Raw genomic sequence first — 57671 nt, 5'->3', positions numbered from 1 at the left:
AGCTCTGGCCCGAGGAGCGCCGCTACCGGTTGATCGAAGTGAAGGGTCCCGGCGACCGCCTGCAGGACAACCAGTTGCGCTGGCTGGAGTTCTGCGCCCGGCACGAGATTCCCGTGGAAGTCTGCTACGTGCAGTGGGCGGACACCTGAGATGACCTACAACGTCGCCGTGCGCGCCCTGTGCGAGTTCACCGCCAAGTGTGGCGACCTCGACCTGCGCTTCACCCCTGCCCCCACCGCCCAGGAAGGCATCGCCGGACACGCCCTGGTAGCCAGCCGCCGCGGCGAGGGCTACCAGGCCGAACTGGCCCTGAGCGGCGAGTTCGGCCCCCTGCGCGTGCGCGGCCGCGCCGATGGCTACGATCCGGCGCGCAACCGCCTGGAAGAAGTGAAGACCTATCGCGGCGACCTGCAGCGAATGCCGGACAACCACCGGCAACTGCACTGGGCCCAGGTGAAGGTTTATGGCTGGCTGCTCTGCCAGCAACAGGAGCTCACCGAGATCGAACTGGCGCTGGTGTACTTCGATGTCGGCAGCCAGAAGGAAACCCTGCTTACCGAACGCCATCGCGCCGAAGACCTGCGACGGTTCTTCGAGGAACAGTGCCGGCGTTTCCTTGCCTGGGCCGAGCAGGAGCTGGCGCATACCCGGGCCCGGGACATGGGCCTGGAAGCCCTGGCATTTCCCCATGGCGCCTTCCGCCATGGCCAGCGCCAGCTCGCCGAGGCGGTGTACAAGGCGGCCAGCACCGGCTGTTGCCTCATGGCCCAGGCACCCACCGGCATCGGCAAGACCCTGGGCACACTCTTCCCCTTGCTCAAGGCCGTGCCACGCCAGTCGCTGGACAAGATCTTCTTCCTCGCCGCCAAGACCCCGGGCCGCCAGTTGGCCCTGGATGCCCTGGAGCAGCTTCTCTCCCGGCCCTTGCGCGTGCTGGAACTGGTGGCCCGCGACAAGGCCTGCGAATACCCGGGCAACGCCTGCCACGGCGAGTCCTGTCCCTTGGCCGCAGGCTTCTATGACCGCCTGCCGGAAGCCCGCCAGGCGGCGGCGGAGCGACACTGGCTGGACCGCGACAGCGTGCGAGAAATAGCCCTCGGCCACCAGGTCTGCCCCTATTACCTGGCCCAGGAAATGGCACGTTGGAGTGACGTGGTGGTCGGCGACTACAACTACTACTTCGACTCCAGCGCCCTGCTCCACGGCCTGACCAGCGCCAACCAGTGGCGCATCGCTGTGCTGGTGGACGAAGCCCACAACCTGGTGGAGCGGGCGCGCAAGATGTACTCGGCCGAACTCGATCAGCTGGACCTCAAGATCTTGCGCAAGACGGCCCCTGCCGTGCTGAAAAAGTCCCTCGAGCGGGTCGGCCGTCTCTGGAGCGAGCTGAACCGGGAGCAGGCCGAGGAGTACCGCGCCTACGACGCACCGCCAGACAAGCTGCTCAATGCCCTGCAGGGTGCGGTCACCGCCATCACCGACTACCTGAGCGACAACCCCACGGCCCTCGACAGCGCCCTTCAGGACTTCTACTTCGAAGCCATGCAGTTCGGCCGCATGGCCGAGCAGTTCGACAGCCATTCGCTGTTCGACCTGAGCAAGCGCCCCGGCAAGGGCGGCCGCAGCCTGTCACGCCTGTGTCTGCGCAACCTGGTACCGGCCCCCTTCCTGGGCCCGCGCTTCGCGGCCAGCCGCTCCACCGTGCTGTTCTCCGCCACCCTCGATCCGCGCCACTACTACAGCGACCTGCTGGGGCTGGCACGCAACACGCCCTGGCTGGAGGTGGACTCGCCCTTTCGTGCGGAGCAGCTGCAGGTCCGCGTGGCCGCCAACCTGTCCACCCGCTACCAGCACCGCGCCGCGTCGGTGGCGCCCATAGCCCGGCTGATATCCCGGCAATTCGCGGAGCGCCCGGGCAACTACCTGGCGTTCTTCAGCAGCTACGACTACCTGCAGCAAGTCGCCGGCCTGTTCGCCCGCGAGCACCCGCAGGTGCCCATCTGGCTGCAGGCGCGACAGATGGATGAAGCCGAGCGCCAGGCCTTCATCCAGCGCTTCGAAGCCGGCGGCAGGGGAATAGGCTTCGTCGTGCTCGGCGGGGCCTTCGGCGAAGGCATCGACTTGCCGGGCGAACGCCTGATCGGCGCCTTCATCGCCACCCTCGGCCTGCCACAACTGAATCCGGTGAACGAACAGCTCAAGCAGCGCATGGCCGAACTCTTCGGAGCCGGCTACGACTACGCCTATCTCTATCCCGGCCTGCAGAAGGTGGTGCAAGCGGCCGGTCGGGTCATCCGCACGACCGAGGACCGGGGCGTGGTGCACCTGATCGACGACCGCTTCGCCCGGCCGGACGTGCAGCGGCTGCTACCCAGCTGGTGGGCAATCGATAACGTGTAGAGGCGAATTCATTCGCCAAGCAGGCCGCAGGTCTGCCCACCCTCTCCCAGAGGGAGAGGGGAGAAAGCGGTCCGCCGGGTTGCCCGCAGCGTGTCCTAGCGCCGGCAAGCACCCATATCCACCTTGCCCACGAACGGATTGCCATAGCCCATCACGCAGGCCACCCGCTGGTTGCGGTTGCGCTCCCAGGCTTCCACCGGATACTGGCGGTTCCAGGCGTTGTAGAGCTTGCGGTCCTGGCTGGACAGGCGCAGGTCGTAGCGGTCGCTCATGTAGAAGTAGGTACGGGCGATCATCCCGCGGATCTGCTGGCGCGGCATCGCCTTGCGTGCCTTGAAGTCCACCACCATGGGGCAGGCGCCATATTGGCCGGGTTTCTGCGGCAGCCAGGCGAAACTGTAGTTGCTGCGGTCGCCATTCACCTCGCCGATGCTCGGCACCAGGTTGTGCAGGTCGGCCTCGGCGCGCCGGTAGGTGGGATCGTTCTCGGCGCAGTTCTTGCGGCCGCCGTTCTGCCAGCACTGGCGCTGATGGCCGATCACCCAGGCCGGCACTATGTGCTCCCACTCGATGCGCCTGGCCCTCTGCGGGGCCTTCCGCGGCACGTAGCCGCAGCTCTTCAGGTCCACCCGATTGCCTTCGTAGCGGCAGCCGCAATAGAACTCCACCGGGTGGGTGGCATAGAGCTTCCAGGCGACCTTCTTGGCCTCGTTGAAAGTACGGGGAGCGGCGGCTTCTGTTGCGGCGGAAAACAGTAGGCAAAACAGCAGGATAGAGCGAATCATCAGGCTTCTTTCTTTCCGGTACTGCGTCAGTGGGAAATGACTGACAACAGATTTTTCCTTTGGTTTGGTTGCCATCAGACCGCGGCAACTGCTATCTGTATAAATATACAGTAATTCAGGAAAAGTCCTATGCCTGTATCAGCCCCGATCCGATTGCCAATCCCAGATCAACCTGCTCCATCGAACATCCCATTGCCTTACCAGCTACCGCTGCCCTTCCCGCCCCGCGGCCAGGTACAACCCCTGCACGCCAGCCGGCGGCTGCACTGATTCCACGCGAGGCCCCAGAGATGCTGGATGTACGCCAGTTGAAATACACCGTGAGCCGCATGGCGCCGGAAGAGATACGCGAAGCCGTGGAAGAACTGCGCCTGGAAGGCCTGGTCACCGACGGCAAGACGCCCTTCGGCCGCCTGCACTTCAACACCTGCCTGGCGGAAATCGAGGCACTGTTCCAGCGCGCCGGCTATCACCGGCAGCTCGATGTGGTGGGCTATCAGGGCCAGGCCTACGCCCTGTTCGACCCGGCCCGCTGGGAGCCGGTACAGGTGTTGAGGTGGCTGAAGGACTATGTGGATTCGCGAGAGATCGAAAGCGCCTAGTCGTGGGCTGAGGTCCGTCCTTCGCACTGATCGTAGGGGGATAGAGCTTTTTCTATCCACCACCGGAGCGGCCCCTGACCTCGCCGGTGGACATGAAAAACGATGTCCACCCTACAACCGTGCCCAGCACACGCCTCAGCGCTTCTGCGCATAGGCCATGAACAGCCCGCTGCCGACGATGATGGCGATGCCCAGCAGCCCGACCTGGTCCGGCGCATGCTTGAACAGCAGCAGGCCCAGCAGGCCGGCGAAGACGATCTGCCCATAGCCGAAGGGCGCCAGCAAGGGTGGGGATGCATGGCGGAAGGCCTGGGTCAGCAGCATGTGCCCGCCCATGCCGCAGGTGCCGAGCGCCAGCATCAGCAGGCTGTGGCCGAGGCTGTCCGGCAGGTGCCAGAAGAACGGCACCAGGGCGCTCATCACCAGGGTGTTGGTCAGCCCGGTGATGAAATTGCTGGTGGCCGAGCTGTCGGTTCGGGAAACGATGCGCGTCAGCAGCTGGTAGAAGGCGAAACACACGGCCGCCGAGAGGGGGAAGAGGATCGCCGGGGTGAACAGCGCACTGCCCGGCCGCACGATCAGCAGCACCCCGCCGAACCCCACCAGCACCGCCGCCCACTGGGCGCGGGACACCCGTTCCTTCAGCAGCGGCACTGACAGCGCTGTGACCAGCAAGGGCGCCAGGAAGATCACCGAAGTCGCCTCCGCCAACGGGATATGCCGCAGACCTGTGGTGAACAGCAGGCTCACCCCGACCAGGCAGAGTGCTCGCGCCACCTGCAACAGCGGGCGCCTGGTGCGCAGCACACGCGTGCCCTCCCTCGGCAACAGGAAGCCTGCCATCAGCAGGGTGTGCACCAGGTAACGCACCCAGACCACCATGACGATGGGATAGAAGGCCGACAGGTACTTGGAAATCGCGTCGTGGCTGGAAAACAGGAAGGTGGCCAGGCAGACCAGGACAATGCCTTTCAGCGGCTGGTCGATGCGTGGCGACAGGGGGCTTTGCGAGCTCATCAAGGGTCCGGGATGTCTGCGGCGATGGACTTGGTAGCAGACTAACGATTAGGCGCCTCAAGATATCGGCTAAGCCCCGGAGACTCAAGGGCCGGACAGCGGGGCGAACCCTGCAGGAGCGAATTCATTTGAACTTGGGAAACCACGTCCTTGGGGCGTGGTCATGAGTCAGCGGCTCTGCCTGTGACGATTCGAATACCCAGGCTAGCAGGATGAAGCCTATGCGGTAGGGTGCGCCGTGCGCACCGGCGGTTTCAATCCCGGAATCGGTGCGCGCAGCGCACCCTAGGGTCCAGGCCAGGCGAAAGGGGGCGGTCTTGTGCAGGGGGAGGATTCGCCCTCTTCCAGGGGGCTAGCGCAAGTCCACGTTCTACGAACGTGGATGTTTACTCGCGATCCTGGCCGCAGGCCCGGCCTGGAATCACAAGGGGCAGCGGCGCTGCCCTTCGCGAATGAATTCGCTCCTACAAGATGCCGCCTTACGAACTGGCCGACATGAAAAAAGCCCCAGCAGGTGCCGGGGCGAACCGGGCGCCCGGGACCGCCGACACAACCTGGCCCAGGGCTGCCCATGGGGCTGGAGAGCCCGTCACTCGATGATGTTGAAGTCCTTCAGGTGCTCGTCGGAGATCTCCAGGCCCAGGCCCGGCAGGTTGTCATCCAGCTGGATATAGCCGTCGACCGGCTGCGGCTCGCCCTTGAACACGTAGTAGAAGAGCTCGTTGCCGACCTCGACGTCGAACACCGGGAAGAACTCGGCCATGGGCGAAGCGGTGCTGGCCATGGTCAGGTGGTAGTTGTGCATCTGCCCGGCGTGGGGGATCACCGGCACCGACCAGGCTTCGGCCATGGCGTTGATCTTGCGCGCCGCGGTGATGCCGCCGACGCGGTTGGTGTCGTACTGGATCACGTCCACCGCGCGGCGCTCCAGGAGGTCCTTGAAGCCGTAGGAGGTGAACTCGTGCTCGCCGCCGGAGATCGGCATGATGCCCATCTTCTTCAGCTCCACGTAGCCTTCGATGTCGTCGGCGATCACCGGCTCTTCCAGCCAGCGCGGCTCGAACTCGGCCAGTTTCGGCAACATGCGGCGGGCGTACTCCAGGGTCCAGCCCATGTAGCACTCGAGCATGATGTCCACGTCCGGGCCGGCCAGCTCACGCAGCGCGCGAACCTGCTCGATGTTCCTGCGCATGCCCGCCGGGCCATCCTTGGGCCCGTAGCCGAAGCGCATCTTCAGCGCGGTGAAGCCCTGGTTCAGGTAGCCCTGGGCCTCTTCCAGGAACAGGTCGAGGTTGTCGTTGGCGTAGAGCTTGGAGGCGTAGGTCCAGATCTTCTCCTTGGTGCGGCCGCCCAGCAGCTTGAACACCGGCTTGTTCACCGCCTTGCCCATGATGTCCCAGATGGCCAGGTCCACCGCCGAGATGGCGGCCATGCCGATGCCCTTGCGGCCCCAGGCGTGGCTGCGGCGATACATCTTCTGCCAGATGTACTCGTAGTCGAAGGGGTCTTCGCCGATGGCGATGGGCGCCAGGTACAGGTCGATGATCTCCTTGGCCACACGCGGGGCCAGGGCGCAGTTGCCGATGCCGACGATACCGGTGTCGGTCTCCACCTCGACTACCAGCCAGCCGTGGAAGCGGAACGAGCCCATGGCGTCGCCACGCTCGAAGAGGATGTCGGTGGCGTTGGTGCAGAAGTGCGCCTGGGGCGGCACCACCTTGCCCTTCCACTCGAATACGCGGGTACGGATGGATTTGATCTTCATGGTCACAGCTCCTTTCACTGCATGTCAGTTCGCGCGGGCCGGCTTGAGCGCCGTCTCGTCTGCGGTTTTTCGGGTGTTCAGGCGGAGGATCAGCAAGGCGCCGATCACAGCGACCACGGCCAGGGCGAACATGCCGGCACGGGGGTCACCGAACTGGGTCTCCATCAGGGTCTTCAGGTTGGGCGCGACGAAGCCGCCGAGGTTGCCCAGGGAGTTGATCAGGGCGATGCCACTGGCTGCGGCGGCACCGCTCAGGTAGCCGGTGGGGATGGTCCAGAACAGCGGCTGCACCGAGACGAAGCCGGAGGCGGCGAAGCAGAAGGCGATCACCGCGAAGGCCAGGTTGGGGCTCAGGGCCGAGGCGGCGATGCCGGCGGCGGCCATGGCCAGCATGCAAACGGCCAGGATGCGGTGCTTGCCGGTGCGGTCGGCATGGCGGGTGACCAGGCGGGTCACCACCAGGGCGCAGGCCCAGGGGATGGCGGTGAGCAGCCCGACATTCAGGCCGACGTTGCCATCGAGGAAGCTGGCGATGCGGGTGGGCAGGTAGAAGACCACGCCGTACACGCTCATCTGCACGGTGAAGTAGACCAGGCAGAACTTCAGCACCTGGCCGCTGCGCAGGGCACTGAGGAAGCCGTGGGGGCTGTGCCCGCGCTTCTGTGCGTCCTCTTCGGCCAGTTTCTCTTCCAGCGCGGTCTTCTCTTCCTCGCTGAGCCAGCGGGCATGGCGTGGGCGGTCCACCAGGTAGAAATAGGCGGCGATACCCACCACCGAGGCCATCAGCCCCTCCACCACGAACAGCCACTGCCAGTTGGTCAGGCCGAACACGCCATGGAACTCCAGCAGCCAGCCGGACAGCGGCCCGCCCAGCACCAGCGCCAGGGGCAGGCCGAAGTAGAACAGGCCCAGCGCCTGGCCGCGGCTCTGCGCGGGGAACCAGTAGGTGAGGTAGAGGATGATGCCCGGGAAGAAACCGGCCTCGGCCACGCCCAGCAGGAAACGCAGCACGTAGAAGGCCATGGCACTGTCGGCGAACATCATGGCCGCCGACACCAGGCCCCAGGTCACCATGATCCGGCACAGCCAGACGCGGGCGCCGAGGCGGTGCAGCATCAGGTTGCTCGGCACCTCGAAGCAGGCGTAGCCGATGAAGAAGATGCTCGCACCGAAGGCGAAGGCGGCATCGCCAAGGCCGGTGTCGGCCTGCAGGAAGGTGCGCGCGTAGCCCACGTTGGCCCGATCGATGAAGGCCAGCACGTACATCAGGATAAGGAAAGGCAGCAGCCGCAAGCGGCTCTTGGCGATGGCCGATGAAAGCACATCGGGCAGGGAAGTCGTCGTTGTCATTGTTGTGTCCTTCTGGAGCCGGTGATCGCCTTGCGAGGCAGCAAGGCGGGCTTCTTGTAGCTGTTCCAACGAGGCGCCAGGCGCTTTCGTCAAGGCCGACTCTAGCCAGCGCGGCGCCCGGCGAATAATCACTTGTGCTCAGTCAGTGATAACCCCAGGAAATACATATCCGATAGACATCTTTCCGAGAGTTATCGATCACAGATCACCGGAGCAGCACGAAAACCGCGCTCACCCGGAAGGGTGGCGCGGCATCGAAAAGCGGGAGGAGATAGTGGTGGCGCGGGCCTCAGGCCCGATTGCGCCCCATGCGGCAAGCGATCTCGAAGGCCTGGCGGGTGGCGCCGACATTGGCCCTGCCCTGCCCCGCGATATCGAATGCGGTGCCGTGGGCGGGAGTGGTGATGGGGATGGGCAGGCCACCCTGCACGGTGACCCCACGGGAGAAGCCCATCAGCTTGATCGCGATCTGGCCCTGGTCGTGGTACATGGTCACCACCGCGTCGAAGGCCCTGGCGTCGCCCTGCACCTTGAGGAAGATGGTGTCCGCCGGATAGGGCCCGTCGGCGTCGATGCCCTGCTCCTGCGCCGCGCGCACGGCGGGACCGATGATGTCCAGCTCCTCGCGGCCGAAGCTGCCGTTGTCGCCGTTGTGCGGATTGAGGCCGCAGACTCCGATGCGCGGTTTCTCCAGCCCGCTGCGCTTGAGCGCGGTGTCGATCAGGCGAATCGCTTCCACCACCCGCTGCTGACTCATCAGGCCCGGCACCTCGGCCAGGGCCACGTGGGAGGTCACCCGCGAAGTCCAGAGGTTGTCCAGCACATTGAACTCGCAGAAGGGGCCGTGGAAGTCCAGGTACTCGGCGAACCAGTGCAGCTCATCGCTGTGAGCCATTCCGGCCATGTGCAGCGAGGTCTTGTTCAGCGGGCCGAACAGGATGGCGTCGGTGACCCCGTCGGCGGTAAGGCGCAGCGCCACCTCCAGGGTGTCCAGGCTGTAGCGGCCACCCACCACGCTGGCCTCGCTGCGCGGGAACGGGCCTTCGGCGGCGCCGCGGAAGTTGTAGAACAGCGGGACCTCGTCGGTGAATTCCAGCTCGTCCGGGGCGGTCACCGGCCGGTAGGGAAACTCGCAGCCGGCGATTTGCATGCCCCTGCGCATCTCCGCCTCGTCGGCGATCAGCAGCACCCGGGCCTGGCGGCGCACCTCGGGTTCGGCCAGCAGCCGGGCGATCAGCTCCGGACCTATGCCGGCGGGGTCGCCCAGGACCATGGCGATACGGGGAAGGCGGGTGTTGCTCATGCGGTCGTCCTCATGTCGGTAGCGCCCTGCGGCAGGCGGAAGGCCGTGGGCTGGGTACGGTAGATGCGTTGCGCGTTGCTGCAGAAGAATCGTTCCTGCGCCGCGTATGGCAGGTCGGCGACGATGCGCTTGAAGCCGCCGTAGATGTCGTCGAAGGAGCCGCAGAGGCTATCCACCGGGAAGTTGCTGGCGAACATGGCCCGCTCGCCACCGAACATGGCGATGGTCTCGCGCACTATCCAGGCGTTGTCCTCGGCACGCCAGGGCTTGCCGGCCTGGCCGATGCCGGAGATCTTCACCGCCACGTTGGGCAGTTCGGCGAAGCGCGCCATGGCGGCGTGCCAGCCGGCCAGGCCCGCTTCGCTGCGGTCCGACGGCAGCCCGGCGTGGTTGAGGATCAGCAGGGTTTCCGGGAAATCCCGCGCCAGGGTCTCGGCCTCCGGCAGGTTCCACCAGGGGGTCTGCAGATCGAAGTGCAGAGCGTGGCGGGCGAGCTCCGCATAACCCCGGCGCCAGCCCTCGTCGCTCATCAGGCTGCGGCATTGGCCGACCTCGTCCGGCCGCGCCGGGCCACCGGGCTTGTGGCGCACGCTGCGCACCCGCTCGAAGTCTGCCTGGGCGGCCAGCACCTCGGCGGCGTCCGGCGCATCCAGCCAGGCCTGGGCCACCACCGCGTTGGGCGCACCATAGCGGGCCGCCACCTGGTGGATGAAACGGGTCTCGCCGATGGGATCACGCGGGTCCCACTCGGTTTCCACATAGACCGTGGCCACCACCCGGTGCTCGCCGGCGTCTGCCAGGTAATCCTCCGGGAAATAGCGGCGCTTGATAGCGCTGTAGTCGCCATAGCGGAAGGGGATGTTCGCCTCCGCCGACAGCCAGGGGTGGTAGTTGCGCTGCGGGTCCCAGAAGTGATGGTGGGCGTCGGTAATGGGGCCGTCGTAGAGCCGTTGCTCAGGCATCTTTCACCTCGTTGTTGTCCAGGCCGATGAGCAGGGTGCCGACGACGAACAGCGCCGAGCAGCCGGCGAAGAAGCCGAGGACGCCGGCATAGCCGCCGAAGTACTGGAGGATCACGCCGACTAGGATCGGCACCAGGATGCCGCCCAGGCTGCCGGCCAGGTTCATCACCCCGCCGATCAGGCCGACCCGCGCCGGCGCCGCCAGCAATGCCGGGAAGCTCCAGTAGAGGCTGCCCCACATGAGGAAGAAGGCGGTCAGGCAGAGCAGCGCCACGGCAGCGTAGGCGTCGTGCAGGGTGGGCAGCAGCATGAAGGCGCCCAGCGCCACCAGGCCGGAGAGCGTCAGCAGGCCCTTGGCCGCCAGGCCACGACGGACGCCCTTGCGGATCAGGGCGTCGCAGAGGAAGCCGCCGCAGAGCGAACCCGCCGCACCGCAAAGGAAGATGATGAAGGTGGCGGCGCCTATGCCCTTGATGTCGAAGCCGCGGGCCTGGGCCAGGTAACTGGGGCCCCAGGTGAGCAGGCCGAAGAACACCATGGCCCAGCTGGCGCGGCCCAGCAGCATGCCGGAGAGGGAACGGGCGGCGATGCCGAGGCCCTTCACCTGCTGGCGGGCGGCCTGGGCGACCGAGCTGCTGCGGCCGGCGTTGATGCGCTCCAGCTCGGCGGCATTGACGTCCGGGTGCAGCGCCGGGTCATCCCGCAGGTAGCGCCAGGCCAGCCAGGCCATGGCCAGGGTGGCGATGCCGGCGACGAAGAAGGCGATGCGCCAGGAGCCGAGCACGGCGATCAGGTAGGCGATGATCAGGCCGCCCAGGGCGACGCCCAGCGGTCCGCCGCAATCCATCAGCACGGCGCCGCGGCTGCGCTCGCCGGGCGCCAGCCAGAGGGAGTTGAGCTTGCCGCCGGAGGGGAACAGCGGCGCTTCGGCGGCCCCCAGGGCGACCCGCGCGAAGAGCAGCGAGAGCCCACCGGTGGCGAAGGCGGCCAGGGTCTGGAACAGGCCCCAGAGGCCGGTGGACCAGCCGATCACCCGGCGCGGGCCGTAGCGGTCGATCAGCCAGCCGCCGGGGATCTGCAGCAGGGCATAGGCCCAGAAGAAGCTGCTGAGAATCAGCCCCTGCATGCTCGGCGAGAGGTCGAACTCCTTGCCGATGGTAGGCATGGCGATGGACAGCGAGACGCGGTCGATCAGGTTGATCACCGTGAGGGCGAAGATGATGGCGAAGATCCGCCAGCGGACGCGGGAGGGACGCGCCGTCCCGGCGTGGTCGGTGGAAGCAGGTGTAGGGGGCAGGCTGTGCGCTGCACTCGGATGAGCCATGGCTCTGACCTCTTTATCGTTCTTGTAGTCGGTGTTGCCGGCAGGCCTGGGCGCTGTCCGGCATGGGGGCACTATTTCAAGGCCGAGCGATAACCGTCTAATCAAAACTCCTCATAGGCGTATTCCCTGGGGATATACATCAACCTCTGCAGCCCATCCAACGGCTCTACCGGGGCAACCGATAACCCCAAGCTATCGCTGTATGCGATTTATTGAGTAGACGGAATATTTCGCCCTTCCCACACTCGGCCCCACTTATAACAAGCACAAGAAGAGGCCCATCATGCGAACTCCCCCTGTTCGTCATTTCGCTCACCTGCTCACTGGCTGCGCCCTACTCTGCTCCACCGCCATCCCCGCCTTCGCCAGCACCTGGCAACCGGAAAAGAACGTCGAGATCGTCGTCGCCGGCGGTCCCGGCGGCGGCACCGACCAGCTCGGCCGCCTGATCCAGTCGATCATCAGCCAGCACAAGCTGCTGGACGTGAACACCGTGGTGATGAACAAGGGCGGCGGAAACGGCGCCGAAGCCTTCCTCGACATGAAGCTGGCCAAGGGCGATCCCGAGCGCCTGGTGATCGGCACCAACAACGTCTACCTGCTGCCCCTGGTGGCCAAGCTCGGCTACCAGTGGACCGACCTGACCCCGGTGGCCGCCGTCGCCGAGGACGACTTCATCCTCTGGACCTACCAGGGTGCGCCCTGGGTGGACGCCAAGGGTTACTACGAACAGGTCAAGGCCGACCCGGCGAAGATGCGCATGGGCGGCAGCCAATCCAAGGACGTCGACCAGACCCTGACCCTGCTGCTGAACCAGACCACCGGCAGCAAGCTCACCTACATCCCCTTCAAGAGCGGTAGCGAAGCGGCCACCCAGTTGGCCGGCAAGCACATCACCTCCAACGTCAACAACCCGGCCGAAAGCCTCAGCCAGTGGCGCGGCAACCAGGTGCAGCCGCTCTGCGTGTTCAGCCAGGCGCGCATGACCTACACGGAGAAGGTCGCCGGCGACAAATCCTGGGCCGATGTCCCCACCTGCAAGGAGCAAGGGCTGGAGGTGGACCAGTACCGTTTCCCCCGCACAGTGTTCATGGCCGGCGACATCACTCCCGAGCAGCGCGACTTCTATGTCGAGCTGCTGCGCAAGGTCAGCCAGACGCCCGAGTTCAAGGCCTACGTCCAGCGCAACGCCCTGGTACCCACCTTCCTCGCTGGCGACGAGTTGACCGCCTACATCGAGAAGGACACCGCCCGGGTGACCCCGGTCTTCCAGCAGGCCGGCTGGCTGCGCAAGTGATCCAGCACGGGCGCCGCCCCGCGCGGCGCCCGCCAGTGGAGTGAGACCATGTCCAGAAACCACGATTCGTCCGCGCTGGTCGGCACCCGCTGGGTGGAAGCCGGCCTCGCGCTGTTCACCGCCGCCCTGGGCGGCGTGGTGATGGCCGGCAGCCATGCCAGCGGTATCGGCTGGGGCGACGCCGGCCCGGAGCCGGGCTACTTCCCCTTCTATATCGGCCTGCTGCTGACCACCGCCAGCCTGGCCAACCTGCTGTTGACGCTGCTGCGCTGGCGCGCCCTGGGCGAAGCCTTCGTCAGCCGTGGCGCGTTCCGCCAGGTGCTGGCGGTGTTCCTGCCCATCGCCCTGTACATCGCCTGCATGCCCTTCACCGGCATCTACCTGGCCTCGGCGGGCTTCATCGCCTGGTTCATGTGGCGCGACCGCCAGCGCGAGCAACGCTACGGCCTGCCGGCCATCCTCGCCGTTTCCTGCGGCGCGGCCCTGGCCAGCTACCTGATCTTTGCGCTCTGGTTCAAGGTGCCGCTGCAGGCCGGTCCGCTGGCCATGCTGGGAGGACTGCTGAAATGAGCGAACTCGAAGCCCTGATGCACGGCATGAACCTGATCCTCACCCCGGGCCACATCGGCCTGATGGTGGTGGGGGTGCTGCTGGGCATACTGGTGGGCGTGCTGCCCGGCCTGGGCGCGCCCAACGGCGTGGCCCTGCTGCTGCCGCTGACCTTCACCATGGAGCCGGTGTCGGCCATCATCCTGCTCTCCTGCATGTACTGGGGGGCGCTGTTCGGCGGCTCGATCACCTCGATCCTGTTCAATATCCCCGGCGAGCCATCGTCGGTTGCGACCACCTTCGACGGCTACCCCATGGCCCGCCAGGGCAAGGCCGGCGAAGCGCTGACCGCCGCCTTCACCTCTGCCCTGCTGGGCGCCCTGGTGGGCGTGCTGCTGTTGACCTTCCTCTCCACCCGCATCGCCGAATTCGCCATGGCGTTCAGCTCGCCGGAATTCTTCGCCGTCTACCTGCTGGCCTTCTGCACCTTCATCGGCATGAGCAAGAACCCACCGCTGAAGACGGTGGTGGCGATGATGATCGGCTTCGCCATGGCCGCGGTGGGCATGGATACCGTGTCCGGCGACCTGCGCCTGACCTTCGACCAGAGCTGGTTGCTGTCGGGCATCAGTTTCGAAGTGGCGGTGATCGGCCTCTTCGGCATCGGCGAGATCCTCTGCACCGTGGAAGAAGGCCTGGTGTTCCGCGGCGAGCGGGCGCGCATCACGCCCATGGTGATCTTCCGCACCTGGGCCAGGCTGCCGCGCTTCTGGCTGAGCTGGCTGCGCAGCGCCCTGGTGGGCTGCTGGATGGGCATCACCCCCGGCGGGCCGACGGCTGCGTCCTTCATGAGCTACAGCCTGGCGCGACGCTTCTCGAAGAACCGCGAGAATTTCGGCAAGGGCGAGATCGAAGGGGTGATCGCGCCGGAAACCGCCGACCACTCCGCGGGTACCAGCGCCCTGCTGCCGATGCTGACCCTCGGCATCCCCGGCTCGGCCACCGCCGCGGTGATGCTCGGCGGCCTGATGATCTGGGGCCTGCATCCGGGACCGACGCTGTTCGTCGAGCAGCACGACTTCGTCTGGGGCCTGATCGCCAGCATGTACCTGGGCAACGTGGTCAGCCTGATCGTGGTGCTGGCCACCGTGCCGCTGTTCGCCTCGATCCTGCGCATCCCCTTCTCGATCATCGCCCCGATCATCGTGATGGTCTGCGCCATCGGCGCCTACTCGGTGCACAACTCGATGTTCGACGTCGCGCTGATGCTGGGCTTCGGCGCCCTGGGCTACCTGTTCAAGAAGCTCGGCTACCCCATCGCCCCGCTGGTGCTGGCGGCCGTGCTGGGAGACAAGGCCGAGGACGCCTTCCGCCAATCCATGCTGTTCTCCAATGGCGAGCTGGGCATCTTCTGGTCCAACCCGCTGGTGGGCAGCCTGACCACGGCCGCCCTGCTGATGCTGTTCTGGCCGCTGCTGGCGCGCGGAGCCAAGGCGCTGGCCGGCGTGAATCGCGTCAAGGTGCAGCGCTCGGCGCCGTAGCCCTTCGCAGGATGGGTCGGGCGGCGTTCAGCAAGCCTGCGAGACCCATCACGGGAATCGATGGGTATCGCTCCGCTCCGCCCATCCTACGGCCCTGTGGGAGCGAATTCATTCGCGAATGAATTCGCTCCCACAATCCGATTCCACGCTCCCCGCCCCTTGGCAACGCCTGGCGATTCTTGTCAGGCTTGCCGCTCCCTGACTGCCGAGCCCCGTCCATGTCGCGCATCCCTGAAGCCGCCCTCATCCATAGCCGTCTGCGCCTGCGCCAGCTTCGCCTGATGCTCGCCCTGGAAGAGTTGGGTTCGCTGCGCCGCGCCGCCGACGAAATCGGCATGACCCAGCCGGCGGCGACCAAGATGCTCCACGAGGCCGAGGGCCTGCTCGGCGTCGAGTTGTTCGAGCGCCTGCCCCGCGGCATGCGCGCAACCCCCTTCGGCGAGACGGTGATCTACTACGCGCGCATGGTCTTCGCCGAACTCTCGGGCATGCGCGAAGAGCTGGCGGCACTGGAATCGGGCAACCTCGGCCGGGTCACGGTGGGCGCCATCCCGGCGCTGGCCTCCGGCCTGCTCACCCGCACCATCGCCACCCTGAAGAAAAGCCACCCGCGCCTGTCCATGAGCATCCAGGTGGATACCAGCGACGTGCTGGTCCAGGCCCTGCAACAGGACCAGCTGGACCTGGTGCTGGGGCGCATCCCCACCGGCGCGCGGGCCGATGACCTGCTGTTCGACAGCCTGGGGGAAGAAGAGCTCTGCGTGATCGCCGGCGCCCAGAACCCCATCGCCAACGCCGAGAACCTGACCTGGACCGAGTTGCAGAACATGACCTGGGTCCTGCAGCAACACCCCAGCCCGATGCGCGCCATCGTCAACCAGGCGTTCCACAATGCACGGGTCGACATCCCCAACAGCATCGTCGAGACCACGTCCATCATGACCCTGCTCTCGCTGCTGCAGCAGACCGACATGATCGGCGTCACCCCGCGCTCGGTGGTGGAGGACTACCCCGGCCGCCACCTGCTGGCAGTGCTGCCCATCGCCTTCGAACCACGCCTGCCGCCCTTCGGCCTGATCACTCGCCGCCATCGCATCAAGTCCTCGGCGATGCAGGCCTTCATCAGCGCGGTGAAAGCGGAGCAGGCCCTGGCGGAGGACTGACCGGGCATCGAACCGACTCGCACAATCGCGGGAGGTGGAATTACAATCACCATATCAATGCTCCGACAAGGTGATCGCCATGCGCTACCCCGAAGACCACAAGGCCGAGACCCACAAACGCATCGTCGCCGAGGCGTCCCGCCGCTTCCGCGCCGACGGCATCGACGCTACCGGTCTGCAGCCGCTGATGAAGGCCCTGGGGCTGACCCACGGCGGTTTCTACGCACACTTCAAGTCCAAGGACGCCCTGGTGGAGGAGGCGCTGCAGGCGGCGGCGAACGATGCCAACGCCCAGTGGACCAAGGCCTTCGCCAAGGAGCAGCCTCTGAAGAACTTCGTCGAACGCTACCTCTCGCCCCAGCATCGCGCGCACCCGGAGCAGGGCTGCCCGCTGCCAACCATGGCGGCTGAGCTGGGTCAGCGCGGTAATGCCAGCCCCATCACCGATGGCGTGCTGGCCGGTCTGCTGGAACGTATGGAGAAGGAAACCGGCAGCAACGAGCAGAGCCTGGCCATGCTCGCCACCTTGGTGGGCGCCCTGACCCTGTCCCGCAGCGTAGCCAGTGAGGAACTGTCCGACCGCATCCTGGACAGCGCCCGCCAGAGCCTCCTCGCCCAGGTCGAGGCCGCGCAAGCCGCCAAGGCCTGACGCCGCCGGCACCACCCGTCGCCTGCCGCTCCACGCCCTCGGCATCCGCCGAGGGCCGCCTATGCTTTCCAGATCGGGACCGAAGCCGGCTGCACCCGGGTTGCACCCCACATCTTCCAGCCCGCTTGCCGCTGTATAGCCCTCGGAATCCCTGGCACTCACCAGGACAGGGTGCAACCATTTCCGGACACAACTTCGACCTTTTGTCCGGACAGCGTCGTCTGACACGCAACCTTTGGTTGCACCCGGTTGCACCCCTTGTAGGACATCGCTACTCTTTGCGCCGCTAACGCCGTGCGACCACGGCTGAAAAGAGGACAAGAAATGGCTACGAGCACCACCCTTGGCGTGAAACTGGACGAGGCAACCCGCGATCGTCTCAAGGAAGCTGCGCGCAGGATCGAGCGCACCCCGCACTGGCTGATCAAGCAAGCGATCTTCAGCTACCTCGAGGCTCTGGAAAGCGGCATGACCCTGCCGGAACTCCAGGGTATCGCCCAGCGCCTGGCCGAGGGTGACCACGACGCGCTCGAAGCCCTGCCCGAGTCCGCCCACCAGCCGTTCCTCGATTTCGCCGAAAGCATCCTGCCGCAATCCGTGCTGCGCGCCGCGATCACCGCCGCCTACCGCCGCCCCGAGCAGGAAGCCGTGCCCATGCTGCTGGAGCAGGCGCGCCTGCCCGCCGAGATGGCCGAAGCCGCCTACAAGCTGGCCTATGGCATCGCCGAGAAGCTGCGCAACCAGAAGAGCGCCGGCGGCCGCGCCGGCATCGTCCAGGGCCTGCTGCAGGAGTTCTCCCTGTCCTCCCAGGAAGGCGTGGCGCTGATGTGCCTGGCCGAAGCCCTGCTGCGCATCCCGGACAAGGCCACCCGCGACGCCCTGATCCGCGACAAGATCAGCACCGGCAACTGGCAGCAGCACCTGGGCCAGAGCCCGTCGATGTTCGTCAACGCCGCCTCCTGGGGCCTGCTGATCACCGGCAAGCTGGTATCGACCCACAACGAGACCGGCCTCTCCAGCTCGCTGAACCGCATCATCGCCAAGAGCGGCGAGCCGGTGATCCGCAAGGGCGTGGACATGGCCATGCGCCTGATGGGCGAGCAGTTCGTCACCGGCGAGACCATCGCCGAGGCCCTGGCCAACGCCACCAACTTCGAAGCCAAGGGCTTCCGCTATTCCTACGACATGCTCGGCGAAGCCGCGCTGACCGAGGAAGACGCCCAGCGCTACTACGCCTCCTACGAGCAGGCCATCCACGCCATCGGCAAGGCCTCCCACGGCCGCGGCATCTACGAAGGCCCGGGCATCTCCATCAAGCTCTCCGCCCTGCACCCGCGCTACAGCCGCGCCCAGTACGAGCGCATGATGGGCGAGCTGTACCCGCGCCTCTTGTCCCTGACCCTGCTGGCCAAGCAATACGACATCGGCATCAACATCGACGCCGAGGAAGCCGACCGCCTGGAAATCTCCCTCGACCTGCTCGAGCGCCTCTGCTTCGAGCCGTCGCTCAAGGGCTGGAACGGCATCGGCTTCGTCATCCAGGCCTACCAGAAGCGCTGCCCGTACGTGATCGACTACGTGATCGACCTCGCCCGCCGCAGCCAGCACCGCCTGATGATCCGCCTGGTGAAGGGCGCCTACTGGGACAGCGAGATCAAGCGCGCCCAGGTCGACGGCCTGGAAGGCTTCCCGGTCTACAGCCGCAAGGTCTACACCGACATCTCCTACATCGCCTGCGCGCGCAAGCTGCTGGGCGTGCCCGAGGTCATCTACCCGCAGTTCGCCACCCACAACGCCCACACCCTGTCGGCCATCTACCAGATCGCCGGGCAGAACTACTACCCGGGCCAGTACGAGTTCCAGTGCCTGCATGGCATGGGCGAACCCCTGTACGAGCAGGTGGTGGGCAAGGTGTCCGAAGGCAAGCTGAACCGTCCGTGCCGCATCTACGCGCCGGTCGGCACCCACGAGACGCTGCTGGCCTACCTGGTCCGCCGCCTGCTGGAAAACGGCGCCAACACCTCCTTCGTCAACCGCATCGCCGACCACAGCATCTCCATCAAGGAACTGGTGGAAGACCCGGTGGCCAGCGCCGAAGCCATGGCCAGCGTCGAAGGCGCCCTCGGCCTGCCGCACCCGCGCATCCCGCAGCCCAAGGCCCTGTATGGCGAGGCCCGGGTGAACTCCAGCGGCATCGACATGGCCAACGAACACCGCCTGGCCTCCCTGTCCAGCGCCCTGCTCTGCGCCGGCCACGCCGATTGGCGCGCCCAGCCGATGCTCGGCTGCCCGGCCAGCGAAGGCCCGAGCGAGCCCGTGCTGAACCCGGCCGACCACCGCGACGTGGTCGGCCACGTGCAGAACGCCACCACCGCCGACGTCGGCAACGCCGTACTGGCCTCCATCACCGCCGCGCCGATCTGGCAATCCACCCCGCCGGTGGAGCGCGCCGCCGCCCTGGATCGCGCCGCCGACCTGATGGAAGCCGAGATGCAGCCGCTGATGGGCATCCTCGTCCGCGAAGCCGGCAAGACCTTCGCCAACGCCATCGCCGAAGTGCGCGAGGCCGTGGACTTCCTGCGCTACTACGCCGCCCAGGCGCGCCACGACTTCGCCAATGACAGCCACCGCCCGCTGGGCCCGGTGGTCTGCATCAGCCCCTGGAACTTCCCCCTGGCGATCTTCACCGGCCAGGTGGCCGCGGCCCTTGCCGCCGGCAACACCGTGCTGGCCAAGCCGGCCGAGCAGACCCCGCTGATCGCCGCCCAGGCCGTGCGTATCCTGCTCCAGGCCGGCGTGCCGGAAGGCGTGGTGCAGCTGCTGCCGGGCCTCGGCCACACCGTGGGCGCTGCCCTGGTGAGCGATGAGCGCGTGAAAGGCGTGATGTTCACCGGCTCCACCGAAGTCGCCGGCATCCTCGCCCGCAACGTCGCCGGCCGCCTGGACGCCCAGGGCCGCCCGATCCCGCTGATCGCCGAAACCGGCGGCCAGAACGCCATGATCGTCGACTCCTCCGCCCTCGCCGAGCAGGTGGTGACCGACGTGATCGCCTCAGCCTTCGACAGCGCCGGCCAGCGCTGCTCCGCCTTGCGCGTGCTGTGCGTGCAGGAAGACGTGGCCGACCGCGTGGTGGAAATGCTCAAGGGCGCCATGGCCGAGTGCCGCATCGGCAACCCCGAGCACCTGAACGTGGACATCGGCCCGGTGATCGACGCCGAAGCCAAGGGCAATATCGACAAGCACATCCAGACCATGCGCAGCAAAGGCCGCAGCGTGTTCCAGATCGCCCGCACCGAGGGCGACGTGATGCAGCGCGGCACCTTCGTGATGCCGACCCTGATCGAACTGGACAGCCTGGAAGACCTGGAGCGCGAGATCTTCGGCCCGGTGCTGCACCTGCTGCGCTACAAGCGCGAGGACATGGACGCCCTGCTCGACCAGATCAACGGCACCGGCTACGGCCTTACCCTGGGCGTGCACACCCGCATCGACGAGACCATCGCCAAGGTGGTGGACAAGGCCCATGCCGGCAACCTCTACGTCAACCGCAACATGGTCGGCGCCGTGGTCGGCGTGCAGCCCTTCGGCGGTGAAGGCCTGTCCGGCACCGGTCCGAAAGCCGGCGGCCCGCTCTACATGTACCGCCTGCTGGCCACCCGCCCGGTCGACGGCGTGAGCCGCACCTTCCAGCGCCTGGACGGCACCAGCGTCGCCGACACCCTGCAGCGCACCGCCCTGCAGGAGCGCATGGGCAAGCCGCTGGACGCCCTCAAGGCCTGGGCCGCGAAGAATGGCAAGGAAAGCCTGGCCGGCCTCTGCGACAGCTTCGCCGAGCTGTCCCAGAGCGGCCTGAGCCGCGTGCTCCCCGGCCCGACCGGCGAGCGCAATACCTACGTGCTGCTGCCCCGCGAGACCGTGCTCTGCCTGGCCGACGACGAGGCCGACCTGCTGACCCAGCTGGCCGCTTCCCTGGCCGTCGGCAGCAGCGTGCTCTGGGCCACCAGCGAGCTGACCGGCAAGCTGCGCGGCGCCCTGCCGAAGGCGGTGCAGGCGCGCATCCAGCTGGTCGCCGACTGGAACCAGCCCGAAGTTGCCTTCGATGCCGTCCTGCACCACGGCGACTCCGACCAGCTGCGTGGCGTCTGCCAGCAGGTCGCCTCCCGCAAGGGTCCGATCATCGGCGTCCAGGGCCTGTCCCACGGCGAGACCGCGATCCCGCTGGAGCGCCTGCTGATCGAGCGCGCCATCAGCGTCAACACCGCCGCCGCCGGCGGCAACGCCAGCCTGATGACCATCGGCTGACGACACCGCTCCACCCCGGCGCCCGCTCACGAGGCGGGCGCCGGATGCAACAGCGGAGGCCCTGCCTCCAGGCGGACCGTCCTCACCCGGGCGCATCCGCCCCACTCTCTCTTCGACGGTTGGCCGTCATCCACTGACGGCAAAAGGGGGCACGCCACAAGCGCGCCCCCTTCTTTTTTGCTTCCGAATGGCAGCGACCGATGTAGGGGCGAATTCATTCGCCAAGCAGGTCGAAGGCCTGCCCCATTGACCCTGAAGGGGGCAGCTACGCCGCCCTTGGCGATTGAAATCGCCCCTACAGAGTCATACCGCGCTTATTTCCCACCCAGGATCAGGCAGGTGGTGGAACCGGTCGCATAGAGCTTGCCGTCCACATCGTAGATACGCCCTTCGGCCAGGGCGGTGGAGCGGCCGACATGGATGATCCGACCTTCGGCACGTATCGGGCCGGTCTTCTCCGTCAGGGCACGGATGTAGCTGATGCGCAGGTCGGTAGTGGTATAGCCCTGCCCTCTTTCCAGGTTGGCGTGAATGGCGCAGCCCATGGCCGAGTCCAGCAGGGTCGCGGCATAGCCGCCGTGGACGGAACCGATGGGGTTGTAGTGCCGCATCTGCGGCACGCCCTGGAACACGAAACGCTCCTTCGACCATTCAATGGGCACGAAGCCCATCAGCTCGCCTATGGGTGGCGCCGGCAGCTCGCCTTGGCCGATACCGTCGAAGAACTCCATCGGACTGAGCGTCGCCACCTCCGCAATGCTCATGGTTCCTGGCTTGAGGCGCGCGCGGATCTCCGCTTCGGCCGCCAGCCAGACTTGCAGTTTTTCTTCGCGGGACAGATCGCTCATCGGTTTTCTCCTGGCCATAAGCAAGTTAAATGTCGCCCATAATATATACACCCGAAAGAAAACCGGAACTCCCGTTCGGAAGTTCCGGCCCGCTTCAGAGGTCCATCTGCTTGGCGATGATCTCGTTCATGATCTCCCGCGTGCCACCACCGATGGAGAGGATGCGGTTGTCGCGGTAGAGGCGCTCCACCAGGCTCTCGCGCATGTAGCCCATGCCGCCGAGGATCTGCACCGCGTCATGGGTGAGGCGGTCGGCAACATCGGTGGCGAAGTTCTTCGCCATGGAGATTTCCTTGATCACGCTTTTCCCCGCCGCCATCTTCGCCGCCTGGCGGTAGGTGAACTCGCGGGAGACTTCCAGCTGGGTGGCCATTTCCGCGAGGCGATGCTTGAGCACCTGGAACTTGCCGATGGGCCTGCCGAAGGCCTCCCGCTCCCCAGCCCACCTGAGCGATTCCTCCAGGGCCAGCTGCGAGGTCATGTTGGCCATGACGGCCAGGGCCAGGCGCTCGCTCTGGAAGTTGGCCATGATGCAGGCGAACCCCATGTTCTCCATGCCGATCAGGTTCTCCACCGGTACCCTGCAGTCATCGAAGAACAGCTCGGCGGTGTCCGAGGCCCACCAGCCCATCTTCTTCAGCTTGCGACCGACGGTGAAACCCGGTGTGCCCTTCTCCACCAGCAGCAGGCTGACGCCGCCGAAGCCCTCGCCACCGGTTCGCACCGCCACGGTGTAGCAGTCGGCACGCACACCGCTGGTGATGAAGGTCTTGCTGCCGGTAACGCGGTAGAACTCGCCATCGCGAACCGCGCGGGTCTTGAGGTTTGCCACATCCGAACCGCCGGAGGGCTCGGTGACCGCCAGGGCCATGATCTTCTCGCCGGCCAGTACCTGGGGCACGATGCGCTCGCGCAGTTCGCTACGCCCCCACTTGATCACCGGCGGCAGGCCGATATCCAGGGAGCCCAATCCGGCCACCAGCCCGCCCGAACCGCAGCGCATCAGCTCCTCGCTGGCGGCCACCTTGGCGAACAGGTCGCCCTCATGGCTGCCGCCGAACGCCTCCGGGTAACCGATTCCCAGGATGCCCGCGGCGCCGGCCTTGAGGTAAAGCTCGCGGGGAAACTCCTCGGCCTCCTCCCACTCGGCGATATGGGGGAGGATTTCCCGCTCGACGAAGCGGCGTACCGAGTCCCGCACCAACCGATGGGACTCGTCGAAGTATTCCTGATAGGCAGACATGGCAATGCTCCCGGTGAGATCGAATGAACTTACCGAGCGCTTGCTTGGTTTTCAAGGCGAGACTATTGCCAACGGCAAGGCCGTATCAGCCGTGACACTCCCCGCTCAGAGCCCGATCGGGCGACGCCCCGCCAAGGCGTGTGCCAGGGTGCCGCCGTCCACCAGCTCCAGCTCGCCGCCCAGGGGCACGCCATGGGCGATCCGGGACACGATGATGGACCTGGACACCAGCAACTGGGCTATGTAGTGGGCGGTGGCCTCGCCCTCCACCGTGGGGTTGGTGGCCAGGATCACTTCGGCGAAGCTGCCAGCCTCGATGCGCGCCATCAGCTCCGGAATGCCGATGGCTTCAGGGCCGAGCCCATCCAGGGGCGACAGGTGTCCCTTGAGCACGAAGAAGCGGCCGCGATAGCCGGTCTGCTCCACCGCGAACACATCCAGCGGTCCCTCCACCACGCAGAGCAGGGAATCGTCGCGGCGCGGATCGGCGCACTGCGGACACAGCTCTTCCTCGCTCAGGGTCCGGCACTGCTTGCAGTACCCCACCCCCTCCATGGCCGCTGTCAGCGCCTGCGCCAGGCGCAGGCCGCCGCTGCGGTCGCGCTCCAGCAGTTGCAGCGCCATACGCTGCGCCGTCTTCTGGCCTACGCCGGGCAGGATGCGCAATGCGTCGATCAGTTGGCGGATCAGCGGGCTGAAGCTCATGGGACCTCAAAGAAAGCTGCAAGCTGCAAGCTGCAAGCTGCAAGCTGCAAGCTGCAAGCTGCAAGCTGCAAATGGTTCGGGGAATCGCACCAGGCCGCAAATTCCAACTTGAAGCTTGTGGCTTGGTGCTTGCAGCTGCCTTAGAAGGGCATCTTGAAACCAGGGGGCAATTGCAGCCCCGCAGTCATGCCGGCCATCTTCTCCTGGTTGTTCTGCTCGATCTTGCGGACGGCGTCGTTCACCGCGGCAGCGATCAGGTCTTCGAGGATTTCCTTGTCTTCCTGCATCAGGCTGTCGTCCAGGGTGACGCGCTTGACGTCATGACGACCGGTCATCACCACGCTCACCAGGCCGGCGCCGGACTGACCGGTGACTTCGGCATTGGCCAGCTCTTCCTGCATCTTCTGCATCTTTTCCTGCATCTGTTGAGCCTGCTTCATCAGGCCCGCCATGCCACCCTTCATCATGGTGATTGTCCTCAGCGGTCAAGGGGTTCAATGGTGTCGGCGCGCACCTGTGCGCCGAACAGTTCGATCATTTTCAGCACCAGCGGATCGCTGGCAATGGCCTCCTCGGCCTGACGCTGACGAGCGGCGCGTTTGCGCGCAGCAGCCTGGGCCGGGGTTTCCTGCTCGGGGCGACGCACCTCCACTTCGAGCTTCAGGGTTCGCCCGTGGTACTGGTTCAGCGCATCGTTCAGCCGACGCTGCTGGTTGGCGTTGAACAGCGCGCTCTGCGCCGGATCCAGGTGCAGGCGCCAGACGTCGCCCTCCACCGCCACCAGGGTGCAGTTGGCGCCTATGTTGCCGGTCATGCCCGACAGCCCGAGCCGCGGGAACAGGTCCAGCCATTCAGCGGCAAGACCGGTGGCCGGCTGCGCCGCGGGCAACACTTCCGGCTCGGCAGCAGTCGTTTCGGCAGGGCCGAAGTCATCCAGGTAGGCGATGCTGTCGGCATCGGCCTCGTAGTAATCATCGTAGTCGCCGGGCGGCGGCTCATCGCCAGCGTCATCGACCACCACAGCCGCTTCGGGCTGGAGCTGTGCCACGGGCTCGACCTTGGCGGGCGCAGGTTCGGCAATCGGCGCCGGCTCGGGTTCAGGCCGGAATTCATCGGCGGGCACCGCCGCCACCGGAGCGGCAGGTTCCTCCCAGGGCAGGTCGACCACTGCGGCCGGGGCCTCGGCCACGGGAGCAGGCTGCTGCTCCACCACGGGCTCGGGAACGGGGTCGACCACCGGTTCGGCGACAGGCGCCTCCGGCACCGCTTCAACGGCAGGCGAAGCAAGCGGGGCCTCGACCACTGACGCGGGTGCGGGCACTTCGACCACCGGAGCCGAAGCCGCTACAGGCTCACTGACCACCGGCGCGGGCGCCTGTACGGGAGCGGGTACCGGCGTGGCAACGGCAACCGGAGCCGGCGAAGCGGCTCCGGCCACTGGGTTGTTCTGGGGATCAGTCGTGGCCTGGCTGATCCCCGGATCCTTTAGCACCACCCTCGGCGCGCCCTCGGCATCGGCCGGGCGGAACGCCAGCATACGCAGCAGCACCATCTCGAAGCCGCTGCGGGGGTCCGGCGCCAACGGCAGGTCGCGTCGGCCGATCAGCCCCATCTGGTAGTAGAACTGCACATCTTCGCCGGGCAGCGCCTGGGCCAGCGCCAGCACGCGCTCGCGGTCGCCCTGGCCGTTGTCGACGGCATCCGGCAGCACCTGGGCAATCGCCACGCGGTGCAGCACGTTGAGCATTTCGGAGAGCACGCCGTTCCAGTCCGGCCCCTGCTCGGCCAGTTGGCGCACGGCTTCCAGCAACGCGCGGGCGTCGCCCTGCAGCAGTGCATGGAGCACGCCGTAGACCTGGCCATGGTCGAGGGTACCGAGCATGGCGCGTACGTCGGCCGCCAATACCTTGCCTTCACCGAAGGCGATGGCCTGGTCGGTGAGGCTCATGGCGTCGCGCATGGAACCGTCGGCGGCACGGCCCAGCAGCCAGAGCGCGTCGGTCTCGAAGGGTACGTTCTCGGCGCCGAGCACGTGGCTCAGGTGTTCCACCACGCGCTCCGGCGGCATGTTCTTCAGGGAGAACTGCAGGCAGCGCGAAAGAATGGTGACGGGCAGCTTCTGCGGGTCAGTGGTGGCCAGCAGGAACTTGACGTGGGGCGGCGGCTCTTCGAGGGTCTTCAGCAGGGCGTTGAACGAGTGCGTGGAGAGCATGTGCACTTCGTCGATCAGGTAGACCTTGTAACGGCCGCGGCTGGGGGCGTACTGCACGTTGTCGAGCAGTTCGCGGGTGTCCTCCACCTTGGTGCGGCTGGCGGCGTCCACTTCGATCAGGTCGACGAAGCGACCCTCATCGATCTCCCGGCAGACCGAGCATTGCCCGCAGGGGGTGGAGCTGATGCCGGTTTCGCAGTTCAGGCACTTGGCGAGGATACGCGCGATGGTGGTCTTGCCGACACCACGGGTACCGGTGAACAGGTAGGCATGGTGCAGGCGCTGGTTATCCAGGGCATTGATCAAGGCTTTCAGCACATGGGTCTGGCCGACCATTTCGCGGAACGAGCGCGGACGCCATTTACGTGCAAGAACCTGATAACTCATTGAAAACCATCGCGTCTGGGAGAGCTGAAGGAGCTAATGCTAGCGGAGCGATGCACAAATTGCATCCGATGCGAACAGTGCCCTGTTCAATCCGCCCGGCAACGGGCATTGTGGAGCACCGCCCACCCAGACAAGGGAGCCCGATGCGCTCATCTGTCCTTGCCCTTCTCTTCTGCTGGAGCGCCCTTGCCAGTGCCGCGCCCACCCCGCTGCGCTTCTCGGCGGTGGACAGCTGGGCCATGCCGGTCGCTGAATTCAAGGATAATCGCCTGGTCGGCGGTTTCGTCCACGACCTGATCGAACGCCTGTCACAACGGCTCGATCTGCCGACCCAGGTGCAGGTCCTGCCACGCAACCGCGTGGAACTTGCGCTGCGACAGGGCGAAATCGATGTGCGTTGCTATATCAGCCCGAAATGGATCGCCAACAGCGGCGAATACCTCTGGAGCGTGCCCCTCCTCCAGCAGCGCGACCTGATCGTGGCGCGCCAGGGCACAGAACTGCTTGCGAGCCCGGAAACCCTGTCCGGGCAGAGCATCGGCACGGTGCTGGGCTACACCTACCCACGCCTGCAGCAACTGATCGACCAGGGTGCAGTCCATCGCGACGAAGCCCGCAACCAGGACCTGGTGCTGCAGAAACTGCTGGCCGGTCGCTACCGATACGCCGTGAGCAACGAACTGGCCCTCGGCTGGTTCAATCGCGACCTGCCCGACAGCGACCAGCTGATCGGCGTCGCCACCCTCGAAGAAGAGCCCGTGAGCTGCCTGGTGCGCAATGACCCGGACCTGCCGGTGCAGCGCATTCTGCTCGCACTGTTGCAGATGAAGGAATCGGGAGAGATCGACGAGATCCTGTCGCGGTACCGCTGAGGCCAGGACGCCGAACGAGGAATGGACTGGAGGCCGCTGTTCGGCACCTTCAGTCCTCGCCCCATAGCGGCGGGCTCATGGTCGCGTCGTACGCAACGAACATGACGTTGAAACTGACGCTGACACGCAGCCGATCACTGGTGTTCGCAGACACCGAATGCGGCAGCCACGCCGGAAATATGAGCAGCGTGCCGTCGCGGACCGTTATCACGACCTGGTCGGTGTTGTAGGCCATCAAGGCGGTGACCGGCGGACGAATCACGGCTGTCTGGGGGCGCGGATCATGAAAGTTGATGCTGTCTGCCCCTTCCTGCGTTTGCAGGTAATACACGCCGCTGAGGAAATTGTTGGGGTGGCTGTGCATCGGGTGCGCCGCCCCGGGTCCGAGTGCATTGGCCCAGAGGCCGGTGATGCGAAACGGCGCATCGACCACCTTGATGAACGCGAGCACATCGCCCACGGCCGCCTCGATTTGGGCGACCAACGCCGCCAATTCCGGTCTTCGATGCAACTGGTACCCGGATTGCCAGGCGACTCCGGTACAGGCTCCGTCCCCCGCTCCCATGAGCGTCTCGACATAGGCGAGCAGATCCCGGTTGAGCGGTTCGTAGCAGGCGGGTTCGAGCTGGCTTTGCCAGACGAAGGTCGGGAACAGGCGGACGACTTCAGCATTGGGCGGCGGCATGGCTGATCACCGCATGGGGTGGGGTCCCTACCAGTTTAGTCCGCGCAGGAATGCGCCTCGCCATGGGGCGGGATCGCCAGACTGGGCAGCACCTTGTCGAACGATCAGCCTCTATGGGCCAGGCTGCTCATCCGGTGTAGTAGTTCCAGGGTCTGTACGAAAAGTCGTCGAGCGAAGGTCAGGCGAGGCAAAAATCGGTGAGGAAGCGGAGTTAACGGGCTGTTAATGAGCATTCCGAACCGATTTTTAACGAAGCATCACCGAGCGCAGGCACTTTTCGTACAGAGCCTAATAATTCAAATACTCCTCGAGGGTGGCCCATCCTCTTTCACGCGCCTTGGCTATCGTCGCCGCCGCATTATCGGCCGCTTCCATCAACTGGTCCTTCGTGCACACTTCATTGATCCGTATATCGCCCTTTTCAAATTGGGCGACGAATCTTCGGGCCTCGGCAATAAGTTTTGCACACGCATCATCAGGTTTTAATTTTGGCCTCCACTCCTGCTCCAACTCCAAGGCACACATGCTTGTTCGCAATTTGAGATCGAATGTGTGGCCGCAGTCCAGACCATATGCCGTTGTGCTCGCCGCATAACACAAGACAGGAAGTAGAGCAGTAAATAGTCGTGATCTCGATTGCCTCATATCGACTACTCCCTCCCTACGAGGCCATTTATGAGCTTAGGTCACGTAGTGGCATCAACGTCATCCAGGCAACCGCATGCATTGAAAATGACGACCTGCTCTCCCCAAGGGGCATCAGGACGACAACAGCAGATAACGCCTGGATATATATCCCCCATGCAAGCAACGTGGCTTGAGGATGGTTATCGACCAGAAAGGGAAGGAAGGAGCTGGAGTTGGGCTGAACAGCGAAGATATCGAACGAACAGATACGATGCGTCACACGGTGCACCACTTCGGTGTACCACAACGCTCTCACACTCTTCGATTCTTTGCGGGAGAAGTCCTTTGGAATCAAGGACTCAAGAATTGGAGGTGACCCCACCAGCCACACCCCGGCACACGATTTCACCGCTGCGGCTGCTCCCTTCCAGGCCTGACCGGGTTCACGGCTGATCGTTGCGGGGGGACCGGCAGGGCCACCATCACGCAGCTCGCCAGATCGGCGAGCCGCGCCATTGTACCGGCTCTTCGCCAACTTACAACCGCTAAAAACGTTTTCCTTACAAGCACTTGCGAATCAGCCCCGAAAGCGCCGCGCCACGGGCCCGATTCCTCCATCGACGACAGACACCAGTGCGGCGACAACCTGTCGCAGCCACCGCACTAACATCCCGCCCGGCTGCGCAATTCCAGCGCAAAAGCACTACTGCAAGGCCAGACAGCCCGCACTTTCGTGCTAACTTCCATGCGGATTCGATCCCCGGTTGCAACCTCCGCCGCACTTCCAGGCCCGCCGCTTGTCTCAGCAAGGGCCGGCGCGACCGGCCAGGCCACGAGCCAGACACTCATTGAATGGAGCAACACCATGGCACTCACCAAAGACCAGCTGATCTCTGACATCGCAGAAGCCACCGATTCCACCAAGGCCGCCGTACGCGCCGTGCTGGATCAACTCGGCGAGATCGTCAGCGACTCCCTGGAGAACAGTGATGAGATCACCCTGCCGGGCATCGGCAAACTGAAGGTCGGCGAACGCCCCGCTCGCACCGGTCGCAACCCCCAGACCGGCAAGGCCATCGAGATCGCCGCGAAGAAAGTGGTCAAGTTCGTCCCGGCCAAGGTCCTGACCGACGCGGTCAACAAGTAAATGAAAAGGGGCAGGCCAATGGCCTGCCCCTTTCTTCATTCCGCCCGTCTCAGGGCATAGCGACCGGGCGCGCTTCAGGCCCCGGCACAATGGCCACCGGCTCACTCACCGTCGAGTTGCTCCCCACTCCGCGCAATCGGCGAATCTGTTGCACCCGATTGAGATTGTCCGCGGCCGTCTGGTAATGGGCGGGCGACTGATCTATAGCACTGCGGAAGAACTGTTCCGCCTCATCCAGCTTGCCTTCCACCAGGCAGATGTAACCGACATCGTTGCTCGCCTCGGCGCGCGTCTCCACTTGCTCGAACGCAGAAATCGCCTCCTCGTAACGCCCCATCCGCGCTAGCAGCAGACCGTAGTTCCGCCATAGCGATTTATAGGAAGGATCAAAACTGATGCCCTGCTTGTAGGCACGCTCGGCTTCAGGCCAATGCCCCGCCAGGTAATACGAATAACCCAGGCTGTTCTGCACCAGGGGCGAACGGGGCTCGATCTTCATGGCCTGCCGATAGTAGGCCTCGGAAATCGGAAAGTCCTCGCGCAGATCTGCCAGAACCCCCAAGCCGTTGTAAACCCGTGCAGGGGACTTGCTGTCCACCTTGAGTTTCGCAGCATCGGCAAAGCTCACCATCGGGGTACCACCAAGCCGGCGCTGGTCTTCCCCCACCGCCCGAAGCATGAACTCCTCGGCCTTTTCATGATTGCGTACAGCAAGCTGGAGCAGCCCCATTTCGCCCAGGGCATCTAGGTTGTTGGGATCGCTGGCAAGAACCTCGTCGAAAGCCATTTCCGCCAGCTGGCTATTGCCCCGCTCGCGGTGGATGCGCCCCACCCAGACTAGGGCTTCATAGCGTTTCGGATCCAACTCGATGGCTCGCAGGTACTGGAACAGAGCCTGGTCGAGGTCGCCCGCCTGGTAGGAGCGAGTCGCCATCAGCAGGGCCTGATCGGGTGAGCCGACCTGCTTCTGCACCTGGTAGAGCACCGAATTATCGCCACTGTAGACCGAGCGGATACCGCTCGACGTTTCCGGCCCCATATTCTGACATCCGGACAGCACGGCCATCATGGCCACCAGCAGACAGGCTCTGTTCATGTCAAAGTTTCCCGAAGGTTTTGAGTACCCCAATGATGACCGGTCCAATGGCCACCAGGAAAAAGCACGGCCACAGGCACAAGATTAGTGGGAACACCAGCTTGGTGCCGACTTTCGCCGCCTGCTCTTCGGCTGCCTGGGTACGCCGGTCGCGAAACTCTTCGGCATAAACTCGCAGGGTATCGGCCACGCTGGTGCCAAAGCGGATGCTCTGTGACAGCAGACTTACCAACCCCTGCACATCATCAAGTCCAGTGCGGTCGGCCAGGTGTTTCAACGCCTTGGTACTGGGAATGCCTGCGCGGATTTCAGCGTTGACCAGGGCCAGTTCCTCCGCCAGTTCGGCCTGGCTCACGGCCATCTCGTCGGCCACCCGTTCGATGGCCTGTGGCAGGGCAAGGCCCGATTCCACGCACACGACCATCAAGTCCAAGGCATCCGGAAACGCCGCTCTCAGGCGAGACATCCGAGCCTCCTTGTGTTTTTCCACGTAGACCGCCGGCCCCAACCAGCCGATGCTGACAGCAGCCGCGGTGGTCATCAGCCCGATCCCCATCGAGAGCTTGGGCAGGAATGGCAATATCAGCAGGGCCAGCCCCAGAAGCAGCAAGGGTAGAAGCAGGCGGATGGCCCAATACATCTGCACGGCCGAGTTCGAGCGGTAACCAGCATGTATCAGCAAAGCACGGGTCGCGGAAAGCTTGCTTTCTTCTCCGGAAGCGACTCGCTGCCCCACCTGCTCCAGCAACAACTGCAGGTTGCTGGGCGCTCGCTGGCCTCCAGCGAGATCGCCATGGCTCCGCTTGAGCAGAGCCAATCGACGCTGTACCGGGTCCTGCAAGCCAAACACCAGCAACCCCAGAGTGACAGCGGCCAGCACCGAACTCAGGGCGACGGCCCCAAGGAACAGGAGGCGCGCAAGCTGTTCATCGCCCACTGCACCATTGATTAGACCAAGCAGATAGTCCATGTGACACTCCTTCGGTCAGGCTTGTGATGCTCAAACCTGGATCCGGATGATCTTGCGGATCCAGAAGATACCCACCAGCATCGCAACGAAAGCCGCCATTATCAGCTTTTGCCCAAAGGGTTCGTTGATCAGAATGGGCAGGTAGGTGGGCGTCGTCACCATGATCGCCGCGGAGAGCACGAAGGGTATGGCGACTAGGATCCAGGCCGACATGCGCCCCTCTGCTGACAGCGTCTTGACCTTGCGCTGAAAGCGGAAGCGTCCGCGAATCAGACTTGCCAGCCGCTCCAGCACCTCCGTCAGGTTCCCACCGGTGTCCCGGTGGATCAGTATCGAGGTCACCATCATCATCACAGTCATGCTCGGCATGCGCTCCAGCAAGCCCAGCATCGCGCGGCGCACGTCATTGCCATAGTTGATATCGGCGAAGGTCAGACCGAACTCGTGAGCCACCGGCCCCTTGTGCTCCTCTGCCACCAGACGCAGGGTCTCGTTGAAGGGGTGCCCGGCGCGCAATGCGCGACACATGGCGTCCAAGGCATCTGGCAGACCTTCCTCGAAGGCGGCAAAACGCCCCGCACGATCACTGGCAATCTTCAGCACCGGGATCCAGAACACCACCGCCGCGACGATCAGGGCTGCCCACCAGAGCTTCAACACCAACCAGAGCCCGACACCTACCAGCAGCGCCAGCGCCACCCCTAGCAGCAAGACCCGATACGCGCGGTACTCATAACCGGCCTGCTCGATCAACTGCGCCAGGCGCTCCATGAAGGGAAACTGTTCCAGGACAGCCTCCATTGGCGACAGGCGCTTGAGGTACTTCTGCCGCAATACTGTCTGCATGTTCGGCAGGTTGCTCGCATGCTCCAGTACACCCAGCCGTTCACGTATTCGCTTGCGGACCTTGCTCGCCTCGCCGAAGACGGGCACCACCAGGCCCTGGCTGAGGAGAAAGACCGCGACGAATACCATTCCAAGGAAAATCAGAATGAACTCTGTTGGGATCTGGCTCATGACAGCTAAGCCTCCATCCATTCCGGGCGGAACAGGTTCAGCGGCAACTCGATGCCGCGCTTGGCCAGGGTATCGCGGAAAGCCGGCACCATGCCGGTGGGGCGGAAGTCGCCCAGCACCTCACCATGCTCACCGATACCACGCCTCTCGAAGCCGAAGATCTCGGTCATGGTGATGATCTCGCCTTCCATGCCGTTGATTTCCTGCACGCTCACCAGCCGCCGCTTGCCGTCTTCCTGGCGTTCCAGTTGGATCACCACGTCAATGGCCGAGGCGATCTGCTGGCGCATAGCCTTGATCGGAAAGGTGGCGCCGGTCATGGACACCATGTTCTCGATCCGTCCCAGGGCATCGCGTGGGGTGTTGGCATGGATGGTGGTAAGCGATCCATCGTGCCCGGTGTTCATCGCCGTCAGCATGTCTAGTGCTTCGGCACCGCGCACCTCGCCTATGACGATGCGATCCGGGCGCATGCGCAGGCTGTTGCGCACCAGCTCGCGCTGGTTCACTTCGCCACGGCCCTCGATGTTCGCCGGTCGGGTTTCCAGGCGCACCACATGGGGTTGCTGCAACTGCAGTTCGGCCGAGTCTTCGATGGTGACGATACGCTCGTTGTGCGGAATGAAACTGGACAGCACATTGAGCATGGTGGTCTTGCCGGTACCTGTACCGCCAGATACCAGAACGTTCATGCGGCCGCGCACTATTGCCTTGAGTACGAGGGCGACAGCCGGCGTCAGCGTACCCATCTGGATCAGGCTGTCGGTGCTCAGCAGGTCCACGGCGAAACGGCGAATCGACATGCTCGGTCCGTCGATGGCAAGCGGCGGGATGATCGCATTGACCCGCGAACCATCCTTAAGGCGCGCATCCACCAGTGGCGAGGATTCATCGATACGCCGCCCCAGGCTGGAAACGATCCGATCAATGATGTTCAACAGGTGCTGATCGTCGCGAAAGCGCACATCGGTACGCTGCAGCTTGCCATGGCGCTCGACGTAGACCGAGGCATGGCCATTGACCAGAATATCCGACACGCTGTGGTCAGCCAGTAGCGGTTCCAGGGGCCCAAGTCCGAGTACTTCATCCGTGATCTGCTTGATGATCAGCTGACGGCAGCCGGAACTCACAGGCGCCGAGTTCTCGTCCAGCAGGCGCAGGCAGATCTCGCGGATCTGCCGCGCCGCTTCGGCCGGTTCAAGGGAGTCCAGCAAGGACAGGTCCATGACCTTGAGCAATTGCTGGTAGGTCTTTTCTCGCCATTCAGCCTCTACCGGGCTGAGATGGGTCCTGGTTTCGTAGGGCGTATCCGGCGTACAGATTTCCCAGGCCATCAGCGGATTGTTCCCGCCCTCGGGCCCGGTTTGCTCGTCCCCAGTATCGGCAACGCTCTTGCTGGAGTGCTGGCGCAGGCGATTGCGAAATTCGCTGAGCATGGTCTATCTCCCGAACAGTCGGCCGAAGGTACGTTTCAGCAAGCCCTGCCCTGCCTCTTCGGCACCGAGCAGCTCCTGACTCAGTTCACGCATGGCGAGCGTCACCTGGGCGCGCGGCGCATGGACCGCAAGAGGTACGCCAGTGTTCTGGCTTTCGCTGACCACTGCATAGTCGTTGGGCAGCTTCTGCAGTTCCGAGCAGCGCAATGCCTCGGCGATGTCCTTGAGGCTCACCGGCGAAGCCTTGTTGTAACGGTTGACCACCACCTGCAGACGATCGCCCTGTACGCCCAAGTCGTCCCGCAGGATGCGCACCAGGCGGGTCGCATCCTTCAGATGGCTCAAACTCTGTTGCACCAAGATGTAGACCCGGTCGGCCTGCTCCAGGGTGACGCCGGTGAGGTGGTCGATCTGCCGTGGCAAATCGACCACCACCCAGTCATAAGTACTGCGCGCCAGGCGCAGCAGCGCCTCCAGTTGCTCCAGGCGCACATCCTGGGAGAGGCACAATTCGCTGGAGCGTCCGCCCAGCACATGCAGGCTGGGGCTGAAGTGGCTGCAGAAACCACGCAGCGCCACGCTATCCAACTCGTCCACCTGCCGCAGCACATCAAGATGACTGTGGGCAGTCTGCACATCGAGGTAATGGGCCACACTGCCGAACTGCAGGTCCAGATCCAGCAACAGGGTGGTGCCGCCCCGGGTGCTGAGCTGCTGGGCCAGATTGCAAGCCACCAGCGTAGCGCCGGAACCGCCCTTGGCGTTCATGACGGCAATCAGCTTGCCACCTGTGGCAGTGCTGGTACGCGTCTCCATCATCATGCGCCCGAGTGCCGCCACCAGTTCATCTTCCGCAACCGGCTCGGGCAGGAAGTCCCGGGCGCCGGCCTGCATGGCAAGGCGTATGCCTTCTCTTTCGTTCAACGGACCGCATACCAGCAGCGGAGGCCGCTCCTGCACCGGCCGTTGCAACAGGGCAGCCAATTCCTCACGCCACAAGTGGCTGACGCGCAGCAGCAGGAAATCGGGCATCTGCTCCAGGCCGTAGAGAGGGTCGGTGTGGCCATTGGTCACCAGGCGTGTATTCACGTTCAGACCGGAAAGGCGCTGGCAGCAGCCTTGCAGGTGACGCAGCGCCGCAGCGTCGCGACTACTGATCAGTAGGCGCAGCCCCTGTCTGTTCGAGGAAGTGGTAATGGGAGCTTCCTGACTGTTCAACATGGCGTGATCCCCGGCGAGACCCCCGTCTCAGCATGGCGGCCAAGGCTTTCACGGGGCAAGATCGACCTGAAGACCGGGAGCGTGATGGTGCCGCCGAGCACTGGAATCATCAGATCGAAGGTAAAGTTTTCCACCCGCAGTTGCACGTAGCGGATGGCACGAAAGCCATTGGCACTTACCAGGTTGTTCGGGCTGGCCACCAGTGCGCCATTCTCGTCCAGGTAAGTCAGGGCAACATCGGCAGTTTCCAGGTTGACGATCAGGTCGCTTGCACCGGCATCGTTGGCCGCATTGAAGATCGCCCGACGCAGAATGACCGGATCGCTGATATCGCACACAGCGGCCAGGCGAGCACCGCGCCGCACGGTTTCGTTCAAGGCGTTGACGGTAAAGTACAGGCGCCCCATCTCCAGAATGCCGAACAGCAGGATGAACAACATTAGTCCGATGATGGCGAACTCCACCACGTATACCCCGCGCATGTTTCTCGCGTTCATCACAGGGCCCTCATGACAGTGGTGGCGACCAGGGGAAAACCGAGCGATACGCGGCTGCCGATTAATGCAGGAATGCCTCCACCCAGAATCGGCACGAAGCTGTAACTGGTGCGGACCTGGACATGGTTAGTGCCTACGACCGTGACCTGAACGTTTCCCGTAGTCAGGCCCGGCACCAATGGCGAGCTGCCCGACGACACCACGGGCCGGCCGTAAACAGCCAAGTTCTTGGTTTCCGTCTGCAACTGGGCGCTGAGTGCGACAGTCCCCAGGGTCGAGTTCCAGGCCTTGCCCGCCACGTATCGCACCGCATCGCGATTGGCCTGCAGCAGGCTGTTGTACTGGTACAACAGCCGGCCGAACTCGCCGATGGCGAAGAGCAGCAAAAGCAGCAACGGCAGGCTAATGGCGAATTCCACCATGGCCGCCCCGCGCTGGGCCTGCGCCCCCTTGAACACGAAACGTCCCATGACACCTCCTACGAGTCATCGCTCGGTGTCGTGCTGTTGGTGAGAAAGGTCTTGTACAGCTGAATGATCTGCGGGCCGCTCTCGGTCACCGGATTCGGACCAGGCTGGTCGTCGCCCTCGCACTCGCGGACGAACTGGCCGAGGATCCAGGCCTGCCCGCCCTGCTGCTCCATGGGTTGCAGCACGAAGAAGCAACCGAATCCAAGCACTGGTACCGATGCCGTACCACCATCGGTGCCGGTGCACTGACCGATGACGATCTTCAGCATCCGCCGCTCGAATACACCGTTGCTCCGGCAACCCGAGCCTTGTGGATTGGCGACGCAGGCAGCCGTTTGTCTGTGCCAGTCGTTGTAGTCAAATAGTGCGGTTCCACCAGCGGTGCTGAGATTGCCCGAGCTATCCGCGCTGACCAGCCCGCCACCCGTGCCTGTATGGGACACGGTGTCATTGTCCAGGTCCGGCGCCAGGGCGGGCTGGCCATTGCCAAGCTTGTTGTAGTCCGTGACCAGGTCCGGCGGGTAGTCCTGGGCATTGACGGGCCCGCTATATTCGCCGAAACGGGTATTCAAACCCTGCACCGATGGGCCGACGGTATTGCCGGGCTTGGTGGCGACATTTTCCCCAATGTTCGGGCAGACGGTTCCGCCGCCGGCCAGTTCGTCCCTGACCGTGTTGCCGCCGGAACCGAAATCGAGCAACTGGAAGTTGCCTGGGCCAATGCCCGAGGTATTGTTCTTCGCGCTCTTCAGCACCTCCAGGTCGCCGAAGCGATAGCCCCAGTACAGGCCATTCTGCGGATTGTGCTGACCCGCTGCGGTGTTTCCGCAAACCATCAAGGGCGCTAGGTCGCAGGGGCTGGTCGGACTGGGACCGGCCGTCGCGATGGCTGCCACCGCCTTGGTCGGGGAGGCGCCATTGCCGATGGCCTGCAGGATGCCCCAGAAGAAGCCGGCTAACGGGTAATTCGGCACCGAAACACGCACATAACGTGCATCTGTGGGCCCCGGAAAGGAGAATGGGCCATAGACACTGTTCGACAGTTCCACAACAGCGAAGCCCGGCTTGCCGACCATGGCAGTGGCCAACTCCTTGTTGCCGGATGCCGCAGCGTTCAGGCTCAGCGTGGCCCGCGCGGCAGTCTGTGTGAGGGTTGCGGCATCACTGGCACCCATTACCTGACTGAGGGTCTTGGCACCGCTCAGGGCTGCGGCATCCACCGCATTCTGCAGCCGGGTCTTGTTAACCAGCATATGGCTGCCATCTAGGGCCAGCGCAGCCATTGCCAGGATCGCCAGGAGGGCAAACACCACCAGCACCAGTACTGCACCCCGCTGGTGCCCCGGCGGCGAAACGAACGCCCTTTGGATACGCGGGGTCATGGCCGGGCCCTCAGTTGTCGATATTGATCTGGATCGGTTGGCTGACCGCCTTGGCGTCGCCGGTCACCCCCCGATATCCGTCCATGGCATTTTCCGTTACCGGGCCATCCCTGCCGACGGATGAAACCTCGGTGCCGGGGTTGGCTGCCCGCTCCTTGTCGGCGATCTGCTGGTAGGTGGTCTGGTAGACGCTGTAGCCGAGGGTGCCAACCCGGCCTTCCTCGTAGGACATGACACAACCGCAGGACAGTGCCATCAGGCAGAACGGGATGATCAGTTTCATGGTCAAGCCTCCGCTTACTTGAGATCGTGGCCAAACCGGCCTTCGCTGACGCCGAGGCTGACCGGCACTGGGCGCCCGGGCTCGCGCCCCTTGGTCTTGCCGAGCAGGTAGAAATCCAGGTCGCTGGGCTCGACGAACTTCTCGGTAGGCAGGCGCACCGTCCGCGCATCTATCGGCTTGGCTAGATGCGGAGTCACCAGGATTACCAGTTCGGTTTCACCATTCTGGAACTGCTGGCTGCGGAACAGATGCCCCAGGATCGGAAGGTCTCCCAGGCCCGGGAAGCGGCTGACGAAGTCGCGGGTGTTCTCGCTGATCAGTCCCGCGATTGCGATGGTCTGGCCGTTGCCCAGCTCGACGGTGGACTGGGCGCTGCGCTTGGTCAGCGAAGGAATGACCTGGGTAACCCCCTCGCCGAGGATGCTCTCCAGCCCGGTATCCAGCGACAGGGCATTGGCATTGGACAGTTCGCTGACCGACACATTGAGGTTGAGGTTGATGCGCCCGGCATCCACCACTACCGGCAGGAACTTCACCCCTACCCCGAACTCCTTGAACTCGATGGTGATGCCGTCATCCTCGGTGATCGGGACCGGGAATTCGCCACCGGAAATGAATTCCGCCTGCTGTCCGCTCAGGGTGGTGAGAGTAGGCTCGGCCAGCACCTTGGCCGAACCATTGTCCTTGGCGGCCTCAAGCACTACGTTGAAGAGGAACTCGTCCGAGAGGAACTGGGCGAGGAAGCCCTTTCCCGAACCTATCAGCGTGGTCGGATCGATATTGCCATCCGCGTCGAAGCCCAACCCCTGGCCATTGTTGAAGCCGCCGGTGGACCAACGGCTGGAAGAACCGAAGTCCAGGGCGTTGAAGCGCACATCCAGGCTCTTGAACAGGCTGCGCTGCATCTCCGCCACCTTAACCTCCAGCATCACCTGCTGGCTGCTACCCACTGTAAGCAGGTTGATCACCTCCAGGGTCTGGGTCGGCGCGGCCTTGGCAGCTTCACCTTCGCCTTGCACAACGCTGGCCGTCTGGGCGGCATAGCTCTTGGCCACCTTGATCGCGGTGTCCATCACCGCGGCACTGCTCACGTGGCCACGCAGCACCAGAGACCCCTGCGCGCTGAATACCTCGATGCGTTCGTTCGGCAACAGCTGGTGCAGCTTGTCCTTGAGGCCGCTGAGGTCATGCACAACATCCAGATCCATGCTATCGATCAGACGATTGCTATTGTCCCAGAGCATCACGTTGGTGCTGCCCAGGGAGCGGCCCAGCAGGTAGAGCTGGGTCGGGCTGGTGATCAGAATGTCGGCGATCTCCGGGTTGCCCACCGAGATCCGTTTTACCGGTACCCGCGTCGTCAGTAGCCGCGACTTGTAGATGGGTACTTGGATGCTGCCGTTGTTGGCCGCAGGCATGGCCGCTGCCATTCCCGCAGGTTGAGCCGCGATCAGTGGAACCGGCAGCATCGTCAAGCCAAGCAGGAACACCGCCAACGAGCCGAATTTCCGAATGCTATGCATATCCCTCTCCTTGCGTGACGGGTCGATTACCTGGACGCCGAACAAAACAGATGGTCGGTGGCTGACTGCACTACAGCTGCGCCTTTGCCATGTTCACTGCGGTACCGCGGATGATGATCACGCCCCCGCCCCCGCCGATGCTGCGCCGCACCACCGGCTTGGGCGGGATTGGAGAGGTGGCCGGCTTATCGGCTACGGCCACGGCCTCCGGTTGCTTTTTCTGGTCGTCCAGCGGGTTGCGCAGGGCCAATTGCAGGCGTCCTTCGCTCATGGCCTTGACCAAGACCTCCGCTTCCTTGGGCGTCATCTCCAGAGTCACGGCTCGGACCACCACTGGCTGGGTCTTGTCGGTGCTGGCGGTCTGGTCCACTGCCAGCACCCGCAGGTCCTGAAGGATGGTCTTGGACTCGGCGCTATTGTTTGCATTTTGCTTGGTAGCCAGAACATCAACCCGGTTGCCGGGAAGCAGGAATCCACCTACGCCCACCACATCGTCGACCCGCACCGACACTGCGCGCTTGTCCGAGGCGATCAACGAAGCCAGGGTGCTCCCACCAAGGTGTTCGGCCACCCGCGCCTGGCGCAACATGTCACCCTTCAGCATGGAGAAGGTAGCGATCTTGCCCACCACCTTATCGGTGGCGTCGAAGGCATCGTCCGGCACGGTGTCCCTGGGCATGCGCACGACGGTCACCTGCTGTGCCTCGATCATCTGCCCAAAGGGGATCTCCACCGTGGCCACCACCACGGCCTGCAGGTTGTCATCCGGACTGGCATTGAGTTTGGCACTCAGCCAGTTGTTGGCCATCCAGGCGGCGCCCAGGCCGAGGATCAGCGACAGGGCAACCAGGGTCAGGGTACGGGCACTCATGTCGGTGTCTCCTTATCCAAGGAAATCGAGCTGGACGAAATAGTTCTTCCAGGCCCAGTCGAGGTCGCGGGGCGACAGCGGGCCAGTTTCTCCCAAGTAGTTATGGCGATCCTGAGCCATGCCTAGCAGGTCCCGCGGGTGACAGGGCACCAGCGGCATACCCTGCTCCTCGTAGAGGCCCTGCAGCACATAACGCAGCAGTACCGGGTCATAAGCGATGCCCAGGCGTTCGGTCTCCTGACGCCAGATGCGCTCGTATTCTTCCGGTTGCAGGTAGGTGAAATGCAGCTTGTAGCCGATGCGCCGGAGGAAGGCCTCATCGGCCAGTTCCAGCGGATTGAGGTTGGTGGAGAACACCAGGATCAGGTCGAACGGCAATTCGCAATGACGCCCGCCTCCCAGGTTGAGGAAGTCGCGCTTCTCTTCCATGGGCACGATCCAGCGGTTGAGCAACTCGGCCGGCGCCATGCGCTGGCGCCCCATGTCGTCGATAATGAATAGGCCATTGCTGGCCTTCAGCTGCAAGGGGGCCTGGTAGAGGCGGGAAAAGGGATCGTAGCGGATATCCAGCTGTTCCATGCTGAGCTCGCCACCCGTGATCACTATGGGTCTTTTGCAGCATAGCAGGCGGCGATCGATCCCCTCGTCCAGCAGCAATTTGTTCTGCTCGCCCTCATCCAGACGCTGATGAACCTGGGGATCGTAGATCTCGATCACCGATTCGTTGACGACTATGGCATAGGGCACCCACACCGCCTCGGCGAACAACCGGATCAGGCGGCTGCTGATATAGGTCTTGCCGGTGCCCGCCGGCCCGTAAATCATGATGGCGCGGCCGGAGTTCATGGCCACCCCGAGTTGGTCGAGCATGCTTTCCGCCAGGACCACGCCGTGGAAAGCCATTTGCATGTCCCTGGCGGTAATCCGGCCGTGGTGAATGGTCTGCACCTTAAGCAGGGAGCGGTAGGCGCTGATCGGATAGGGTGCGGCGCCAATGTAGCCGCTACGGGCCAGGGCATCGCGAGCGGCATTGCGCCCTCGCTCGGTCAAGGCATAGCGCAATCCCTGCCCACCTGCCTGGCCCAGCACCTCGATGCGCCCGTCCTTGCGCAGGAAGGCAAGGACTTCTTCCAGCACCGCCCCGGTCAGTGCCAGGCGCTCCACCAGTCGTGGCATATCCAGCACACCGGCATCGTGCAGATGCTTGCATACCAGGTCGCCGAGGAAATTGTCCGTCAAGCCGGTTTCACGGATAGTCCGCGGCTGCGGTGCCAGGCTCTGAACTGCAGCCCGGTCACAGGGATAGGCATCGCTGTCACTGATGGCATACATGAATGGTCTCCCGCTACTGGCCGGAAGGCAGCCAGAAGACGCTGATCAATGTCCCGAACAATATCGCGATGGCGTAGGGAAAGTGCTGCCGCGAGGCGTCACCCGTTTCGGGCCGAATATAGGTACGCAAACTTGCCATTGCCCAATACCTCTTCAAGAAGCGGAACAACTGTCTTTTGTAGGCAAGAATCAGGATCCCCAACACACCACCAGCCATCAAACTAAAGGAAGCCGACCAAAAGGCAGCCAGTGGCCCGAGAAAGCCTCCAGCCATAGCCATTAATTTGACATCTCCTGCGGCCATTCCACCCAAGGCATAAAACGGTAGAAAACACAGTAACCCGACAGCTAGGCCACTACCCCAGGCAATCAAGCCATCGACTTGATCCCACCCCGCATGAAAGGCAAATGAAGTTGCCAGCCCGAGCAATATCAGGGTATTCGGGATGCGGCATGAACTGACATCGGAAACAGCTGCAATGCAAAGCAAGATTACTGCGGAGGTGCTCATCAATACTTCCATAAATGCCACCTCCGCGGTAAACCAAAGAACATGACAGATGGATCAGCTAGAAATTGCGTCTTCCAAGTCTTCAATCACGGTCTTTACCGCAGTACCCAGGTCAGTAAATGCAGTAACTACAGCCAGGGAAATAAGACCGCCCGCCACTGCATACTCCACCACAGTCAGGCCATCTTCATCGTTAACAAATCTCATCACAGCAACCTTGATATCTTGAAAAGTCATTTCGCCCACCTTATTCACTTGTTGTTTGTTCAAGGGTTCAGCGGCACAACTCGCCCCGCCTGAATCGACCCTAGCCCCCGGACTCGGTGGAGAGTTAGGAGTTTTTTGCAGATCGTTAGGATTTTTTTGCAAGCACCCCCCGGTCGTGCCGCAAAAACGCTGAAAGCTACTTGATTTTCAAGCACATAACAGCGCTCACGCTGCCTGCTGGCGCCTCGCAGCGACTATCCTGGGAACATCCGTCACATGCAGAGCCACACCGGACAGTGGATTGGGCCCTAATCTCGCGTGCAAGTTTGGAAACGCTTCACTCATCTTTCCGCGTCAGTACGGGCGGACCCGATCCACGCGCCCATGGCTAGGCGGACCTCCCAATGGATTTGCGGATTGTGCGATGCTCTGCAAAGCTCAAATCTGACTTTTAGTCACCCCATCAACAACCTTCAAGGCGGGGAATGACATGCAGGAAATACAATCAGAGGCGACAACTAATCACGCGCTCAGCACAACAACCCTGCGCATCATCTTGATAGTTTCCGCCTCCTTGCCTTTGTTTCTATGGTGTGCATCCGACTGGCACGACCAGCAACGAGTGAGTCAGATCATTGTATTTACCCTGTGTTTTCTGAGCAGTACCTACTTATTAACCAACGAGCCAGTCGCTTCTCCGCTTATTGGCTCCATACCTCGTTGGTGCTTGGCGGCTCTTCTGCTTTCCGGCGTGGCTTCCGCCCTGCTGGCAAGACATATCTTATGGGCATTGGCCGAGGTGAGCCTTGTTGTATCCAGCATTGCCCTTTGCAGATTTTTCGCGTCAATAAGGAGAGAGAATGGCAAGAGCCTGGACGAAACACTAATAAATACCATTTATATAGTAATAACCTCCATTCTTGTTCTTTATTTTGTCATTTATCAGCAAATGCTTTCAAAGGAACTATCACCTTTCTCAGCGTACAAGACCTTATGGGGTTTCTCTAATCCACGCTTCTTCGGACAATTCCTTGCCCTTACACTTCCAATGATGATCTTCCCTCTATTGCGCGAAGGGGCCTCACGCAATGAGGTCGTGGCAGTCTCGATCCTGTCTGCACTCTGGTGGGCCGCTGCTATCACCAGCGCTTCACGGGGGCTTGCACTGGCCATGGTTGCTGCCGGTGTATGGCTAAGCCTGACAGGCAGCACTGGACGACGGTGGAGCATATTGCAGTTGCGTTTCAGCGCAATCGGCTTGTTGATCTACTTGGTACTTTTTTCGGCGATACCAGCCTGGCTGGACATAGACATAAAAGCACACGTGTCAGAACGTTTGACTACTTCGTTGTCCATGCGCGAAGTGATCTGGAAGCAGGCGATTGACATGATGATGGAACGGCCGTGGCTCGGTTTTGGCCCGATGCATTTTGCCGACCATTACAATGCCGTGGCGACCCACCCGCACCAGGCATTGCTGCAGTGGGCATCCGAATGGGGTATTCCCTCCGCTATCGCGGTCACAGCTCTCGTGTTCCTGGCCGCACGGAACACCTATCGCCTACTGAGTGCAACAGCCGACTCCCGCACTTCGCCTGACACCCTTCGCGTCTGCCTGTCGGGAAGCATTGCGGCAACGCTGACGCTCTCCATGGTAGATGGCGTGCTGGTGATGCCGACTACTCAACTCTGGCTTGCAATCCTGGGCGGCTGGCTGCTTGGTCTGAATCCGGCAGCCTCACCACCAGGATCACCCGCCCCCATATTTCGCGGAACCTGGATTCTGGTGCAAGCACTGGCAATGATGTTGCTGCTCAGTATCGTATTCCGAGACCTTCCTGGCTTGGCAGCGAACAATGCCCGCTATGTCGACAACACTCACGAGCCTTTACAACCGCGCTTCTGGCTGCAGGGGGTCATTGCAGACCTTGATAAGGTACTAACAGCGCCTGAAAACCAACTCCGGCAAAAACAGCAGGAGCAAGCCTCTCGGAAGTAGCACGGCAGCCGGCTACAAACGCACAGAACGAGCGCCCCATGCCTGGATCGGCGATTGCAGGAAGAGCACGCCCCACAAAGGGGCATCTGCATCCAGAAAACTCTACACCGGCAGATTCTGGACCTGGGAGATGCATGCGTGGAGCGCAACTCTCGCAGCGGTTTGTCGGGCGACCAACGGAGTTGGGACGAGCGAAGCCCCCAAAATCGGGCCCCCCAAGCCTGGGTAGAACAAAAGGCAGGAGAATTTTAGCCTTTCTATTTCCAACAGTTCTTTAGACTAATAGCACAATGACAATACTGCTTGGCAAGAGGAGCAACCTGCTTGGTGGGGGTGAGTGTATGCAGTCCAGTTCCACGAGAAAGCCGCGGCTGCTTTGGGTCGACCTTACTCATGACAGGTCGACCGCCAAGCTCATCCAGCAATTCCAACCCGGTTGCGAGTGTTTGCTCTCAAGAGAGCCTGGCGACTTGGCAACGGAACACTGGCAACAGATAGATATGGTCTGTATCCACTTCGATCAACCGGATATCGCAGGTCTCAATCTGCTGCTGGAGATCAAGCGCGCAAGACCGTCCACTCCGATCACCATGTTCACCATCCAGCATTCCGAAGAGTTGGCGGTGTGGGCAATGCGTTCCCGGGTATGGGATTACGTGGCACTCCCCCTTTCCGATAACGAGCGGAATCGCTACCTCCAATCCCTCAAACAGCTCTATGAGGTGCGTCGCTCGGTCACCAGTCTCGGACGAAAGCCATTGCTCGACCGCAGCCCGCCGCTACCGGACAGCATTCGCCTGACGTCGACTCACCAGAAACACCGGGCGCTGGGCAAGATCATGCTGCACATCGACCAGCACTTCCGCGACAGCCTGGACCAGAAGGAGCTGGCACAGCGCTGCGGCATGACCCCCTTTCGCTTCAGCCGGCTGTTCAAGGAAGTCAACGGGGTGGGCTTCATGGAATACATCCTCGGCAAGCGCATGGATTACGCCAAGCAGCTTCTGGAAAACAGCCAGATGCCCGTGACCAGCATCGGCTACGAGGCCGGCTTCAAGGACCCCTCCTACTTCGCCCGATCCTTCAAGCAACTGGCCGGCTGTACGCCCAGTGAATATCGCCAGAACCTGCAACCCATACCCGCGGCGCGTGCACCCGCGCCGCAATCCGTCGTGAACCTCGACAGGGCAGCGCTTAGCATCAGCGTTTAGCTCCTCGCAAGGCGGCCAGTTCGGCGAGGAACTGCTCCTCGTCCAGCACGCGGACGCCCAGCTCATTGGCCTTGGCCAGCTTGGAGCCAGCTCCCGGCCCGGCCACCACGCAGTGGGTACGGGCGGACACCGATCCCGCCACCTTGGCCCCCAGGGCTTCCAGCTTCTCCTTGGCCACATCCCGGCTCATGACTTCCAGGGTGCCCGTCAGCACCCAGGTCTGCCCGGCCAGCGGCAGGCCTTCCACGGCTTTCTTCTCGCTTTCCCAGTGCATGCCGAATTTGCGCAACTGGTTTTCGATCAGCGCCGCACGCTCGACATGGGCGGGATTGTCGAAGAACTCGCGCAGCGACTTCGCCGCCTTCTCGTTGAGCCGCTCGACCTGGCGCAGGTCGAGCCAGTCGGCCTTGATGATGCCTTCCAGGGAACCGAACTTCTTGGCCAGCTTCTCGGCGCCCGTGGCGGCGATGAACGGGATATTCAGCTTGTCGACGAAGCCCGGCAAGGTTGCGCAGGCGGCGAACTCGGGACTGAGCTCGCCCTCCTCCTGCAAGCTCAATCCGCGCTCCAGCAAGGCTTCGATCACCTGCTGGTTGTGCGTGTCGGCGAAGAAATTGTGGATCTCGGAGGCCACCTCCAGGCCAACATCCGGAAGGTAGGTCAACACCTCGGGCAGCGCCTCGCGGATGCGCGCCAGCGAGCCCAGCGCGCGCGCCAGGACCTTGGCGGTTTCCTCGCCCACGTCGGGAATGCCCAGGGCGTAGATGAAACGCGCCAGGCTCGGCCGGCTGCTGTCCTTGATGGCGTTGATCAGGTTGCGGCTGGAAACGTCGGCGAACCCCTCCAGCTCCACCACCTGCTCGTAGGTCAGGGTGTAGAGATCGGCGGGCGAGGCAACCAGGCCGACGTCCACCAACTGCTCGACGATCTTGTCGCCCAGGCCCTCGATATCCAGGGCGCGACGGGAAGCGAAGTGGATGATCGCCTGCTTCAGCTGGGCGCCGCAGGCCAGGCGGCCGACGCAGCGATAGACCGAACCCTCGCTGGTGGTTTCCTTGCCCTTGCCGCGCTTGACCAGCTGGGTGCGCTCCACCGCCGAACCGCATACCGGGCATTGCTCGGGGACATGCACCGGGCGCGCATCGGCCGGACGGCGCTCGACCACCACCTGCATTACCTGCGGGATCACATCACCGGCGCGGCGGATGATCACGGTGTCGCCGATCATCAGGCCCAGGCGCGCCACTTCGTCCATGTTGTGCAGGGTGGCGTTGGACACGGTCACACCCGCTACCTGCACCGGCTTGAGCCGGGCCACCGGGGTCACGGCGCCGGTACGGCCCACCTGGAATTCCACGTCCAGCAGTTCGGTGAGCTCTTCCTGGGCCGGGAACTTGTGGGCGACGGCCCAGTGCGGGGTGCGCGCGCGGAAGCCCAGTTGCTGCTGGTCTTCGATGTTGTTGACCTTGAACACCACGCCGTCGATGTCATAGGGCAGGCTCATGCGCCGTTCGCCGATATCGCGGTAGTAGTCCAGGCAGGCCTCCACGCCGCGGGCCAGCTTGAGCTCGCGGCTGATGGGCACGCCCCAGGCCTTGAGCTGCTCGAGCAAGCCCACCTGGGTCGACGGCAGTTCGCCGCTGACCTGGCCGACACCGTAGCAGCAGAACTCCAGGGGCCGGCTGGCGGTGATCCTCGGGTCCAGCTGGCGCAGGCTGCCGGCGGCGGCGTTGCGCGGGTTGGCGAAGGTCTTGCCGCCAGCTTCCGCCTGGCGGGCATTCAACTCCTCGAAACCGGCCTTGGGCATGTAGACCTCGCCACGCACCTCCAACAGATCTGGCCAGCCCTGCCCTTTCAGCTTGAGCGGCACGTTGCGGATGGTGCGCACGTTGGCGCTGATGTCTTCGCCCGTGCTGCCGTCGCCACGTGTGGCGCCGCGCACGAGCTGGCCGTTGCGGTACTGCAGGCTGACCGCCAGGCCGTCGAGCTTGGGCTCGCAACTGTATTCGACTTCCACGCCACCACCGAACAGGTCACCGGCCGGCAAGCCGAGACCGCTGCGCACATTACGATCGAAGGCACGCAGGTCTTCTTCCTCGAAGGCGTTGCCGAGGCTGAGCATGGGAACCTCGTGGCGCACCTCGCCGAACGCGCTCAGCGCCTCGCCCCCCACGCGCTGGGTCGGCGACTCCGGCGTCACCAGCTCCGGGTGCTCGGCTTCCAGGGCCTGCAGCTCGCGGAACAGGCGGTCGTACTCGGCATCCGGGATGCTGGGCTCGTCGAGCACGTAATAGCGGTAGTTGTGCTCATCCAGTTCGGAACGCAGCGCGAGGATGCGTTCGGCGGCGGTTTGGGCATCGGTCATGGTCAGGCTCTATCTCGTGAAACAAAAAGAGCAGCCGGGGCTGCTCTTTCGTCGACTGGGCGCTGGGTCAGCGCTTGTGGGTCAGGTGCTTGCGCTCGAATTCGACGATGCGCTGGCGATAGTGTTCGATGGTCTGCGCGGTCATCACGCTGCGCTGGTCATCCTTCAGTTCGCCGTTCAGTTCCTGGGACAGTTTGCGGGCGGCGGCGACCATCACGTCGAAGGCCTGCTTCGGATGGCGCGGGCCCGGCAGGCCGAGGAAGAAGCTCACCGCGCGGGTGCTGAAGTGGTCGATGTCGTCCAGGTCGAAGGTGCCGGGCTTGACACCGTTGGCCATGGAGAACAGCACTTCGCCGTTGCCGGCCATGCTTTCGTGGCGATGGAAGATGTCCATGGCGCCGAAGCGCAGACCGCTTTCCAGGATGTTCTGCAGCAGGGCCGGCCCCTTGAAGCCACCTTCGTCGCGGGCGACGACGTTGATGACCAGGACTTCCTCCACCGGAACTTCCTGGACTTGCACCTGCGGATGGGGCTTGCCGTTCTTCTTGCCTTCGTCGACCGGGTTGAGCAGGGTCGGCACCGGCTCGTCCAGGTTGAGGTCGCCCTGCTGGGGCTCGCCGCGGCGCTTGCCGGGCTCGCGGGCGCTCAGGGACGGCAGGTCGGACTCGTCCAGCGACGGCTCCTCGTGGGAGTGCTCCTTGACCCGTGCCGGGCCGAGCAGGTTCGGATCTTCATCATCGTCCGGGGCGTTGGAAAAGCTGCGATCCAGCTTGAACTTGAGTTTCCCCTTGCCGCCACTCATGCGGCGCCAGCCATCGAACAGAATGCCGGCAATCACGATGATGCCAATGACAATCAGCCACTCGCGCAGACCGATATCCATGTAGTCCAGTGTCCCCTAGTGAAAAAATGCAAACGATAACAATGGTGAAGAAAGGACATCCCGTCCCCTGAAACGTGGCGCCCAACTCCATGTTCTGAATGGCGTTTTCCACGTGCGACAAAATTGGGCATAAAGCTAGCACGACCAGCCCAGCAGAGAAACCTCTGATAGAGGCTTACAGCGAAGGCGATGCGAATTTGATCCCCGACCTCGCCAGGAGTTCGCATCCGCCTGCTCCGCTAGGCTTCGACCATCGACATCGCCTCCTCCACATCCACCGCCACCAGGCGCGAGCATCCCGGCTCGTGCATGGTCACGCCCATCAACTGGTCGGCCATTTCCATGGCGATCTTGTTGTGGGTGATATAGATGAACTGCACCTTCTCCGACATTTCCTTCACAAGGCGCGCATAACGGCCGACGTTCGCGTCATCCAGCGGCGCATCCACTTCGTCCAGCATGCAGAAGGGCGCCGGGTTGAGCTGGAAGATGGCGAATACCAGGGCCAGCGCGGTGAGCGCCTTCTCCCCGCCGGACAGCAGGTGGATGGTGCTGTTCTTCTTGCCGGGCGGCCGCGCCATGATGGCGACGCCAGTGTCCAGCAGGTCTTCGCCAGTCAGCTCCAGATAGGCATGGCCGCCACCGAAAACCTTGGGGAAGAGCGCCTGCAGGCCGGCGTTGATCTGGTCGAAGGTTTCCTTGAAGCGGTTGCGGGTTTCCTTGTCGATCTTGCGGATGACGTTTTCCAGGGTCTCCAGGGCTTCCACCAGGTCGTCGTTCTGCGAGTCCAGGTAGCGCTTGCGCTCTGACTGCTGCTGGTATTCGTCGATGGCCGCCAGGTTGATCGGCCCGAGGCGCTGGATGCGTGCGGCAAGGCGTTCCAGCTCTTCTTCCCAGGCGCCTTCGCTGGCCTCGGCCGGCAACGTCGCAAGCACCCCGTGGAGGTCGTAGCCATCCTCGTGGAGCTGGTCCTGCAGGGTCTTGCGGCGCACGGTCAGGGCCTGCCATTCCAGGCGCTGCTGCTCCAGCTGGCCGCGCAGCAGTTGCGCCTGCTGCTCGGCCTGGGTGCGGCGCTTCTCGGCGTCGCGCAGTTCGCGGTCGGCGTCTTCCAGGGCCAGGCGCGCCTGCTTGAGCTCCTCTTCAACCCCCAGACGCTTCTCCAGCAGCTCCTCCAGCTTCAGACGCAGCTCCTCCAGCGGGGCGGCGCCCTCCTCCAGGTTCAGGCTGAGCTGTTCGCGACGCTCGTTGAGGCGCTCGAACTGCAGGGTCAGGCGTTCCAGGGCCTGGCGGGTCGAATCGTGTTGCGCCCGCAGTGAACCGACACGCACGGCCAGTTGGTGGGCATGGTCCTTGTGCTGGCGAGCGTCCTGGCGGATACGGTCGAGGCGCTCGCGCAGGCCATCGCGCTCGGCCAGCAGCTTCTCGCGCTGCTCGGTGTCGGTGGCCATGGCGTCCAGGGCGTCCTGCAGGGTCAGGCGCGCTTCGCCCAGCTGTTCATGCTCCAGCGCACGCTGCTCGTCCAGCTCGCGGAGTTCGTCTTCCAGGCGGCGGCGACGCAGGGCCAACTGCTCGACCTTGGTCTGCTGGGCGGACAGCCGGGCCTTGAGTTCGCCCAGGCTGCGGGATTCTTCCTGCAACTGACGGCGCTGTTGCTCGCGGGATTCTTCCTGCTGGCGCTGGCCGTTGCGCAGCTGCTGCAGGCGCTCCTCCAGTTGTTCCAGGGCGGCTTCGCGTTCTTCGCGCTCGGCATGCAGGCGCTCGAGCTCCTGGCCCCGCGCCAGCAGGCCGCTCTCCGCTTCACTGGCGCGACGCACCCGCAGGAAATTGCGACCGACCCAGTAGCCATCGCGGCTGATCAGGCTCTCGCCGTCGCTGAGGCCGGCACGACGGGCCAGTGCGTGGTCCAGGCTCTCCACCGGCAGGACCTTGGCCAGCCAGGGCGCCAGGTCCAGCGATGCTTCCACCTTATCCAGCAGGCTGCCCGGCGCCCGCGCGCCACCCTTGCCCGAGCTGGCCAGACGCAGTTCGCCCTGGCTGAAGCCGGCGAGGTCGAGGCCGTTGAAATCATCCAGCAATACGGCTTGCAGGTCGGCGCCGAGCACGGTTTCCACCGCCAGCTCCCAGCCCTGCTCCACCCGCAGCCCTTCGGCCAGTCGCGGGCGATCCGCAAGTTGCTGTTCGCGCAGCCATTCGGCGGCGCCCTTGCCGGGGTTGAGCGCGGCCTGCTGCAGGGCCTCCAGCGAGGCGATGCGACCGTTCAGGCGCTGCAATTCACCCTGGGCCTGCTGCTGGGCCTGGCTGGCCTGCTGCAGTTCTTCACGCAGACTGTCGAGACGCTCCGCCAGGCCCTGTTCGGCGGCCTGGAGCTCTTCCAGGCGCATCTCACCCACGGCCAGCTCTTCGCTCAGCTCCAGCACCGCCGCGTCTTCCGGGTCCGCGGCCAATTGTGCGCGTTCGTCGTTGAGGCGACGCTCGCGCTCCAGCAGGCGCTCCAGGCTCTGGTCCAGCTGCTGGATGCGCGCCTGCTGCACCTCGGCCTGGCGGCGTGGCTCGGCGCTGCGCTGGTTGAAGCCATCCCATTGCTCCTGCCAGCTGTGCATGCCGGTTTCGGCTTCTTCCAGCTGGGCGGCGGCTTCCTCGGCGGCAGCGGCGCTCATCTCCTGTTCCGGGCCGAGCATGTCCAGCTCCTCGACCAGTGTGGCGAGCAGGGTGCGGTCGTGGCCCAGGTGGGATTCGGTTTCCTGGCGCGAGCGCTCGGCCTCGCGCAGGTCGTCCTGCAATTGGCGCAGGCGCTGCTGCCCATGCTGGATGCTCTGCTCGACCCGCGCGATATCGCCGCCCACGGAATAGAAGCGGCCTTGCACCTGGTTGAAGCGTTCGGACAGTTCGTGGTGCCCATCGCGCAGGCGTTCGATGGCGGCGTCGGCGTTGCGCTGCTCGGCCACCAGGGCCTCGAAGCTGACCTCCTGGTTGCCGATCACCGCCTCGCGTTGGCCGACCTGGTCGTTCAGCGCCCGCCACTTCAGGGCGGCGAGCTGGGCCTTGAGCTGACGCTCTTCGGCCTTGTACTCCTGATATTTCTCGGCGGACTGGGCCTGGCGGTGCAGGCGTTCCAACTGGCGCTCCAGTTCCTCGCGCAGGTCGGTCAGGCGCGCCAGGTTCTCCTGGGTGCGGCGGATGCGGCTCTCGGTCTCGCGGCGGCGCTCCTTGTACTTGGAGATCCCAGCGGCTTCCTCGATGAAATTGCGCAGGTCCTCGGGCTTGGCCTCGATCAGCTTGGAGATCATCCCCTGCTCGATGATGGAGTAGCTGCGCGGGCCGAGGCCGGTGCCGAGGAAGATATCGGTGATGTCGCGACGGCGGCACTTGGTGCCGTTGAGGAAATAGGTGTTCTGGCCATCGCGGCTGACGCGGCGGCGAATGGAAATCTCGGCGAAGGCGGCGTATTCGCCCACCAGGCTGTTGTCGGAGTTGTCGAAGATCAGCTCGATGCTGGCCTGGGCCACCGGCTTGCGGCTGTTGGAGCCGTTGAAGATGACGTCGGTCATCGACTCGCCACGGAGGTTCTTCGCCGAACTCTCGCCCATTACCCAGCGAACGGCGTCGATGATGTTCGACTTGCCGCAACCGTTGGGGCCGACCACGGCCGCCATGTTGCTGGGGAAGCTGACCGTGGTCGGGTCCACGAAGGACTTGAACCCGGCCAGCTTGATGCATTTCAGCCGCATCGGTGCGCTCCGCTCAACGCTCGGCCAGGGCCGCGAGCACCAGCTCGCAGTTCTGCTGGCTGTATCCCCTCAGCACGTCGCGGATCTTCGCCTGATCGCGGGCGATCACCGCCAGCAGCAGCTCGTCGAAGACCTCGCCGAACTGGCCCATCTGGCCGCGACGGCGCTCCAGGGCGATGTAGTAGGTACGGGCGATGGCCGGCCGCAGGTTTTCCAGGGTCTGCTGCAGATAAGGGTTGTCGGCGAAGGGATAGGCCGCCTGCATGATGGCGAAGCTGGCATCGACGAAGGCGAAGATGTCTTCGCGCTGGCGAGCCTCTGCCAGGCGCTGCTGGATGGCGCGGAAAGGCTCCAGCTCCTCCTCGCTGCACCAGCGCTCGGCCACGGCGTAGGCCAGCAGGATGTACAACTCCATCATCAGGGTATAGAGGCTGCGCACGTGCTGCGGCGTCAGCTCGGACACCTGGGCGCCACGGCGCGGCAGGATGTTGATCAGGTGGCGGCGCTCGAGGATCAGCAGCGCCTCGCGCACCGACCCCCGGCTGACATTCATGGCCTGGGTGACTTTCTGTTCCTGGATGCGCTCCCGCTCCTTCAGCTCGCCGCGGATGATGCGCTCGGCCAGGTGATGGGCGATCTGCTCGGAGAGGCTGTCCGATGCCTTGAACGTCATGGTTTTCCTTCGAACTGGGGACATTGTGCGCCGCGCCGGGGCTTTCCCGCGCCAAGGCTCCGGCGCTGACAGTACTACGGGTACGGGCAGGGCGCGCAAGAGCGATTGGGGGAAATTTCCGACTGTGCCGCAGAGCGTGCGGCAGGCGGCGGAGTCTATCACAAGGCAGCAACAGCTCTTGTAGGGGCGAATTCATTGGCCAAGGGGGGCAGAGCAGCCCCGCCCCGCTCAAGGGCAGGCCTTCGGCCTGCTTGGCGAATGAATTCGCCCCTACAGGAAAAACACCCGCGGACGGGCGCCCTCCCCGCCCTTTCCTACACTTATGGACAGGTGGCACGAAATGCGCTTGAACCTTGAGACAGAGCGGGCGCGGCGGGCTAATAACCGAAAGCCATGACTCTTTCCTGACTTCTGAGTCAAATATTTGTTGACCCGCAAGTCAGACGATTCTAAATTTGCCGCCATACGAGCCCTCGTAAAAACAATAAAGTGCCTGGAGGTCGTCCTTGATCCAGTTTTTACTCAATCGGGAGCTGCGCACCGAGCATGCCCTCGATCCCAATATCACGGTGCTCAACTACCTGCGTGAGCATGTCGGCAAACCCGGTACCAAAGAAGGCTGTGCCTCGGGCGATTGCGGTGCCTGCACCGTGGTCGTCGGCGAGCTGGAGGGGGACCGCATCCGCTACCGCACCCTCAACTCCTGCCTGACCTTCGTCTCTTCGCTGCACGGCAAGCAACTGATCACCGTGGAAGACCTCAAGCACCAGGGCCAACTGCACTCCGTGCAGCAGGCCATGGTGGATTGCCACGGTTCCCAGTGCGGCTTCTGCACCCCCGGTTTCGTCATGTCGCTGTTCGCCCTGCAGAAGAACAGCAGCGGCTACGACAAGGCCCAGACCATGGAAGCCCTGGCCGGCAACCTGTGCCGCTGCACCGGTTACCGCCCGATCATCGACGCCGCAGAGCAGGCCTGTTGCCAGAAGCAGCCGGACCAGTTCGACGCCGCCGAGGCCCAGACCGTCGCCCAGTTGAAAGCCATCGCCCCCCGCGAGACCGCCGAGCTGAACAGCGGCGACAAGCGCTGCCTGGTACCGCTGACCGTGGCCGACCTGGCCGATTTCTATGTCGCCAACCCGCAGGCCCGCCTGCTGGCCGGCGGCACCGACCTGGCCCTGGAAGTCACCCAGTTCCACCGCGAACTGCCGGTGATGATCTATGTCGGCCACATCGAGGCCATGAAGCGCATCGAGGAAACCGCCGACTTCATCGAGATCGGCGCCGCCACGCCGCTGTCCGACTGCTACGAGACCCTGGCCCGCGAGTACCCGGACTTCGGCGAACTGCTGCACCGCTTCGCCTCCCTGCAGATCCGCAACCAGGGCACCCTGGGCGGCAACATCGGCAACGCCTCCCCCATCGGCGACGCCCCGCCGCTGCTGATCGCCCTGGGCGCCGAGATCGTCCTGCGCAAGGGCAACCAGACCCGCATCCTGCCGCTGGACGAATACTTCCTCGACTACAAGGTCACCGCCCGCCAGGAAGCGGAGTTCATCGAGAAGATCCGCGTGCCCCGCGCCCGCAAAAACCAGGCCTTCCGCGCCTACAAGGTGTCCAAGCGCCTGGACGACGACATCTCCGCCGTCTGCGCCGCCTTCAACCTGGTGATCGAGAATGGCCAGGTGCGCAAGGCCCGCGTCGCCTTCGGCGGCATGGCCGGCATTCCCAAGCGCGCCAGCGCCTGCGAGAAGGCCCTGATCGGCGCCGCCTGGTATCCGGGCACCGTCGAGCGCGCCTGCGCGGCCCTGGCCCAGGACTTCACCCCGCTCACGGACTTCCGCGCCAGCAAGGAATACCGCCTGCTGGCCGCCCAGAACCTGCTGCGCAAGTTCTTCCTCGAGCTGCAATCCCCAGAAGTCGAAACCCGGGTGACCGCCTATGTCTAATCACTTTCATCACAGAACCCAGGAAGAACTGGCGGAACTGTTCCGCGCCGACATCACCACCGGCGTCGGCAAGAGCGTCAAGCACGAGAGCGCGCCCAAGCACGTCTCGGGCGAGGCCGTGTACGTCGACGACCGCCTGGAATTCCCCAACCAGCTGCACGTCTACGCCCGCATGAGCGACCGCGCCCATGCGCGCATCACCCGCATCGATACCACGCCCTGCTACCAGTTCCCCGGCGTGGCCATCGCCATCACCGCCAAGGACGTGCCCGGCCAGCTGGACATCGGCCCGGTGGTGGCCGGTGACCCGCTGCTCGCCGACGGCAAGGTCGAGTACGTCGGCCAGGTGGTCCTGGCCGTGGGTGCCGACAGCCTGGAAACCGCACGCAAGGCGGCCATGGCCGCGATCGTCGAGTACGAGGACCTGGAGCCGGTGCTGGACGTGGTCGACGCCCTGCGCAAGAAGCATTTCGTGCTGGACAGCCACCAGCACAAGCGCGGTGATTCCACCACCGCCCTGGCCAGCGCGAAGAACCGCCTGCAGGGCACCCTGCATATCGGCGGCCAGGAACACTTCTACCTGGAAACCCAGATCTCCTCGGTGATGCCTACCGAGGACGGCGGCATGATCGTCTACACCTCCACCCAGAACGCCACCGAAGTGCAGAAGCTGGTGGCCGAGGTGCTGGGCGTGCCGATGCACAAGATCGTCATCGACATGCGCCGCATGGGCGGCGGCTTCGGCGGCAAGGAAACCCAGGCGGCCGGCCCGGCCTGCCTGTGTGCGGTGATCGCCCACCACACCGGGCGCCCGACCAAGATGCGCCTGCCGCGCATGGAAGACATGACCATCACCGGCAAGCGCCACCCCTTCTACGTCGAATACGACGTGGGCTTCGACGACAACGGCCTGCTCAGCGGTATCGAGCTGGAACTGGCGGGCAACTGCGGCTACTCGCCGGACCTGTCCGGCTCCATCGTCGATCGCGCGATGTTCCACTCGGACAACGCCTATTTCCTCGAAAACGCCACCATCAACGGTCACCGCTGCAAGACCAACACCGCATCGAACACCGCCTACCGCGGTTTCGGCGGTCCGCAGGGCATGGTCGCGATCGAGGAGATCATGGACGCCATCGCGCGCCACCTGGGCAAGGACCCGCTGGACGTGCGCAAGCTGAACTACTACGGCAAGGATGAGCGCAACGTCACCCACTACTACCAGACCGTCGAGCACAACATGCTCGCCGAAATGACCGCCGAGCTGGAGGCCAGCAGCGACTACGCCAAGCGCCGCGAAGAGATCCGCGCCTTCAACGAGAAGAGCCCGGTGCTGAAGAAAGGCCTGGCGATGACCCCGGTGAAATTCGGCATCAGCTTCACCGCCACCTTCCTCAACCAGGCCGGCGCGCTGGTGCACATCTACACCGATGGCAGCATCCATCTGAACCATGGCGGCACCGAGATGGGCCAGGGCCTGAACACCAAGGTCGCCCAGGTTGTGGCCGAGGTGTTCCAGGTGGATATCGGCCGCATCCAGATCACCGCCACCAACACCGACAAGGTCCCCAACACCTCGCCAACCGCCGCGTCCTCCGGTGCCGACCTGAACGGCAAGGCCGCGCAGAATGCCGCCGAGACCATCAAAGGCCGCCTGGTGGAGTTCCTCGCCAACCACTTCAAGGTGACCGCCGAGGATGTCGAGTTCAAGAACGAGCAGGTGCGCGTGCGCGACCATTACCTCTCCTTCGAGGAAATGATCCAGCTCGCCTACTTCAACCAGATCTCACTCTCCAGCACCGGCTTCTACCGCACGCCGAAGATCTTCTACGACCGCGACAAGGCAGCCGGCCGCCCCTTCTACTACTTCGCCTATGGCGTGGCCTGTGCCGAAGTCATAGTCGACACCCTGACCGGCGAGTACAAGATGCTGCGCACCGACATCCTGCATGACGTGGGTGCGTCGCTTAACCCGGCCATCGACATCGGCCAGGTGGAAGGCGCCTTCGTCCAGGGCATGGGCTGGCTGACCATGGAAGAGCTGGTGTGGAATGCCAAGGGCAAGCTGATGACCAACGGCCCGGCCAGCTACAAGATCCCGGCCATCGCCGACATGCCCATCGACCTGCGGGTGAAGCTGGTGGAGAACCGCAAGAACCCCGAGCAGACGGTGTTCCACTCCAAGGCCGTGGGCGAGCCGCCCTTCATGCTCGGCATCGCCGTCTGGTGCGCCATCAAGGACGCAGTGGCCAGCCTGGGCGACTACAAGGTGCAGCCGCAGATCGACGCGCCGGCCACCCCTGAGCGCGTGCTCT

47 protein-coding genes and 1 other RNA gene (1 of these 48 cut by a window edge) are annotated in these 57671 nt (G+C 64.0%); 15 read left to right on the top strand and 33 right to left on the bottom strand.

Annotated elements, in window-relative coordinates; translation table 11 throughout:
* On the top strand, positions 1-149 hold the 3' portion of the coding sequence (locus ACFPU0_RS09490) for a VRR-NUC domain-containing protein (protein ID WP_377692678.1). 1483 nt of this gene lie to the left of the window's left edge; 149 of the gene's 1632 nt are visible here — the last part of the coding sequence; the start codon falls outside the window, past its left edge; it ends in the stop codon at positions 147-149.
* Position 150: 1 nt separating this feature from the next.
* Positions 151-2400 (top strand): ATP-dependent DNA helicase, encoded by a 2250-nt coding sequence (locus ACFPU0_RS09485; RefSeq protein ID WP_377692677.1) that lies wholly within the window; start codon positions 151-153, stop codon positions 2398-2400.
* A gap of 95 nt (positions 2401-2495) precedes the next feature.
* On the opposite strand, the gene ACFPU0_RS09480 is transcribed toward ACFPU0_RS09485, so the two are convergent.
* Positions 2496-3185: an endonuclease gene (locus ACFPU0_RS09480; protein ID WP_377692676.1), complete on the bottom strand. Its 690-nt coding sequence runs from the start codon at positions 3183-3185 to the stop codon at positions 2496-2498.
* Between the two features lie 290 nt (positions 3186-3475).
* Between ACFPU0_RS09480 and ACFPU0_RS09475 the strand changes: the two genes are divergently transcribed.
* Entirely contained in the window at positions 3476-3787 is a 312-nt protein-coding gene (locus tag ACFPU0_RS09475; RefSeq protein ID WP_377692675.1) for a transcriptional regulator, read from the top strand.
* A gap of 135 nt (positions 3788-3922) precedes the next feature.
* Here ACFPU0_RS09475 and ACFPU0_RS09470 read toward each other — a convergent pair whose 3' ends face one another.
* The 6 genes from ACFPU0_RS09470 to ACFPU0_RS09445 all read right to left on the bottom strand — a co-directional run bounded on the left by ACFPU0_RS09470 (position 3923) and on the right by ACFPU0_RS09445 (position 11508).
* Positions 3923-4804: a DMT family transporter gene (locus tag ACFPU0_RS09470; RefSeq protein WP_377692674.1), complete on the bottom strand. Its 882-nt coding sequence runs from the start codon at positions 4802-4804 to the stop codon at positions 3923-3925.
* Positions 4805-5393: 589 nt separating this feature from the next.
* Positions 5394-6569, bottom strand: coding sequence for an L-lyxonate dehydratase (locus ACFPU0_RS09465; RefSeq protein ID WP_377692672.1), 1176 nt, complete (start codon positions 6567-6569; stop codon positions 5394-5396).
* A 24-nt stretch (positions 6570-6593) separates the two neighbouring features.
* Positions 6594-7919, bottom strand: a complete 1326-nt coding sequence (locus ACFPU0_RS09460; protein ID WP_377692671.1) for an MFS transporter — start codon at positions 7917-7919, stop codon at positions 6594-6596.
* A 289-nt stretch (positions 7920-8208) separates the two neighbouring features.
* Positions 8209-9222, bottom strand: coding sequence for a 4-hydroxythreonine-4-phosphate dehydrogenase PdxA (locus ACFPU0_RS09455; RefSeq protein ID WP_377692670.1), 1014 nt, complete (start codon positions 9220-9222; stop codon positions 8209-8211).
* Positions 9219-10184 carry an amidohydrolase family protein gene (locus ACFPU0_RS09450; RefSeq protein WP_377692669.1) on the bottom strand — a complete coding sequence of 322 codons (966 nt, stop codon included), beginning with the start codon at positions 10182-10184 and terminating at the stop codon, positions 9219-9221. Before ACFPU0_RS09450 ends, ACFPU0_RS09455 begins: the two co-directional genes overlap by 4 nt.
* Positions 10177-11508 (bottom strand): MFS transporter, encoded by a 1332-nt coding sequence (locus ACFPU0_RS09445; RefSeq protein WP_377692668.1) that lies wholly within the window; start codon positions 11506-11508, stop codon positions 10177-10179. Before ACFPU0_RS09445 ends, ACFPU0_RS09450 begins: the two co-directional genes overlap by 8 nt.
* A gap of 283 nt (positions 11509-11791) precedes the next feature.
* Between ACFPU0_RS09445 and ACFPU0_RS09440 the strand changes: the two genes are divergently transcribed.
* The 6 genes from ACFPU0_RS09440 to putA all read left to right on the top strand — a co-directional run bounded on the left by ACFPU0_RS09440 (position 11792) and on the right by putA (position 21009).
* Positions 11792-12805: a Bug family tripartite tricarboxylate transporter substrate binding protein gene (locus ACFPU0_RS09440; protein WP_377692667.1), complete on the top strand. Its 1014-nt coding sequence runs from the start codon at positions 11792-11794 to the stop codon at positions 12803-12805.
* Positions 12806-12853: 48 nt separating this feature from the next.
* A complete protein-coding gene (locus ACFPU0_RS09435; protein ID WP_377692666.1) occupies positions 12854-13375 on the top strand; it encodes a tripartite tricarboxylate transporter TctB family protein in 522 nt (173 codons plus the stop codon).
* Positions 13372-14895 (top strand): tripartite tricarboxylate transporter permease, encoded by a 1524-nt coding sequence (locus ACFPU0_RS09430; RefSeq protein ID WP_377692665.1) that lies wholly within the window; start codon positions 13372-13374, stop codon positions 14893-14895. The genes ACFPU0_RS09435 and ACFPU0_RS09430 overlap by 4 nt, the downstream gene beginning before the upstream one ends.
* A gap of 218 nt (positions 14896-15113) precedes the next feature.
* Positions 15114-16058 carry a LysR family transcriptional regulator gene (locus tag ACFPU0_RS09425; protein ID WP_377692664.1) on the top strand — a complete coding sequence of 315 codons (945 nt, stop codon included), beginning with the start codon at positions 15114-15116 and terminating at the stop codon, positions 16056-16058.
* 79 nt (positions 16059-16137) lie between these two features.
* A complete protein-coding gene (locus ACFPU0_RS09420; RefSeq protein WP_377692663.1) occupies positions 16138-16707 on the top strand; it encodes a TetR/AcrR family transcriptional regulator in 570 nt (189 codons plus the stop codon).
* A 324-nt stretch (positions 16708-17031) separates the two neighbouring features.
* Entirely contained in the window at positions 17032-21009 is a 3978-nt protein-coding gene (gene putA, locus ACFPU0_RS09415; RefSeq protein WP_377692662.1) for a trifunctional transcriptional regulator/proline dehydrogenase/L-glutamate gamma-semialdehyde dehydrogenase, read from the top strand.
* Between the two features lie 314 nt (positions 21010-21323).
* Here the strand turns inward: putA and ACFPU0_RS09410 are convergent, their stop codons facing one another.
* The 5 genes from ACFPU0_RS09410 to dnaX all read right to left on the bottom strand — a co-directional run bounded on the left by ACFPU0_RS09410 (position 21324) and on the right by dnaX (position 26404).
* Positions 21324-21857: a PaaI family thioesterase gene (locus ACFPU0_RS09410; RefSeq protein WP_377692661.1), complete on the bottom strand. Its 534-nt coding sequence runs from the start codon at positions 21855-21857 to the stop codon at positions 21324-21326.
* 94 nt (positions 21858-21951) lie between these two features.
* Positions 21952-23100, bottom strand: a complete 1149-nt coding sequence (locus tag ACFPU0_RS09405) for an acyl-CoA dehydrogenase family protein (protein ID WP_377692660.1) — start codon at positions 23098-23100, stop codon at positions 21952-21954.
* A gap of 105 nt (positions 23101-23205) precedes the next feature.
* Positions 23206-23805 carry a recombination mediator RecR gene (gene recR / locus ACFPU0_RS09400; protein WP_377692659.1) on the bottom strand — a complete coding sequence of 200 codons (600 nt, stop codon included), beginning with the start codon at positions 23803-23805 and terminating at the stop codon, positions 23206-23208.
* Between the two features lie 140 nt (positions 23806-23945).
* Positions 23946-24272 carry a YbaB/EbfC family nucleoid-associated protein gene (locus ACFPU0_RS09395; RefSeq protein ID WP_044874918.1) on the bottom strand — a complete coding sequence of 109 codons (327 nt, stop codon included), beginning with the start codon at positions 24270-24272 and terminating at the stop codon, positions 23946-23948.
* Between the two features lie 11 nt (positions 24273-24283).
* A complete protein-coding gene (gene dnaX / locus ACFPU0_RS09390; RefSeq protein ID WP_377692658.1) occupies positions 24284-26404 on the bottom strand; it encodes a DNA polymerase III subunit gamma/tau in 2121 nt (706 codons plus the stop codon).
* Between the two features lie 143 nt (positions 26405-26547).
* Here dnaX and ACFPU0_RS09385 point away from each other — a divergent pair, with 143 nt between their 5' ends.
* Entirely contained in the window at positions 26548-27276 is a 729-nt protein-coding gene (locus ACFPU0_RS09385; RefSeq protein ID WP_377692657.1) for a substrate-binding periplasmic protein, read from the top strand.
* Positions 27277-27325: 49 nt separating this feature from the next.
* Here the strand turns inward: ACFPU0_RS09385 and ACFPU0_RS09380 are convergent, their stop codons facing one another.
* From ACFPU0_RS09380 to ffs, 3 genes are all read right to left on the bottom strand, one after another.
* Complete coding sequence (locus tag ACFPU0_RS09380; RefSeq protein WP_377692656.1) at positions 27326-27961, bottom strand: 2OG-Fe(II) oxygenase family protein; 636 nt, start codon at positions 27959-27961, stop codon at positions 27326-27328.
* Positions 27962-28249: 288 nt separating this feature from the next.
* The gene (locus ACFPU0_RS09375; protein WP_377692654.1) at positions 28250-28477 is read right to left on the bottom strand and encodes a hypothetical protein; all 228 of its coding nucleotides are present in this window, start codon (positions 28475-28477) and stop codon (positions 28250-28252) included.
* A 487-nt stretch (positions 28478-28964) separates the two neighbouring features.
* Positions 28965-29061: signal recognition particle sRNA small type (gene ffs / locus ACFPU0_RS09370), an RNA gene on the bottom strand.
* A gap of 272 nt (positions 29062-29333) precedes the next feature.
* On the opposite strand from ffs, the gene ACFPU0_RS09365 reads away from it, so the two are divergent.
* The gene (locus ACFPU0_RS09365; protein WP_377692653.1) at positions 29334-29735 is read left to right on the top strand and encodes an HU family DNA-binding protein; all 402 of its coding nucleotides are present in this window, start codon (positions 29334-29336) and stop codon (positions 29733-29735) included.
* A gap of 49 nt (positions 29736-29784) precedes the next feature.
* On the opposite strand, the gene ACFPU0_RS09360 is transcribed toward ACFPU0_RS09365, so the two are convergent.
* The 14 genes from ACFPU0_RS09360 to ACFPU0_RS09295 form a co-directional block, all read right to left on the bottom strand.
* Complete coding sequence (locus tag ACFPU0_RS09360) at positions 29785-30831, bottom strand: tetratricopeptide repeat protein (protein WP_377692652.1); 1047 nt, start codon at positions 30829-30831, stop codon at positions 29785-29787.
* 1 nt (position 30832) lies between these two features.
* Entirely contained in the window at positions 30833-31801 is a 969-nt protein-coding gene (locus ACFPU0_RS09355) for a type II secretion system F family protein (RefSeq protein WP_377692651.1), read from the bottom strand.
* A 30-nt stretch (positions 31802-31831) separates the two neighbouring features.
* On the bottom strand, positions 31832-32818 hold the full coding sequence (locus tag ACFPU0_RS09350) for a type II secretion system F family protein (protein ID WP_377692650.1): 987 nt from the start codon (positions 32816-32818) through the stop codon (positions 31832-31834).
* A 5-nt stretch (positions 32819-32823) separates the two neighbouring features.
* Positions 32824-34254 carry a CpaF family protein gene (locus ACFPU0_RS09345; RefSeq protein ID WP_377692649.1) on the bottom strand — a complete coding sequence of 477 codons (1431 nt, stop codon included), beginning with the start codon at positions 34252-34254 and terminating at the stop codon, positions 32824-32826.
* A 3-nt stretch (positions 34255-34257) separates the two neighbouring features.
* Positions 34258-35475 (bottom strand): AAA family ATPase, encoded by a 1218-nt coding sequence (locus ACFPU0_RS09340; RefSeq protein ID WP_377692648.1) that lies wholly within the window; start codon positions 35473-35475, stop codon positions 34258-34260.
* Positions 35469-35972: a TadE/TadG family type IV pilus assembly protein gene (locus tag ACFPU0_RS09335; RefSeq protein WP_377692647.1), complete on the bottom strand. Its 504-nt coding sequence runs from the start codon at positions 35970-35972 to the stop codon at positions 35469-35471. The genes ACFPU0_RS09340 and ACFPU0_RS09335 overlap by 7 nt, the downstream gene beginning before the upstream one ends.
* Positions 35972-36442, bottom strand: a complete 471-nt coding sequence (locus ACFPU0_RS09330) for a TadE/TadG family type IV pilus assembly protein (protein WP_377692646.1) — start codon at positions 36440-36442, stop codon at positions 35972-35974. Before ACFPU0_RS09330 ends, ACFPU0_RS09335 begins: the two co-directional genes overlap by 1 nt.
* 8 nt (positions 36443-36450) lie before the next feature.
* Complete coding sequence (locus ACFPU0_RS09325; protein ID WP_377692645.1) at positions 36451-37824, bottom strand: Tad domain-containing protein; 1374 nt, start codon at positions 37822-37824, stop codon at positions 36451-36453.
* Between the two features lie 10 nt (positions 37825-37834).
* Positions 37835-38107, bottom strand: a complete 273-nt coding sequence (locus ACFPU0_RS09320) for a hypothetical protein (protein WP_377692644.1) — start codon at positions 38105-38107, stop codon at positions 37835-37837.
* A gap of 14 nt (positions 38108-38121) precedes the next feature.
* On the bottom strand, positions 38122-39630 hold the full coding sequence (locus ACFPU0_RS09315) for a type II and III secretion system protein family protein (protein ID WP_377692643.1): 1509 nt from the start codon (positions 39628-39630) through the stop codon (positions 38122-38124).
* Positions 39631-39700: 70 nt separating this feature from the next.
* On the bottom strand, positions 39701-40501 hold the full coding sequence (cpaB, locus tag ACFPU0_RS09310) for a Flp pilus assembly protein CpaB (RefSeq protein ID WP_377692642.1): 801 nt from the start codon (positions 40499-40501) through the stop codon (positions 39701-39703).
* 12 nt (positions 40502-40513) lie between these two features.
* The gene (locus ACFPU0_RS09305; protein WP_377692641.1) at positions 40514-41833 is read right to left on the bottom strand and encodes an AAA family ATPase; all 1320 of its coding nucleotides are present in this window, start codon (positions 41831-41833) and stop codon (positions 40514-40516) included.
* Between the two features lie 13 nt (positions 41834-41846).
* Positions 41847-42356: an A24 family peptidase gene (locus ACFPU0_RS09300; RefSeq protein WP_377692640.1), complete on the bottom strand. Its 510-nt coding sequence runs from the start codon at positions 42354-42356 to the stop codon at positions 41847-41849.
* A 42-nt stretch (positions 42357-42398) separates the two neighbouring features.
* Positions 42399-42581: a Flp family type IVb pilin gene (locus ACFPU0_RS09295; protein ID WP_377692639.1), complete on the bottom strand. Its 183-nt coding sequence runs from the start codon at positions 42579-42581 to the stop codon at positions 42399-42401.
* 460 nt (positions 42582-43041) lie between these two features.
* On the opposite strand from ACFPU0_RS09295, the gene ACFPU0_RS09290 reads away from it, so the two are divergent.
* Complete coding sequence (locus ACFPU0_RS09290) at positions 43042-44550, top strand: O-antigen ligase family protein (protein WP_377692637.1); 1509 nt, start codon at positions 43042-43044, stop codon at positions 44548-44550.
* A gap of 341 nt (positions 44551-44891) precedes the next feature.
* The gene (locus ACFPU0_RS09285; protein WP_377692635.1) at positions 44892-45761 is read left to right on the top strand and encodes a helix-turn-helix domain-containing protein; all 870 of its coding nucleotides are present in this window, start codon (positions 44892-44894) and stop codon (positions 45759-45761) included.
* Here ACFPU0_RS09285 and ligA read toward each other — a convergent pair.
* From ligA to ACFPU0_RS09265, 4 genes are all read right to left on the bottom strand, one after another.
* The gene (gene ligA, locus ACFPU0_RS09280) at positions 45751-48126 is read right to left on the bottom strand and encodes an NAD-dependent DNA ligase LigA (RefSeq protein ID WP_377692633.1); all 2376 of its coding nucleotides are present in this window, start codon (positions 48124-48126) and stop codon (positions 45751-45753) included. The genes ACFPU0_RS09285 and ligA overlap by 11 nt on opposite strands.
* A 67-nt stretch (positions 48127-48193) precedes the next feature.
* A complete protein-coding gene (gene zipA / locus ACFPU0_RS09275; RefSeq protein ID WP_377692632.1) occupies positions 48194-49009 on the bottom strand; it encodes a cell division protein ZipA in 816 nt (271 codons plus the stop codon).
* Between the two features lie 239 nt (positions 49010-49248).
* Positions 49249-52737 carry a chromosome segregation protein SMC gene (gene smc / locus ACFPU0_RS09270; protein ID WP_377692631.1) on the bottom strand — a complete coding sequence of 1163 codons (3489 nt, stop codon included), beginning with the start codon at positions 52735-52737 and terminating at the stop codon, positions 49249-49251.
* A 13-nt stretch (positions 52738-52750) separates the two neighbouring features.
* Positions 52751-53410: a GntR family transcriptional regulator gene (locus ACFPU0_RS09265; protein WP_377692630.1), complete on the bottom strand. Its 660-nt coding sequence runs from the start codon at positions 53408-53410 to the stop codon at positions 52751-52753.
* A 506-nt stretch (positions 53411-53916) separates the two neighbouring features.
* Between ACFPU0_RS09265 and xdhA the strand changes: the two genes are divergently transcribed.
* Positions 53917-55356, top strand: coding sequence for a xanthine dehydrogenase small subunit (xdhA, locus tag ACFPU0_RS09260; protein WP_377692629.1), 1440 nt, complete (start codon positions 53917-53919; stop codon positions 55354-55356).
* Positions 55349-57671 (top strand): xanthine dehydrogenase molybdopterin binding subunit (xdhB, locus tag ACFPU0_RS09255; RefSeq protein WP_377692628.1); only part of this gene is annotated, 2323 nt, incomplete at its 3' end. The genes xdhA and xdhB, both read left to right, overlap by 8 nt.

The organism is Pseudomonas sp. GCM10022186, assembly GCF_042656385.1.
Taxonomy (GTDB): domain Bacteria; phylum Pseudomonadota; class Gammaproteobacteria; order Pseudomonadales; family Pseudomonadaceae; genus Metapseudomonas.
The sequence above is the reverse complement of the archived record's forward strand: the minus strand, read 5'-3'. Positions and strand labels throughout refer to the sequence as shown.

Excerpts from the sequence above, each read along its gene's own strand:
- ACFPU0_RS09485 (WP_377692677.1), top strand. The coding sequence starts at position 151 with ATGACCTACAACGTCGCCGTGCGCGCCCTGTGCGAGTTCACCGCCAAG.
- ACFPU0_RS09480 (WP_377692676.1), bottom strand. The coding sequence starts at position 3,185 with ATGATTCGCTCTATCCTGCTGTTTTGCCTACTGTTTTCCGCCGCAACA.
- ACFPU0_RS09475 (WP_377692675.1), top strand. The coding sequence starts at position 3,476 with ATGCTGGATGTACGCCAGTTGAAATACACCGTGAGCCGCATGGCGCCG.
- ACFPU0_RS09470 (WP_377692674.1), bottom strand. The coding sequence starts at position 4,804 with ATGAGCTCGCAAAGCCCCCTGTCGCCACGCATCGACCAGCCGCTGAAA.
- ACFPU0_RS09465 (WP_377692672.1), bottom strand. The coding sequence starts at position 6,569 with ATGAAGATCAAATCCATCCGTACCCGCGTATTCGAGTGGAAGGGCAAG.
- ACFPU0_RS09460 (WP_377692671.1), bottom strand. The coding sequence starts at position 7,919 with ATGACAACGACGACTTCCCTGCCCGATGTGCTTTCATCGGCCATCGCC.
- ACFPU0_RS09455 (WP_377692670.1), bottom strand. The coding sequence starts at position 9,222 with ATGAGCAACACCCGCCTTCCCCGTATCGCCATGGTCCTGGGCGACCCC.
- ACFPU0_RS09450 (WP_377692669.1), bottom strand. The coding sequence starts at position 10,184 with ATGCCTGAGCAACGGCTCTACGACGGCCCCATTACCGACGCCCACCAT.
- ACFPU0_RS09445 (WP_377692668.1), bottom strand. The coding sequence starts at position 11,508 with ATGGCTCATCCGAGTGCAGCGCACAGCCTGCCCCCTACACCTGCTTCC.
- ACFPU0_RS09440 (WP_377692667.1), top strand. The coding sequence starts at position 11,792 with ATGCGAACTCCCCCTGTTCGTCATTTCGCTCACCTGCTCACTGGCTGC.
- ACFPU0_RS09435 (WP_377692666.1), top strand. The coding sequence starts at position 12,854 with ATGTCCAGAAACCACGATTCGTCCGCGCTGGTCGGCACCCGCTGGGTG.
- ACFPU0_RS09430 (WP_377692665.1), top strand. The coding sequence starts at position 13,372 with ATGAGCGAACTCGAAGCCCTGATGCACGGCATGAACCTGATCCTCACC.
- ACFPU0_RS09425 (WP_377692664.1), top strand. The coding sequence starts at position 15,114 with ATGTCGCGCATCCCTGAAGCCGCCCTCATCCATAGCCGTCTGCGCCTG.
- ACFPU0_RS09420 (WP_377692663.1), top strand. The coding sequence starts at position 16,138 with ATGCGCTACCCCGAAGACCACAAGGCCGAGACCCACAAACGCATCGTC.
- putA (WP_377692662.1), top strand. The coding sequence starts at position 17,032 with ATGGCTACGAGCACCACCCTTGGCGTGAAACTGGACGAGGCAACCCGC.
- ACFPU0_RS09410 (WP_377692661.1), bottom strand. The coding sequence starts at position 21,857 with ATGAGCGATCTGTCCCGCGAAGAAAAACTGCAAGTCTGGCTGGCGGCC.
- ACFPU0_RS09405 (WP_377692660.1), bottom strand. The coding sequence starts at position 23,100 with ATGTCTGCCTATCAGGAATACTTCGACGAGTCCCATCGGTTGGTGCGG.
- recR (WP_377692659.1), bottom strand. The coding sequence starts at position 23,805 with ATGAGCTTCAGCCCGCTGATCCGCCAACTGATCGACGCATTGCGCATC.
- ACFPU0_RS09395 (WP_044874918.1), bottom strand. The coding sequence starts at position 24,272 with ATGATGAAGGGTGGCATGGCGGGCCTGATGAAGCAGGCTCAACAGATG.
- dnaX (WP_377692658.1), bottom strand. The coding sequence starts at position 26,404 with ATGAGTTATCAGGTTCTTGCACGTAAATGGCGTCCGCGCTCGTTCCGC.
- ACFPU0_RS09385 (WP_377692657.1), top strand. The coding sequence starts at position 26,548 with ATGCGCTCATCTGTCCTTGCCCTTCTCTTCTGCTGGAGCGCCCTTGCC.
- ACFPU0_RS09380 (WP_377692656.1), bottom strand. The coding sequence starts at position 27,961 with ATGCCGCCGCCCAATGCTGAAGTCGTCCGCCTGTTCCCGACCTTCGTC.
- ACFPU0_RS09365 (WP_377692653.1), top strand. The coding sequence starts at position 29,334 with ATGCGGATTCGATCCCCGGTTGCAACCTCCGCCGCACTTCCAGGCCCG.
- ACFPU0_RS09360 (WP_377692652.1), bottom strand. The coding sequence starts at position 30,831 with ATGAACAGAGCCTGTCTGCTGGTGGCCATGATGGCCGTGCTGTCCGGA.
- ACFPU0_RS09355 (WP_377692651.1), bottom strand. The coding sequence starts at position 31,801 with ATGGACTATCTGCTTGGTCTAATCAATGGTGCAGTGGGCGATGAACAG.
- ACFPU0_RS09350 (WP_377692650.1), bottom strand. The coding sequence starts at position 32,818 with ATGAGCCAGATCCCAACAGAGTTCATTCTGATTTTCCTTGGAATGGTA.
- ACFPU0_RS09345 (WP_377692649.1), bottom strand. The coding sequence starts at position 34,254 with ATGCTCAGCGAATTTCGCAATCGCCTGCGCCAGCACTCCAGCAAGAGC.
- ACFPU0_RS09340 (WP_377692648.1), bottom strand. The coding sequence starts at position 35,475 with ATGTTGAACAGTCAGGAAGCTCCCATTACCACTTCCTCGAACAGACAG.
- ACFPU0_RS09335 (WP_377692647.1), bottom strand. The coding sequence starts at position 35,972 with ATGAACGCGAGAAACATGCGCGGGGTATACGTGGTGGAGTTCGCCATC.
- ACFPU0_RS09330 (WP_377692646.1), bottom strand. The coding sequence starts at position 36,442 with ATGGGACGTTTCGTGTTCAAGGGGGCGCAGGCCCAGCGCGGGGCGGCC.
- ACFPU0_RS09325 (WP_377692645.1), bottom strand. The coding sequence starts at position 37,824 with ATGACCCCGCGTATCCAAAGGGCGTTCGTTTCGCCGCCGGGGCACCAG.
- ACFPU0_RS09320 (WP_377692644.1), bottom strand. The coding sequence starts at position 38,107 with ATGAAACTGATCATCCCGTTCTGCCTGATGGCACTGTCCTGCGGTTGT.
- ACFPU0_RS09315 (WP_377692643.1), bottom strand. The coding sequence starts at position 39,630 with ATGCATAGCATTCGGAAATTCGGCTCGTTGGCGGTGTTCCTGCTTGGC.
- cpaB (WP_377692642.1), bottom strand. The coding sequence starts at position 40,501 with ATGAGTGCCCGTACCCTGACCCTGGTTGCCCTGTCGCTGATCCTCGGC.
- ACFPU0_RS09305 (WP_377692641.1), bottom strand. The coding sequence starts at position 41,833 with ATGTATGCCATCAGTGACAGCGATGCCTATCCCTGTGACCGGGCTGCA.
- ACFPU0_RS09300 (WP_377692640.1), bottom strand. The coding sequence starts at position 42,356 with ATGGAAGTATTGATGAGCACCTCCGCAGTAATCTTGCTTTGCATTGCA.
- ACFPU0_RS09295 (WP_377692639.1), bottom strand. The coding sequence starts at position 42,581 with ATGACTTTTCAAGATATCAAGGTTGCTGTGATGAGATTTGTTAACGAT.
- ACFPU0_RS09290 (WP_377692637.1), top strand. The coding sequence starts at position 43,042 with ATGCAGGAAATACAATCAGAGGCGACAACTAATCACGCGCTCAGCACA.
- ACFPU0_RS09285 (WP_377692635.1), top strand. The coding sequence starts at position 44,892 with ATGCAGTCCAGTTCCACGAGAAAGCCGCGGCTGCTTTGGGTCGACCTT.
- ligA (WP_377692633.1), bottom strand. The coding sequence starts at position 48,126 with ATGACCGATGCCCAAACCGCCGCCGAACGCATCCTCGCGCTGCGTTCC.
- zipA (WP_377692632.1), bottom strand. The coding sequence starts at position 49,009 with ATGGATATCGGTCTGCGCGAGTGGCTGATTGTCATTGGCATCATCGTG.
- smc (WP_377692631.1), bottom strand. The coding sequence starts at position 52,737 with ATGCGGCTGAAATGCATCAAGCTGGCCGGGTTCAAGTCCTTCGTGGAC.
- ACFPU0_RS09265 (WP_377692630.1), bottom strand. The coding sequence starts at position 53,410 with ATGACGTTCAAGGCATCGGACAGCCTCTCCGAGCAGATCGCCCATCAC.